53 protein-coding genes, 3 tRNA genes and 2 pseudogenes (1 of these 58 cut by a window edge) are annotated in these 55,303 nt (G+C 66.7%); 24 read left to right on the top strand and 34 right to left on the bottom strand.

Translation table 11 applies throughout. From position 1 onward, the window contains the following. On the top strand, window positions 1-249 hold the end of the coding sequence (locus tag EDF58_RS22905; RefSeq protein WP_132269771.1) for a lipopolysaccharide biosynthesis protein. The gene continues 1,191 nt to the left of window position 1, outside the view; 249 of the gene's 1,440 nt are visible here — the last part of the coding sequence; its start codon lies off the left edge, out of view; it ends in the stop codon at window positions 247-249. 208 nt (window positions 250-457) lie between these two features. On the opposite strand, the gene EDF58_RS22900 is transcribed toward EDF58_RS22905, so the two are convergent. From EDF58_RS22900 to pepN, 7 genes are all read right to left on the bottom strand, one after another. Continuing rightward, window positions 458-531, bottom strand: a tRNA-Gly gene (locus tag EDF58_RS22900). 124 nt (window positions 532-655) lie between these two features. Then, complete coding sequence (locus EDF58_RS22895) at window positions 656-1,192, bottom strand: adenine phosphoribosyltransferase (RefSeq protein WP_132269769.1); 537 nt, start codon at window positions 1,190-1,192, stop codon at window positions 656-658. 92 nt (window positions 1,193-1,284) lie between these two features. Next, entirely contained in the window at window positions 1,285-2,097 is an 813-nt protein-coding gene (locus EDF58_RS22890; protein WP_132269767.1) for a cytochrome c1, read from the bottom strand. 28 nt (window positions 2,098-2,125) lie between these two features. Then, window positions 2,126-3,439, bottom strand: coding sequence for a cytochrome b N-terminal domain-containing protein (locus EDF58_RS22885; RefSeq protein WP_132269765.1), 1,314 nt, complete (start codon window positions 3,437-3,439; stop codon window positions 2,126-2,128). Window positions 3,440-3,462: 23 nt separating this feature from the next. Further along, complete coding sequence (gene petA, locus EDF58_RS22880) at window positions 3,463-3,996, bottom strand: ubiquinol-cytochrome c reductase iron-sulfur subunit (protein WP_132269763.1); 534 nt, start codon at window positions 3,994-3,996, stop codon at window positions 3,463-3,465. A 285-nt stretch (window positions 3,997-4,281) separates the two neighbouring features. Beyond that, window positions 4,282-5,052 (bottom strand): peptidoglycan editing factor PgeF, encoded by a 771-nt coding sequence (pgeF, locus tag EDF58_RS22875; protein WP_132269808.1) that lies wholly within the window; start codon window positions 5,050-5,052, stop codon window positions 4,282-4,284. A 16-nt stretch (window positions 5,053-5,068) separates the two neighbouring features. Further along, window positions 5,069-7,723: an aminopeptidase N gene (gene pepN / locus EDF58_RS22870; protein ID WP_132269761.1), complete on the bottom strand. Its 2,655-nt coding sequence runs from the start codon at window positions 7,721-7,723 to the stop codon at window positions 5,069-5,071. 82 nt (window positions 7,724-7,805) lie between these two features. Between pepN and EDF58_RS22865 the strand changes: the two genes are divergently transcribed. Continuing rightward, window positions 7,806-8,666: an SDR family NAD(P)-dependent oxidoreductase gene (locus EDF58_RS22865; protein ID WP_132269759.1), complete on the top strand. Its 861-nt coding sequence runs from the start codon at window positions 7,806-7,808 to the stop codon at window positions 8,664-8,666. Here the strand turns inward: EDF58_RS22865 and EDF58_RS22860 are convergent. After that, a complete protein-coding gene (locus tag EDF58_RS22860) occupies window positions 8,576-9,463 on the bottom strand; it encodes a DMT family transporter (RefSeq protein ID WP_132269806.1) in 888 nt (295 codons plus the stop codon). The genes EDF58_RS22865 and EDF58_RS22860 overlap by 91 nt on opposite strands. Before the next feature lie 29 nt (window positions 9,464-9,492). After that, a complete protein-coding gene (locus EDF58_RS22855) occupies window positions 9,493-10,488 on the bottom strand; it encodes a beta-eliminating lyase-related protein (protein ID WP_132269757.1) in 996 nt (331 codons plus the stop codon). Window positions 10,489-10,550: 62 nt separating this feature from the next. Between EDF58_RS22855 and EDF58_RS22850 the strand changes: the two genes are divergently transcribed. Then, on the top strand, window positions 10,551-10,841 hold the full coding sequence (locus EDF58_RS22850) for a GNAT family N-acetyltransferase (RefSeq protein WP_132269755.1): 291 nt from the start codon (window positions 10,551-10,553) through the stop codon (window positions 10,839-10,841). A gap of 61 nt (window positions 10,842-10,902) precedes the next feature. On the opposite strand, the gene EDF58_RS22845 is transcribed toward EDF58_RS22850, so the two are convergent. Both EDF58_RS22845 and EDF58_RS22840 read right to left on the bottom strand, forming a co-directional pair. Then, window positions 10,903-12,126, bottom strand: coding sequence for a M20 family metallopeptidase (locus EDF58_RS22845; RefSeq protein ID WP_132269753.1), 1,224 nt, complete (start codon window positions 12,124-12,126; stop codon window positions 10,903-10,905). 37 nt (window positions 12,127-12,163) lie between these two features. Beyond that, on the bottom strand, window positions 12,164-13,543 hold the full coding sequence (locus EDF58_RS22840; protein ID WP_132269751.1) for a lipopolysaccharide biosynthesis protein: 1,380 nt from the start codon (window positions 13,541-13,543) through the stop codon (window positions 12,164-12,166). A 180-nt stretch (window positions 13,544-13,723) separates the two neighbouring features. Between EDF58_RS22840 and EDF58_RS22835 the strand changes: the two genes are divergently transcribed. Further along, on the top strand, window positions 13,724-14,479 hold the full coding sequence (locus EDF58_RS22835; RefSeq protein ID WP_132269749.1) for a phosphocholine cytidylyltransferase family protein: 756 nt from the start codon (window positions 13,724-13,726) through the stop codon (window positions 14,477-14,479). Window positions 14,480-14,532: 53 nt separating this feature from the next. Here EDF58_RS22835 and EDF58_RS22830 read toward each other — a convergent pair whose 3' ends face one another. Then, window positions 14,533-14,988: an HIT family protein gene (locus EDF58_RS22830; protein WP_243654454.1), complete on the bottom strand. Its 456-nt coding sequence runs from the start codon at window positions 14,986-14,988 to the stop codon at window positions 14,533-14,535. Between the two features lie 13 nt (window positions 14,989-15,001). Beyond that, complete coding sequence (locus EDF58_RS22825; RefSeq protein WP_132269747.1) at window positions 15,002-16,138, bottom strand: CDP-alcohol phosphatidyltransferase family protein; 1,137 nt, start codon at window positions 16,136-16,138, stop codon at window positions 15,002-15,004. Window positions 16,139-16,309: 171 nt separating this feature from the next. Here EDF58_RS22825 and EDF58_RS22820 point away from each other — a divergent pair, with 171 nt between their 5' ends. The 3 genes from EDF58_RS22820 (at window position 16,310) to EDF58_RS22810 (ending at window position 19,144) form a co-directional block, all read left to right on the top strand. Continuing rightward, window positions 16,310-17,353 (top strand): diacylglycerol kinase family protein, encoded by a 1,044-nt coding sequence (locus EDF58_RS22820; RefSeq protein WP_132269745.1) that lies wholly within the window; start codon window positions 16,310-16,312, stop codon window positions 17,351-17,353. 94 nt (window positions 17,354-17,447) lie between these two features. Beyond that, window positions 17,448-18,362, top strand: coding sequence for a hypothetical protein (locus tag EDF58_RS22815; protein ID WP_132269743.1), 915 nt, complete (start codon window positions 17,448-17,450; stop codon window positions 18,360-18,362). Next, a complete protein-coding gene (locus EDF58_RS22810) occupies window positions 18,359-19,144 on the top strand; it encodes a nucleotidyltransferase family protein (protein WP_132269741.1) in 786 nt (261 codons plus the stop codon). The genes EDF58_RS22815 and EDF58_RS22810 overlap by 4 nt, the downstream gene beginning before the upstream one ends. Window positions 19,145-19,199: 55 nt before the next feature. On the opposite strand, the gene EDF58_RS22805 is transcribed toward EDF58_RS22810, so the two are convergent. Further along, a complete protein-coding gene (locus EDF58_RS22805) occupies window positions 19,200-19,697 on the bottom strand; it encodes a DUF2141 domain-containing protein (protein ID WP_132269739.1) in 498 nt (165 codons plus the stop codon). Window positions 19,698-19,962: 265 nt separating this feature from the next. Between EDF58_RS22805 and rpe the strand changes: the two genes are divergently transcribed. From rpe to dxs, 7 genes are all read left to right on the top strand, one after another. Continuing rightward, window positions 19,963-20,625, top strand: a complete 663-nt coding sequence (rpe, locus tag EDF58_RS22800; protein ID WP_132269737.1) for a ribulose-phosphate 3-epimerase — start codon at window positions 19,963-19,965, stop codon at window positions 20,623-20,625. 196 nt (window positions 20,626-20,821) lie between these two features. Beyond that, on the top strand, window positions 20,822-22,660 hold the full coding sequence (locus tag EDF58_RS22795; protein WP_347812907.1) for a heparinase II/III family protein: 1,839 nt from the start codon (window positions 20,822-20,824) through the stop codon (window positions 22,658-22,660). Between the two features lie 125 nt (window positions 22,661-22,785). Further along, on the top strand, window positions 22,786-24,378 hold the full coding sequence (gene purH, locus EDF58_RS22790; RefSeq protein WP_132269733.1) for a bifunctional phosphoribosylaminoimidazolecarboxamide formyltransferase/IMP cyclohydrolase: 1,593 nt from the start codon (window positions 22,786-22,788) through the stop codon (window positions 24,376-24,378). Between the two features lie 41 nt (window positions 24,379-24,419). After that, window positions 24,420-24,629: a hypothetical protein gene (locus tag EDF58_RS22785; RefSeq protein WP_132269731.1), complete on the top strand. Its 210-nt coding sequence runs from the start codon at window positions 24,420-24,422 to the stop codon at window positions 24,627-24,629. A 153-nt stretch (window positions 24,630-24,782) separates the two neighbouring features. Beyond that, entirely contained in the window at window positions 24,783-24,932 is a 150-nt protein-coding gene (locus tag EDF58_RS25995; RefSeq protein WP_165921541.1) for a hypothetical protein, read from the top strand. A 113-nt stretch (window positions 24,933-25,045) separates the two neighbouring features. Then, window positions 25,046-25,507, top strand: a complete 462-nt coding sequence (locus tag EDF58_RS22780; protein WP_132269729.1) for a transcriptional repressor — start codon at window positions 25,046-25,048, stop codon at window positions 25,505-25,507. Window positions 25,508-25,723: 216 nt separating this feature from the next. Then, complete coding sequence (gene dxs / locus EDF58_RS22775; RefSeq protein ID WP_132269727.1) at window positions 25,724-27,646, top strand: 1-deoxy-D-xylulose-5-phosphate synthase; 1,923 nt, start codon at window positions 25,724-25,726, stop codon at window positions 27,644-27,646. Between the two features lie 198 nt (window positions 27,647-27,844). Here dxs and EDF58_RS22770 read toward each other — a convergent pair. The 3 genes and pseudogenes from EDF58_RS22770 to EDF58_RS22760 form a co-directional block, all read right to left on the bottom strand. After that, window positions 27,845-29,154 (bottom strand): annotated as a pseudogene (locus EDF58_RS22770) (amidohydrolase family protein). Then, window positions 29,151-30,536: an amidohydrolase gene (locus EDF58_RS22765; protein ID WP_132269725.1), complete on the bottom strand. Its 1,386-nt coding sequence runs from the start codon at window positions 30,534-30,536 to the stop codon at window positions 29,151-29,153. Before EDF58_RS22765 ends, EDF58_RS22770 begins: the two are co-directional and overlap by 4 nt. Window positions 30,537-30,602: 66 nt before the next feature. After that, window positions 30,603-32,258 (bottom strand): peptide MFS transporter, encoded by a 1,656-nt coding sequence (locus tag EDF58_RS22760; RefSeq protein ID WP_132269723.1) that lies wholly within the window; start codon window positions 32,256-32,258, stop codon window positions 30,603-30,605. A 277-nt stretch (window positions 32,259-32,535) separates the two neighbouring features. Here EDF58_RS22760 and EDF58_RS22755 point away from each other — a divergent pair, with 277 nt between their 5' ends. Both EDF58_RS22755 and EDF58_RS22750 read left to right on the top strand, forming a co-directional pair. Then, window positions 32,536-32,817: an integration host factor subunit beta gene (locus EDF58_RS22755; protein ID WP_132269721.1), complete on the top strand. Its 282-nt coding sequence runs from the start codon at window positions 32,536-32,538 to the stop codon at window positions 32,815-32,817. Between the two features lie 83 nt (window positions 32,818-32,900). Beyond that, a tRNA-Leu gene (locus tag EDF58_RS22750) sits at window positions 32,901-32,985 on the top strand. A 22-nt stretch (window positions 32,986-33,007) separates the two neighbouring features. Here the strand turns inward: EDF58_RS22750 and EDF58_RS22745 are convergent. Both EDF58_RS22745 and EDF58_RS22740 read right to left on the bottom strand, forming a co-directional pair. Next, the gene (locus EDF58_RS22745; RefSeq protein ID WP_132269719.1) at window positions 33,008-34,240 is read right to left on the bottom strand and encodes an ABC transporter permease; all 1,233 of its coding nucleotides are present in this window, start codon (window positions 34,238-34,240) and stop codon (window positions 33,008-33,010) included. Beyond that, window positions 34,237-35,178 carry an ATP-binding cassette domain-containing protein gene (locus EDF58_RS22740; RefSeq protein WP_243654456.1) on the bottom strand — a complete coding sequence of 314 codons (942 nt, stop codon included), beginning with the start codon at window positions 35,176-35,178 and terminating at the stop codon, window positions 34,237-34,239. Before EDF58_RS22740 ends, EDF58_RS22745 begins: the two co-directional genes overlap by 4 nt. 126 nt (window positions 35,179-35,304) lie before the next feature. On the opposite strand from EDF58_RS22740, the gene queG reads away from it, so the two are divergent. Then, window positions 35,305-36,420, top strand: coding sequence for a tRNA epoxyqueuosine(34) reductase QueG (gene queG / locus EDF58_RS22735; protein WP_132269716.1), 1,116 nt, complete (start codon window positions 35,305-35,307; stop codon window positions 36,418-36,420). Here the strand turns inward: queG and EDF58_RS22730 are convergent. The 4 genes from EDF58_RS22730 to EDF58_RS22715 form a co-directional block, all read right to left on the bottom strand. Beyond that, complete coding sequence (locus EDF58_RS22730) at window positions 36,404-37,630, bottom strand: FAD-dependent oxidoreductase (RefSeq protein ID WP_132269714.1); 1,227 nt, start codon at window positions 37,628-37,630, stop codon at window positions 36,404-36,406. The genes queG and EDF58_RS22730 overlap by 17 nt on opposite strands. 97 nt (window positions 37,631-37,727) lie before the next feature. Next, window positions 37,728-38,720 carry an LLM class flavin-dependent oxidoreductase gene (locus EDF58_RS22725; RefSeq protein WP_132269712.1) on the bottom strand — a complete coding sequence of 331 codons (993 nt, stop codon included), beginning with the start codon at window positions 38,718-38,720 and terminating at the stop codon, window positions 37,728-37,730. Beyond that, a complete protein-coding gene (locus EDF58_RS22720) occupies window positions 38,717-39,589 on the bottom strand; it encodes a tetratricopeptide repeat protein (protein WP_132269710.1) in 873 nt (290 codons plus the stop codon). The genes EDF58_RS22725 and EDF58_RS22720 overlap by 4 nt, the downstream gene beginning before the upstream one ends. A gap of 32 nt (window positions 39,590-39,621) precedes the next feature. After that, the gene (locus EDF58_RS22715; RefSeq protein ID WP_132269708.1) at window positions 39,622-40,374 is read right to left on the bottom strand and encodes an alpha/beta hydrolase; all 753 of its coding nucleotides are present in this window, start codon (window positions 40,372-40,374) and stop codon (window positions 39,622-39,624) included. 206 nt (window positions 40,375-40,580) lie between these two features. On the opposite strand from EDF58_RS22715, the gene EDF58_RS22710 reads away from it, so the two are divergent. Beyond that, window positions 40,581-41,912 (top strand): glycosyltransferase family 39 protein, encoded by a 1,332-nt coding sequence (locus EDF58_RS22710; RefSeq protein ID WP_132269706.1) that lies wholly within the window; start codon window positions 40,581-40,583, stop codon window positions 41,910-41,912. 31 nt (window positions 41,913-41,943) lie between these two features. On the opposite strand, the gene EDF58_RS25990 is transcribed toward EDF58_RS22710, so the two are convergent. Genes EDF58_RS25990 through EDF58_RS22700 form a run of 3 tightly spaced genes read right to left on the bottom strand, consistent with a single transcriptional unit; the run spans window position 41,944 to window position 42,731 of the window. Then, window positions 41,944-42,111: a hypothetical protein gene (locus tag EDF58_RS25990; protein WP_165921540.1), complete on the bottom strand. Its 168-nt coding sequence runs from the start codon at window positions 42,109-42,111 to the stop codon at window positions 41,944-41,946. 3 nt (window positions 42,112-42,114) lie between these two features. After that, window positions 42,115-42,306, bottom strand: a complete 192-nt coding sequence (locus tag EDF58_RS22705; RefSeq protein WP_132269704.1) for a helix-turn-helix transcriptional regulator — start codon at window positions 42,304-42,306, stop codon at window positions 42,115-42,117. Next, complete coding sequence (locus EDF58_RS22700) at window positions 42,303-42,731, bottom strand: hypothetical protein (protein ID WP_132269702.1); 429 nt, start codon at window positions 42,729-42,731, stop codon at window positions 42,303-42,305. Before EDF58_RS22700 ends, EDF58_RS22705 begins: the two co-directional genes overlap by 4 nt. Window positions 42,732-43,132: 401 nt before the next feature. Between EDF58_RS22700 and thrS the strand changes: the two genes are divergently transcribed. Continuing rightward, entirely contained in the window at window positions 43,133-45,145 is a 2,013-nt protein-coding gene (thrS, locus tag EDF58_RS22695; protein ID WP_132269701.1) for a threonine--tRNA ligase, read from the top strand. Then, on the top strand, window positions 45,142-45,816 hold the full coding sequence (locus EDF58_RS22690; protein WP_132269699.1) for a spermidine synthase: 675 nt from the start codon (window positions 45,142-45,144) through the stop codon (window positions 45,814-45,816). Before thrS ends, EDF58_RS22690 begins: the two co-directional genes overlap by 4 nt. Window positions 45,817-45,993: 177 nt before the next feature. Here EDF58_RS22690 and EDF58_RS22685 read toward each other — a convergent pair whose 3' ends face one another. The 6 genes from EDF58_RS22685 to EDF58_RS22665 all read right to left on the bottom strand — a co-directional run bounded on the left by EDF58_RS22685 (window position 45,994) and on the right by EDF58_RS22665 (window position 49,152). Then, window positions 45,994-46,224 (bottom strand): hypothetical protein, encoded by a 231-nt coding sequence (locus EDF58_RS22685; RefSeq protein WP_132269697.1) that lies wholly within the window; start codon window positions 46,222-46,224, stop codon window positions 45,994-45,996. A 59-nt stretch (window positions 46,225-46,283) separates the two neighbouring features. After that, on the bottom strand, window positions 46,284-46,625 hold the full coding sequence (locus tag EDF58_RS22680) for a hypothetical protein (protein WP_132269696.1): 342 nt from the start codon (window positions 46,623-46,625) through the stop codon (window positions 46,284-46,286). A gap of 51 nt (window positions 46,626-46,676) precedes the next feature. Beyond that, window positions 46,677-47,564 (bottom strand): bestrophin family ion channel, encoded by an 888-nt coding sequence (locus tag EDF58_RS22675; RefSeq protein ID WP_132269694.1) that lies wholly within the window; start codon window positions 47,562-47,564, stop codon window positions 46,677-46,679. Then, a complete protein-coding gene (locus EDF58_RS26520; RefSeq protein WP_243654452.1) occupies window positions 47,561-47,995 on the bottom strand; it encodes a hypothetical protein in 435 nt (144 codons plus the stop codon). The genes EDF58_RS22675 and EDF58_RS26520 overlap by 4 nt, the downstream gene beginning before the upstream one ends. Continuing rightward, window positions 47,979-48,104, bottom strand: coding sequence for a hypothetical protein (locus EDF58_RS26680; RefSeq protein WP_279388340.1), 126 nt, complete (start codon window positions 48,102-48,104; stop codon window positions 47,979-47,981). The genes EDF58_RS26520 and EDF58_RS26680 overlap by 17 nt, the downstream gene beginning before the upstream one ends. A 67-nt stretch (window positions 48,105-48,171) precedes the next feature. Then, entirely contained in the window at window positions 48,172-49,152 is a 981-nt protein-coding gene (locus tag EDF58_RS22665) for an agmatine deiminase family protein (protein ID WP_132269692.1), read from the bottom strand. A 181-nt stretch (window positions 49,153-49,333) separates the two neighbouring features. On the opposite strand from EDF58_RS22665, the gene EDF58_RS22660 reads away from it, so the two are divergent. The 4 genes from EDF58_RS22660 (at window position 49,334) to EDF58_RS22645 (ending at window position 54,234) form a co-directional block, all read left to right on the top strand. Beyond that, window positions 49,334-52,087: a bifunctional [glutamine synthetase] adenylyltransferase/[glutamine synthetase]-adenylyl-L-tyrosine phosphorylase gene (locus EDF58_RS22660; protein WP_132269801.1), complete on the top strand. Its 2,754-nt coding sequence runs from the start codon at window positions 49,334-49,336 to the stop codon at window positions 52,085-52,087. After that, window positions 52,084-52,560 (top strand): peroxiredoxin, encoded by a 477-nt coding sequence (locus tag EDF58_RS22655; protein WP_132269691.1) that lies wholly within the window; start codon window positions 52,084-52,086, stop codon window positions 52,558-52,560. Before EDF58_RS22660 ends, EDF58_RS22655 begins: the two co-directional genes overlap by 4 nt. Next, window positions 52,560-53,369, top strand: coding sequence for a ferritin-like domain-containing protein (locus EDF58_RS22650; RefSeq protein WP_132269689.1), 810 nt, complete (start codon window positions 52,560-52,562; stop codon window positions 53,367-53,369). The genes EDF58_RS22655 and EDF58_RS22650 overlap by 1 nt, the downstream gene beginning before the upstream one ends. Window positions 53,370-53,520: 151 nt before the next feature. Next, the gene (locus tag EDF58_RS22645) at window positions 53,521-54,234 is read left to right on the top strand and encodes a M23 family metallopeptidase (protein WP_243654451.1); all 714 of its coding nucleotides are present in this window, start codon (window positions 53,521-53,523) and stop codon (window positions 54,232-54,234) included. Window positions 54,235-54,652: 418 nt separating this feature from the next. On the opposite strand, the pseudogene EDF58_RS26515 reads toward EDF58_RS22645, so the two are convergent. Further along, window positions 54,653-54,996, bottom strand: a pseudogene (locus tag EDF58_RS26515) (transposase); the annotation flags it as partial. A 220-nt stretch (window positions 54,997-55,216) separates the two neighbouring features. Beyond that, window positions 55,217-55,293 (bottom strand) — tRNA-Met (locus EDF58_RS22635). Window positions 55,294-55,303 lie beyond the last annotated feature (10 nt).

The following is a 55,303-nucleotide window of genomic DNA, read 5'->3' as shown; positions in this document are numbered from 1 at the left end:
ACCCGGAAGGGGCCGGTCAGCTTCGGCACCCTGCTGCGAGCCCTATCCCCTTACGCCTTTTCCATAGCGATAACCTCGCTGATGGTGTGGATCTGGACCCAATACCTCACCGTGGGCTGGGTAAACGTCTTCATGCTCCTGGCGGCAGGATACCTTCTCTTCTGGTCCCTCGTCGCCGCCACCCCCCGCGGCCGCGCAACCCTTCTCACCCTCTTAAGCGAAGCTCGGAGACTGATAAAGCGCTCCTGACGGGCGGAATTTGCGGGGCGAACGCGGCAGGTGTGAGGCCCACGCGGGACCGACAGAAGCGATTCGCTTTGGGCCGTTCAAAACGCTGAAGCCGGTACGGCAAGCGCTTTGGCAGATTGGCGAACGCCCAGACAGCGGCCAAACGCCAATCACAGGAAATTGCGTGAACTGTCGTCACGGTAATCTGAGGATGTTCTAAAAGACGCAATGGAGCGGGTAGCGGGAATCGAACCCGCATAGCCAGCTTGGAAGGCTGGAGCTTTACCACTAAGCTATACCCGCCCATCTCAGGGCCAGTCCGGATCGAGGGACTGTGTCCAGCGTCGTGGCAGCCGCTTGCCACGACAGGACCGGCCTCGTCAACGTCTTCCTTGCAACTTGTTGCGAAGGAAAACGGGCTTCGGCCTTAGTGGCCGGGATAATCCAGGAGCGCGTGAGGCGTGATGCCGGCGGTGCGCAGGCGTTCCGCGCCGCCAAGGTCGGGCAGATCGATGGCGAAGAGGGCGTGGTCGACCGTCGCTCCCGCGCGGCGGAGCAGTTCGACGGCGGCCAGCGCGGTGCCGCCCGTGGCCAGCAAGTCGTCGATCAGGATCACGCGGTGGCCCTCTCCCACGGCCTCGGGATCGACTTCCAGCGTGTCGGTGCCGTATTCCAACGCATAGTCGATGGCGATGACGGGGACCGGCAGTTTGCCCGGCTTGCGGATCGAGACGAAGCCCAGGCCCAACCGCGCCGCAATGGCGGCGCCGAAGATGAACCCGCGGGCCTCGACACCGGCGATGACCTCGGCGCCGGAAGCCTTCACGGTCTCCGCCATCAGTTCCACGGCCGCGGCGAAGCCTGGGCCATCGCCGACCAGGGTCGTCACATCGCGGAACAGGATGCCGGGCTTCGGGAAGTCCGGCACGGTGCGCACCAGCGCCTTGATCTCGTCGAGGGTCATGGCCCCACTCCTTAGGTGGCTTGGCGGACAAACGAAAGAGGCCCCCGCCATCGCTGGCGGGGGCCTCTTTCCTCAGGGTTCTGGCGGAAGCCTCAGTGCTTCTTGCCGGCCCAGATGTTGCGGTAGGACATATAGCCCAGGATCGTCGCGAAGAGCAGGAAGCCGAGCACCGGCCAGCCGGTCTGCTTGCGCTTTTCGAGCTTGGGTTCGGCCGTCCAGATCAGGAACGCCGAGACGTCCTTGGCCATCTGGTCCTTGGTGGCCTTGGTGCCGTCGCTGTAGGTCACCTGGCCATCGGCGGTGAGCGGCGGCGGCATCGCGAGGTTGAGGTTCGCGAAGTAGGGGTTGTAGTGAAGGCCATCGGGCGTCTTCGAATCCGGGAACTTCTTCAGAAGCTCGGCCGGCTGGTCCTGATAGCCGGTCAGCAACGAATAGACGTAGGCCGGGCCTTCGTGGCGAGCCTTGGTGATCAGCGACAGGTCGGGCGGGGTGCCCTGGCCGCCGTACATCACCGGCGGGAAGTAGTCGGTCGTCATGCCTTCGCGGGTGTTCACTTCGCCGGTCGCGTTATTGTAGACCGGAACCTGGAAGCCCTTGGCGATGGCCTTCACTTCGGCGTCGTTATAGCCGAGCGCAGCCAGGTCGCGGAAGGCGACGTGGCGGATCGCGTGGCAGACCGAGCAGACTTCCTTGTAGACCTGGAAGCCCCGCTGGAGCTGCTGGCGGTCGAACTTGCCGAAAGCACCGTCGCTGGCGAAGCTCACTTCCTTGGGGAGGAGGTGAAATTCGTGCTCCGCGGTGGCGGCCGGCGGTTCGGTGATCTGCTGGTAGGCCCCTTTGCCGAAGGACCACGCCAGGGCTACTGTGAAGAACAGCCCGACGAGGATCGAGAGAATGCGTGCCATGTCTATCGTCTTTCGCTCTAGCTGTTGATCACGCTTCGCCGTGAACGGCTTCGGTGGCGCCATGGGCAGGGCGCAATTGCGCGCCTTCGTCATGGCCCAGCACCGATTCCGTAATGGAGAAGGGCAGCGGGTCGGGCTTCTCGATGGCCGAGACGATCGGGATGACGATCAGGAAGTGCGCGAAGTAGTAGAGCGCCGCGATCTGGCTGAACATCACGTAGGGTTCGGCCGCAGGCGCACCGCCGCAGTAGAACAGCACCGCCATGGCCGGGATCAGGCCGAAGAAGAAGAACTTGCGATAGAGCGGCCGGTACGAGCCCGAGCGGACCGGCGAACGGTCGAGCCAGGGCAGGAAGAACCACACGAGGATCGCGCCGAACATCGCCAGCACGCCCATGAGCTTGGCCGGGATGAAGAAGAAGTCCTGGGTGAAGGCACGCAGGATCGCGTAGAACGGCCAGAAGTACCATTCGGGAACGATGTGCGCGGGCGTGCTCATCGGGTTGGCCGGAATGTAGTTGTCCGGGTGGCCCAGCGCGTTCGGGAAGAAGAACAGCGCGGTGCAGAACAGGATCGCGAAGACGCCGATCGCCCAGCCGTCCTTGGCTACGTAGTAAGGGTAGAAGGGAACCGTGTCGCTCTCGGTCTTCACTTCGACGCCGGTCGGGTTCGAGGAGCCCGGGATATGCAGCGCCCAGATGTGCAGGATCACCACGCCCACGATGACGAAGGGCAGCAGGTAGTGCAGCGAGAAGAAGCGGTTGAGCGCGGCATTGTCCGGGGCGAAGCCGCCGAGCAGCCACTGCTGGAGCGGTTCGCCCACGAAGGGAATCGCGCCGAACAGGCCGGTGATGACCTTGGCGCCCCAGAAGCTCATCTGGCCCCAGGGAAGCACGTAGCCCATGAAGGCCGTGGCCATCATCAGCAGGAAGATCACGACGCCGAGCAGCCACACCATCTCGCGCGGGGCCTTGTACGAACCGTAGAAGAAGCCGCGGAAGATGTGGACGTAGATGACGACGAAGAAAGCCGAGGCGCCGTTGGCATGCGCATAACGCATCATCCAGCCCCAGTTCACGTCACGCACGGTCTGTTCGACAGTGTCGAAGGCGACCTGCGTATTGGCCGCGTAGTGCATGGCCATGACGATGCCGGTGACGATCTGCAGGACGAGGCAGAGCGCGGCGAGGAAACCGAAGTTCCAGAAATAGTTCAGGTTGCGCGGCACCGGATAGCCGCCGCCGACCGAGTTGTAGACGAGGCGCGGCAGGGGCAGCCTGTCGTCCATCCACTGCATGAAGGGATGGCTCGGTTTGTATTCCTTGGCCCAGGGAAAGCTCATGTTCTTGATCCTCTCTCTTGGCCTCAACCGATCTTTACGACCGTGTCGGTGGTGAACGCGTAGTCCGGAACTTCGAGGTTCTTGGGCGCGGGGCCCTTACGGATACGGGCGGCAGTGTCGTAGGAAGAACCGTGGCAGGGGCAGAAGTAGCCGCCGAATTCACCGCGCGGTTCCCCTTCGCCGGCGCCGAGCGGGACGCAGCCGAGGTGGGTGCACACGCCCATGGTGATGAGCCAGTTTTCCTTGCCTTCCTTGGTGCGTTCCTCAAGCGTCTGCGGGTCGCGCAGCGAGGAAACGTCCACCTTGTTGGCTTCCGTGATTTCATGCGGCGTCAGGTTCCGCACGAAGACCGGCTGCTTGCGGAAGATTGCCTTGATGGCCTGACCGGGCTGGATCGACGAGATGTCGATCTCGGTCGAAGACGCCGCGAGAACGTCCGCGGATGCGGACATCTGGCTGACCAGCGGGACGACGATGCCCACGCCGGCGACACCCGCCGCGCTTACCGCGGCGATATTGATGAAATCGCGCCGCCGCACGCCATCTGCTTCTGCCATGATTGCCCTTGCCTTGTTATTGACAACCTACTCCCGGGATTCCGGTAGCAAGCCCAGATTCCTGACCAATTCTATTTTTTGTCTGGTATCCCCGTAAACGGCCCCCCGTTGACGGTTAGATGCCTCGGGAGCGACCCGAAACGAATACCGACTTTGCGGCCCTGATATACAGGGAAGCCAGCCCTGCCAACCGCCTTTTTGGTTGGGCAGGGATGGATCGTCATCAACAAATTCAAGGTATAACTGTTCGGCGGCGCCCTCTGTCGGGCCGTGAACGGGGCAAGCTCAGGCCAGTCCGATCACCGAAATCTGGCGTCCGTAGCTGGCCTCGGCCCGGTGGGTGGCCCGGCGGTAGGAATAGAAACGCTCCGGCGCTGAATAAGTATCGAGGCCCAGGCGCTCCACCGCGCCGATTCCGGCCGCTTCCAGCCGCGCGGCGACATAGTGCTCCAGGTCGAACTGCCAGTGCCCTTCCCGCCCGGACGAGAAGAAGCGCGCATTGCCGTCTTCCCCGGCCAGAAAGCGGCTACGGAAGCCTTCGTCCACTTCGTAGGAAGCCTGCGAGATGCAGGGGCCGACTGCCGCGACGATGCGCGAACGCGCCGCGCCCAGCGATATCATCCGAGCGATGGTGCTGTCGGTGACGCCGCCGATGGCGCCCTTCCAGCCGGCATGGGCTGCGCCGACGACGCCGGCCTCCCGGTCTGCAAGCAGCACCGGCGCGCAATCCGCCGTGACCACGCCGATCAGCACGCCGGGGCGATCGGTGACGAGGCCATCGGCATGGGGCCGCTCGGCGTCGGACCAGAGCGCCTCTCCCAGGATCAGGCAATCGGGCGAATGCACCTGGTAGACCGAGGCCAGCGGTGCGCCGGGCAGCACGGCATCGGCGGCGCGGCGGCGGTTTTCCGCCACCGCCGCCGGTTCGTCCCCCGAACCGAGGCCGACATTGAGACCCTCGACCTCCCCGCTGCTCACCCCGCCGCGGCGGCCGAGGAAACCGTGCGGCAGCCCTTCCAGCACGCCCGCCCGGTTGACTTCGACAGCCTCGGCCACGGAATCCCCCGCCGATTCAGCCAAGGCTCTTGCTCACCTGTTCGCGCACATCGCGCGAGAGGTTGGGTTCGGCGGCGATCTTCTCGAGTTCCGCGCGCATCATCGCCGCGCGGCCGGGTTCGATCCGGCGCCAGCGCCCGAGCTGCGGCACGAAGCGCGCGGTGGTCTGCGGATTGATCGGGTCGAGCTGGCGGATCAGGTTTCCGATCATCCGGTAGCCCGCGCCGCTGGCGTCGTGGAAGGCTTTCGGGTTCACCGCCGCCGTCATGTAGAGCGCGCGGGCGCGATTGGGGTTGTTCAGCGTGAACTCGGGGTGCCGCGCCAGCGCCTCGATATGTTCCAGGACCTGCGGATGGAACGAGCCTGCCTGCAGCGCGAACCACTTGTCGATGACGAGGGCATTGCCCTGATAGCGGCGCAGGAAATCGGCCAGGGCCTCCTCGCGTTCGGGTCCGTCGAGGTTGCAGAGCACGGTCAGGGCCGACTGGCGGTCGGTCATGTTGTCGGCCGCGCGGTACTGCGCGATGGCGCGGCGCGCGCCCTCGGCGGCATCGCCTGCGGCGATCAGCACCAGCGCCTGGGCCTTGGTCTTGCGCGCGCCGCGGGCGGCGGCATCGCGGCTGTAGGGCAGCGCGGAGACGCGGTCGTGCAGCGTTCCCAGAAGTTCCGCCAGTTCGCCGCCCAGCCAGGCCTTGAGCGCCTCGCGCTCCTCATGGATCGCGGCAGGATCGGCCACGAGCACTTGCTCGGCCAGGTAAGCGACGCCCGGCAGGACCATGAGTTCGCCGCGCATCAGGTCATCCAGCGCCGCGTCGGCCAGCACCGCGGCGAAAGCCTCGCCGATCGCCCGGCGGCCTTCGGCGCGGGCGGCATCCGCAAGCCCGCCGCCCACGGCGGCTACCAGATGCTGCACGACCAGGCTCTGCATCGCCTCGTAACGGGCGAATGGATCGTCGTCGTGCGCGGCCAGGAAGACGAGATCCTCGTTCGAGCGCTCCATGTCGATGGCGACGGGCGCCGAGAAGCCGCGGTTGATCGAAACGACCGGCGGGCGCGCGAAGCCTTCGAAGGCAAAGCTGTCGCTGCCCTTGTCGAGCACGACGAGCTGCTCGCCCGAATGACGGCCGCTGTCGCGATCGAACAGGGCGACGCGCAAGGGGATCGGCACGGGCTGCTTCTCGGGCTGGCCGGGCGTGGCGGGCACGATCTGGGTCAGCGTGAGCGTGGCGGTCTCGCCCTCGTGCGCCAGTTCGACGGCCACTTGCGGAGTGCCGGCCTGAGAGTACCAGAGGCGGAACTGCGCGAGATCGAGCCCGGTGCCGTCCTCGATGGCCTTGACGAAGTCCTCGCAGGTCGCGGCCTCGCCGTCGTGGCGGTCGAAGTAGAGGTCGGTGCCCTGGCGGAACCTCTCGGGTCCGGCCATGGTCCGCATCATGCGGATCACCTCGGCGCCCTTGTTGTAGACGGTGGCCGTATAGAAGTTGCTGATTTCCTGATAGGAATCAGGCCGGATCGGATGGGCGAGTGGCCCGGAATCCTCAGGGAACTGGGCCGAGCGCAGGACGCGCACATCCTCGATGCGCTTCACGGCCTCGCTGCCCATGTCGGCGCTGAACAGCTGGTCGCGCAGGACGGTGAAGCCTTCCTTGAGCGAGAGCTGGAACCAGTCGCGGCAGGTCACGCGGTTGCCCGACCAGTTATGGAAATACTCGTGGCCGATCACGCTCTCGATGCCGTCGTAATCGGCGTCGGTGGCGGTTTCCGGCTCGGCAAGGACGTAGCGGGTGTTGAAGACGTTGAGGCCCTTGTTCTCCATCGCGCCCATGTTGAAGTCCGACACGGCGACGACATTGAACAAGTCGAGATCGTACTCGCGCCCGAAGGCCTGCTCGTCCCACTGCATCGAGTGGATCAGCGAATCCATCGCGTGCCCGGTGCGCTGCTCGTCACCCGGGCGCACCCAGATGTTGAGGTCTACCTTGCGGCCCGAGCGGGTGGTGAAATCGGCATGGTTGGCAACGAGATCGCCTGCGACGAGCGCGAAGAGGTAGCTCGGTTTCGGCCAGGGATCGTGCCACTCCGCCCAGTGCGTGCCGTTCTCGCCCTCGCCCGTGGCGGTGCAGTTGCCGTTGGAGAGCAGGATCGGGAAGCGCGCCTTGTCGCCGCTCATGCGCACCGAATAGGTCGAGAGCACGTCCGGCCGGTCGGGGAAGAAGGTGATGCGGCGGAAACCTTCGGCTTCGCACTGGGTGCAGAGCATGCCGTTCGAGGCATAGAGGCCCATGAGCTGGCTGTTGGCCGCGGGATTGACCGCGGTCTCGATCTCCAGCTCGTGCGCCTCGCCGCTGAGTTCGACCAGCAGGTCGGCACCGTCCATGCGCCAGTCGTTCACGGATTCGCCATCCACGCGGATCGCCAGCGGGGTGAGCTGGTCGCCGTTCAGGCGCAGGGTCGCAGTGCCATTGCCTTGCGGATTGCGGCGGACCGAAAGCGTGGAGAGCACATGCGTCTCGTCGATGCCGAGGCGGAAATCGAGCGCGATCTGCGGCACCAGCCAGGCCGGGGCCAGATAGTCCTCCCGGTGGATGACCGGCGGCGCCTGGGGCGCGGGGGCAGCATCGGCGATCTGCGGATTGGCGTCGGGCGTGGCGGGGGTGCTGGCAATGTCCATGCCGCTAAACTAGAGCCTTGTGCATCGAATGCCAGTCATGGCGCGACGAATTCACACGCGAATCAAGAGGAGTGCCCCGCCGATGCCCGCCGCGATACCGAAGCGACTGTTCATCTTCGGGCTGGGCTATACCGCGCGGGTGATCGCGGATCGGGCCTCGGCCCGCGGCTGGGAAGTGATCTCCACCGGCAGCGAAGGTACCCTCTCCTTCGAAGACGAAGGCAATGTGCGCCTGGCCCTGGCCGATGCCGATCATGTGCTGTCCTCCGTTCCGCCCGGCAAGGAAGGCCGGGGCGAGCCGCTCGATCCCGTGCTGGAGCGCTACGGCGATGCCTTGAAGGGGCTGGCGCTCTCCTATCTTTCCTCGACCGGGGTCTACGGCGACACCGGCGGCGCCTGGGCGGACGAGAGCGCGCCGGTCGGCACGGGGCGGCGCACCACCAGGGCCGAGGCGGACGGCGAATGGCTGAAACTGGGCGCGCGGGTCTACCGATTGCCTGGCATATATGGTCCGGGCCGCTCGGCACTGGACCGGGTTCTCGAAGGCCGCGCGCACCGGATCGCCCTGCCCGCGCAAGTGTTCAGCCGCGTCCATGTGGCAGACATCGCTTCCGGCGTGATCGCCGGCCTGGAAGGACCGGCCGGGGCCTACAATCTGGCCGACGACCTGCCGTGCAGCCAGAATAGCCTGGTGGAGGAAGCCTGCCGCCTGCTCCGCCAGCCGCTGCCGCCGATGCAATCGGTGGAGGAAGCCCGGCTGTCGGCCATGGCGCGGGGCTTCTATGCCGAGAACCGCCGCATAGCCAACGGCAAGGCGAAACGCGTGCTTGGCTGGCGCCTGCGCTTCCCCACTTACCGCGAAGGGCTGCGTGCCCTCAGTGCCACGACCAGCCCGACCGTCGCCAGCGCCGCCCCGGCAATCGCCAGCAGCGACCAGCGATAACCCTCGAACGCGGTCGAGATCAGCATGGCGATGATGATCACCATCACCCCGTTGTAGGCCGCCTTGCCCGCTCCCAGCTGGCGGATCAGCGTGTAATAGAGCGGGAACGTCACCACCGAACCGAGAATGGCCAGATAGGCCGTGCCCATCCAGTATTTCGGATCGGCCGGGATCACCGGCGGGCCGGCCAGAACCCAGGCAATCGCGACATCGGCCAGCGTTCCGTAGAGCATGGCCCAGGACAGCAGGCTCACCATCGGCAGCGCCTTGCCGGTGTCGTTGGCCTGGATCACGTTCGAAACCGAAGCGCACATCATCGCGATCAGCGCGAAGACGGTGCCGAGCAGGACCTTGCCGCCCAGCGGGGCCTCGTGCGCTTCGTGGAGCAGCAGCAGCGCCAGGCCGGCGATGGCGATCGCGCTGCCGATGGCAAAGCGCCAGGTGATCGGCTGGCCCAGCAGGAGGCGCGCCAGGATCGCATTGGGCACCAGCAGCAGCCCGATCATGACCGCGACGATACCCGAAGTGAGGTGCATCTCGGCGCGGTAGACGAAGTTGTAGTTACCGCAGAACTGCGCGACGCCCACGGCCAGAGCCAGCAACTGGCCCGCGGTGCCGAGCCTCAGGCTCTTCTTCATCACCACCGCCACCAGGAACATCGCCGGCGTCGCCAACACGAAGCGCCAGGCAACCGACCAGCTGGCGGGCACTTCCCCGATCTGCCCGGTGATGACGAACCAGGTGGATCCCCAGATCAGCGCGACCAGCAGGAACGGCAGCGCCACGGCAGGCTTCATGAAGCCCGGTACAGGCTCGGCCGCGCCGCTCACAGCCCGGCAATCGCTTGGGCGAGGGCCGCGACATGGTCTTCGCGCGAATCCCAGGCAGTGACGAGGCGGGCGGCGTGATCGCCCCAGTCGTAGAACGCGAAGCCCTGTTCGCGCAGCGCCAGCCGCTCCGCCGCGGTGGACGTCAGGAATATCTCGTTGGCTTCCACCGGATGCAGCAGGCGGGCCCCGGCGGCGACGGCGATCTCGGCGGCAGCCGCATTGGCCGCGAGGGCATTGTCCAGCCAGAGGTCGCTTTCCAGCATGGCCAGGATCTGCGCCGCCAGATAGCGGCCCTTCGATTGCAGGTGCCCTGCCCGCTTGCGGCGGAAGCGCACTTTCTCCGCCATGGAGCGATCGAAGAACACGATAGCCTCCGCGCTCATGGCGCCGTTCTTCACCATGCCGAAGCTGAGCGCATCCACGCCGCCCGCCGTCGTCTCCGCGCTGCCGCCGAGAAACGCCGCGGCATTGGCGAAGCGGGCGCCGTCCATGTGCAGGCCCAGCCCTCGATCGCGTGCGAAATCGGCAAGGGCCGCCAGTTCGTCCGGCCGGTAGACGCGGCCATATTCGCTGGCCTGGGTGATCGAGATCGCATGGGGCTGCACCTGGTGCACGCCGTCGCGAATCGGGTCGATCACTTCGGCGATGGCATCGGGCGCGATCTTGGCGCCCTCTCCGCCGGCCAGCAGCAGCTTGGCGCCGTGGAGATAGAAGCCGGGCGCGCCGCCCTCGTCCATCTCGATATGGGCCTCGCGGTGGCAGATCACCGCGCCGTGCGGCTCAACCATGGCGGAGAGCGCCAGGCAGTTCGCCGCCGTTCCCGTCGCCACCCAGAGCGCCGCGCAGTCACGCCCGAACAGCGCGGAAAAGCGCGCGTCCAGCTCCTGGCTCAGCCCATCGCCGTCGTAAGGCGAATCGGGAGCGTCTGCCGCCATCATGGCTTTCCAGACCTTCGGGTGGACCCTTGCGGCGTTGTCGGAGAGGAATTTCATGACCATATGCCCTGTAAGCGGACGCACGCGCCGTCAAGCGGACCTTTTCAGGAGACATGTCCATGGTAGGCGTCACCATCACCAAGCACGAGACCGCAACCGGCGGCGAATACCAGGCGCACCTTGCGGACAGCGACGCCACCGGCCAGCTGACCTGGCAGACTCGCGACGGCGTCCACTATGCCGACCACACCTTCGTTCCTTCGGAAATCGGCAATCGCGGCGTGGCGGCACGGCTGGTCGAGGCGATGGTCGCCGACGCGCGGGAGAACCACTTCAAGATCGCCCCTTTGTGCAGCTACGTGGTCGCGGCCTTCCGGCGGCATCCCGAATGGGAAGACGTGAAGGCCTGATTCTCCGAGCGCATGCCTCGGCGAAGGCGTCGTCTGCCTCGGCCGAGGAGCCTCGTCTGCCTTAGCTGAAGCCGCGCGCGAGCCAGTCCTGCGCGAGGCCGGCCAGGAAGGCCGAACCGCGCGGGAGGGCGCTTTCGTCCACCATCATGCGGGTGGAATGGATGCCGCAGCAGTGCTTCCAGTCCGCGCCTTCCGGGGCAACGCCCAGGAAGAACATCGCGCCCGGCACCTTTTCAAGCACATAGGCGAAGTCCTCCGCGCCCATGATCGGATCGGGCAGGCGCCGGAACGCCTCGCTGCCGAACAGGTCCCGGGCCACGGCCTCTCCCAGGGCCACCGCGCGCGGATCGCAGATCGTCACCGGGAAGCCGTCAAGGATCGTCGTGCCGCCGGTCAGCCCATGCGCCCCGGCGATTCCCGCGACCAGCCGCGGCAGTTCGTCCTTCAGCCGCGCGCGATTCTCACGCGAGAGCGTGCGCATCGTGCCGGTCAGCCGCGCGATGTCGGGAATGACGTTGTGGGCGCTGCCCGCCTCGATGCGGGCGATCGTCACCACCACCGGATCGAACACGCTGAAACGCCGCGCCACCATGGTCTGGATCGCCGAGACCACTTCGCAGGCGACGGGCACGGGGTCCGCCGTGTCGTGCGGCATCGAGGCATGGCCGCCGCGCCCGGTAACGGTGATGCGCAATTCGTCGGCCGCCGCCATCAGCGGTCCGGCGCGCCCGCCGATGACGCCATGCGGGGCATTGGGCATGATGTGGAGCGCGAAGGCGGCATCGGGCAGAGCCCGGTCCTGCCCCTCGCCGCCCAGCAGCCCATCTTCCAGCATGAAGCGGGCGCCGTGATGGCCTTCCTCCCCCGGCTGGAACATGAAGCGCACTTCGCCGGGCAGGCTTTCCGCGCGGGCGGCCAGGATTTCCGCCGCCCCCGCCAGCATGGCGACATGAGTGTCGTGCCCGCAGGCATGCATGACGCCGGGCACGGTCGAGGCGAAGTCCAGCCCGGTTTCCTCGGGCATGGGCAAGGCATCGGTATCGCCGCGCAGGAGCACACAGCCGCCGCTTCCCGCGCCGCCCTTCAGCGTGGCGACGAGGCCCGTGGTCGAGGGTCCCTCGCGCCATTCGAGCGGGAGATGGGCCAGCGCCGCGCGGATCTTGTCGCGCGTCCTGGGGTTGTGCAGCCCGATCTCGGGTTCGGCGTGAATGGCGCGGCGCAGCGCGACGATGCGATCGGCGAGGCCCGCAGCCTCCTTGGCCAGAGTGTTCGCGGTAGAGAGCATCGGGGCATGATACCCCTCCAGCCGCGCCTGTCGAGCGTCAGGTCACGGCCGAATCGGCCACGGGCAGATCGCCCTCGGGATCGGGCATGATGCTGATCTCGTTCCGGTCGATCTGCTGGAGCGTGCGCCAGGCCATAAGGCCCATGACGATGTAGGACACGGCGCCGCCCACCGCGACCGCCCAGGCCGCACCGCTGGGCCCCACGGGAAGCAGGAACACCAGCCCCACGGCCAGGCCGATCAGCGCGATCAGGCGGGCCACCAGCGAATGCCGCGCCCGGCCGGTGGCATGGAGCACCGGTTCGAAGGCGACACTGGCAAGGTCGAAACTGGCCGCCAGCGTCAGGGGCACGAGGATCGCGGCGCCCTGTTCGAAATCGTCGCCGCCGATCACTTCCAGCATCTGCTTGCCCAGCAGCACCGCCACCGTGACCACCACGATCCCGGCCAGGCCGGCGATCTTGCTGGTCTGGAGCGCCAGCTTGCGGAACTCCGCCGCGGCCGAGGAGACGCGCGCGCGCGCCACTTCGGCATAGACCGAGCGCGTCAGCAGCGAGGACAGCTTGCTCAGCGCCTGCGACAGCTGCGAGGCGAGGCGATAGAGACCCGCCGCCTTGGTGCCGACCCAGGCGCCGACGATCAGCAGCGGGCCGTTCTTCATCGCCGCATCCAGCGTGGACGCAACGTAAGTCTGCATGAAGAAGCGCGTGACGCCGGGATTCTCGTCGATCGCCTTGCGCCAGTTGCGCAAGTTCGAAAGGTTCACGGCCTCCGGGCAGAGCCGGCGCGCCATGATCCAGTAAAGCAGCGCTTCGAGAATATCGATCGCGGCCCAGGCGAACAGGAACCGGCCGACGCTGGGGCCGGTCATCCAGATGACGAGCGACGCCGCCAGCCGGCCGCTGGGCACGATCGCCTCTACATAGACGGCCATGTCGAAGCGGTTGAGCGCGCGGACGATGCCGGTAGGCGCGGAGACCAGCGCCCAGAGCGAACCCACGCAGAACCAGAAGGCCACGTCGATGAAATGCGGGTTCAGCTCCAGCATATGGGCGAAGCCGTAGATCAGGACCGCCGCCAGCCCGCAGCCGATGATCGCGCCCACGGCATCCAGCAGGCCGCAGAGCATGCCCAGGCGGCCCAGCTTGCCCCAGTCCTTTTCATGGACGTGCTCGCTGCCGTAGCGCACCACGACGCGCCAGGTCTGGAAGCTGGCCAGCGCGATCAGCGCCTGCGCCGTTCCGAAGATCAGCGAAAAGTGGCCGAAATCCTTGAGGCCCAGCGAACGGGTCTGGATGGCGAGGTAGGCAATGCCGCAAACGGCGCCGAAACCTTTGCCGCCCAGCAGCCAGGCAGTGTTCTGGAGTATCCGCCCTAGCGGAGATTTGCTCTCACGGCGGTGAAATTTGGCGGACATCGCGGCTGCATGTGAACGAGGGGGAAGGGACTTGCAAGCTGTGCCGATCAGGGATGTCCCCATGCTGAATGAATTAATACCCGCGACCCCGGCTCAAGCCTTTCCCGCCGCATCTTTTCCTTTTGGCCGGCAATCCCTAGATGCGGGGCATCTCCCCCCTTTGACGAAGCGCGAAAATCCATGATCGAACACGCCATCCTCCTCAGCGCCGGCCAGGGCTCGCGCCTGCTCCCCCTCACCGCCGAGCGGCCCAAGTGCATGATCGACTTTACCGGCAAGTCGCTGATCGAATGGCAGATCGAAATGCTCGCGCGCGGCGGGGTGAAGCGGATCGACGTCGTCACCGGCTTCATGACCGACATGCTGGAAGAGCATCTGAACCGCATCGACGATCCGCGCGTGGAAGTGACGGTTCGTTTCAACCCCTTCTTCAAGGTGGCCGACAACCTCGGCTCCTGCTGGATCGCGCGCGAGGCCATGCGCGGCGACTTCCTGATCCTGAACGGCGATACCCTCGTTTCGGAGGAAATCGTGAACAAGGTCCAGCAGGGCGCAACCGATCCGAACGGCAAGCCCTGGCCGATCACCGTCACCGTCGACGTGAAAGCCGAGGGCTACGACAGCGACGACATGAAAGTGGAGCGCGAGGGGGACGGCCGGCTCGTGCATATCGGCAAGACGCTGACGGCCCGGCAGTCCAACTCCGAATCGATCGGCTTCCTCGCCTTCCGCGGCGAAGGGGCGGACCTGTTCCGCGAGACCGTGCGCCAGGCCATGCGCACGCCCGAAGGCGTCCAGCACTGGTATCTCAAGGTGATCGATTCGATCGCGCCCACCGGCAAGGTCGGCACCGTCTCCATCGAGGGCCTCGACTGGGCCGAAGTCGATTTCCTCAACGACATCGAAATCGCCACGAAGCTCACCGATACCTGGTGAGCCGAGGGTTTTGATCGTCCCGGATCATGTCCGGGACGATGCTTTGCGGTCGATCAGCCGAAGTGCCCCTTCAGCCAGTCCACGAGCGCTGAAAGGTCATCCCCCTCCAGCGCCACGGCATGGCCGAGATCGGGCACTTTCGGCCAGCCGCAGTCCACGAACTCGCGGCCCTGCCACTCGCGCGCGCCTTCGTAGCGGGGGATGACGTGGAAGTGGACATGGGGATCCACCATCATCAGCATGAGATAGTTGAGCCGGGCATAGCCGACCCCCTCCCGCAGGGCCGCTTCGATCGCGGCCGTGGCGACCTTGAGTTCGGCATGCGCCTCTCCCGGAAGATCCCCAAAGGCGGTGGCATCGGATTTCGCCGCCAGCACCAACGATCCCAGCGTCGGCTGCGCCGGACGGGCCAGCACCACCCAATGCGCGAATTCCGCGACGAGGGTATGCGGGTAGCCGAACTTTTCCATCGTCGCATTGGCTGCGACATTGCCCTGCATCGCGTTCATGGCGGTTCCTTCTTCAGGCGTCCGAGAGCCAGGAGGTGATCGTACCGCCTCGCGCCCGCACGATCCATGCCTGGACCAGCCGCACGGCATGGATGAGGCAGGAAATCGCCGTCCACCAGGCCACCGCGATCAGGCCGATGTCGGGACGCGCGAACAGCATCGCCACGAACAGGATGACCATGTTCGGGTTGCGGCGCGCGGTAATCAGGCGGAACTGGCTATCGAACTTGCGCCATACGTGGATGTGCATGAGGCCGTTCTGACGCATGAACACGCCCTCGATCAGGCGCTGCACCACGTAGCCGCCCTGGATCGCGCCCTGCACCCACCAGAACGTCGCGTCATCGTAAGCCAGGCCCCAGGTCGCCAGGCCCGTCGCCCAGAACCACCACCAGAACGGCGGATGGACGAGGTCCATGCCGTGGTCGGCCACATTGCCCCATTCCGAGGACGTGATTGTGCAGCGCGCCAGCTTGCCGTCCACGGTATCGAGCACCATGAACACCAGTCCCAGCGCCATGCCCAGCCAGTAGTGCCCGTAAGCGAAGAGCACCGTGGCCAGCACGCAGAAGGCCGCGCCCACCGCCGTCACCATGTTCGGGGTGATGTGCAATTTCGCGCAGATTCGCGTCAGCACCAGCGCCCATTCGGGCCAGAGGTACTTGGTCAGCACATCGGTCACGCCCTTGTAGGCGCCGAAGTAGCTGGCACGCTCGATGGTGCGGACGGTCTCGGGCGTGAGCGCCATGAGGAACGGCGTCTCGCGCTTGCGGAGCGTCTTGTTCTCGATGGTGGGCCCGCTTTCGTAAGTCACGATATCGAGGCCCGCCGTATCGGCGAGCGGCGTTCCGGCGGCCATCGCGGCGGTGATTCGCGCGGCCTGGCCGGCGTCGGCCGCATGCGCCAGGGCGGGGATGCCGCCCAGCGTCAGGACCATGCCGGGCCGCGCTGTGACGTATTTGAACCAGGCCGGATCCCATGCAAAGGCGGCATTGGACAGGATGGAAGGGCCGGACGAGGCGTCCTTGCCGAAGGAGGCGCCGTTCGCCCGGGCGATGCGTGCAACGCGCTGGGCCATCGTCAAACCCCAGAGCTGGACGGGGTTCGCGCCGATGGTTGCGGCGTGGGGGGGAGTGTCCTGAGTGACCATGTTTTCGGCCGTAATCCGTGGAACCGAGTGACGCAACGGCGGGGCTTGCGGAAAACGCGGCAGATTTTGCCGGTCTTGCAAGTGGCGTAAAAACGCCATACAACTGTAACCTTAATGTGTCAGTGAATGTTTCCTGATGATTTTCGTCTGCGGCATCCCTACATAGGGTCCGTGTACGGAACCATTTACGAATTCGAAACGCTGCCGACCTTCGGTGAGCACGGCAAGCGCAAGGCCACTGGTCCTGCGCGTGTGGCGCGTCGTGGGCGCGCCGTTCCTCTCGTTGGCATCATTCGCAATCCTCGTAGCCACCGGAACAAGGGCCGGGCGGCAGAGATGGAGGATTGCTCCAACATCCTGACCGAGACCCCGCGCACCCGCTCGGAACTCTACAGCGTGCTTGACGGCTTTGCCCGTCGCGGTGTGGACTATCTCGTGGTCGACGGCGGCGATGGCACCGTTCGCGATGTGCTGACGTGCGGCGCGGACATCTTCGGTGACGAATGGCCCACGTTCATAATCCTGCCCAAGGGCAAGACGAACGCGCTGGGCGTAGACCTGGGCCTGCCGACCCACTGGTCGCTGGCAGAGGCGCTGGCGGCCGCGCACAAGGGCAATACCCTCACGCGCCGTCCCTTGCGGATTTCCGCCAATGACGGCAGCAGCGGCTGCATGCAGGGCTTTATCCTGGGCACCGGCGTATTCACGCTGGCGACCGAGGCCGGCCAGGAAGCGCACCGCCGCGGCGCCTTCAACAGCTTTGCCGTGGGCCTCAGCATCCTCTGGAGCATCATCCAGTCGCTGTTCGGCCGCGACGGCAATCCGTGGCGCGCCTGCACCCCGACGCGCCTGGTCGATCGCCACACCGGCCGCGACCTGCCCTATGACGGGCCGGGCCGTGCGGACGAACGCTTCATGGTCGTCGCCACCACTTTCGAGAAGTTCCCGCTCGGCGCGCGTCCCTTCGGCCGCGATGTCGCCCCGGGGATGAAGCTGGGCGTCATCGACTGGCCGGTGCGCTGGGTCATGGCCCTGCTGCCGGCGATCCTCTTTGGCCTTTCCGGCAAGTTCCTGGAACGCCGCGGCACCCACCGCGTCTGCGCCAGCGCGGTAGACCTGGAAATCGGTGGCTCGTTCATTCTCGATGGCGAGGTTTTCCCTGCGGGCGACTACCTGCTCGAGGAAGGGCCGCAGCTGACTTTCGTGGTCCCCTGATCCGCCGGATCCGGCCCCTCTCCTCTCACTTTTTGGCCAGGTTTGTGGCACCGGCATGCTTGCTTTTACCACGCCGGTGCCCGAGCATGCTTTCATGACCCAAGACCTGGAAGGGCGCATTGGCCAGGCGCTGCAGCGCGCCGTGGTGCCCGAAGTCCGTGCTTTCGCGGAACGCCTTGCGCTGGCTGCCGGCAATGCCGTGGCCGTGCTGTTCTACGGCTCGAACTTGCGCACCGGATCGCTGGAAGGCGTGCTGGACTTCTACGTCCTCACCGAAGGCCCCCAGGCGGAGAAGATCTGGCCGCGCGTCAGCTATCACGAATGGACCTTCGAAGGCGTGCCCTTGCGCGCGAAAGTGGCGACCATGGCGCTGGATACGTTCCGCGCCGCCGCGGCCGGCGAGCGGCTGGACACCACCATCTGGGCCCGCTTCGTCCAGCCGAGCGGCATCGCCTGGCAGCGTGACGAGGCCGCGCTCGGCCGCGTAACCGCCGCCGTATCGGGCGCGGCCCGCACCGCCGCCAGGCTGGCCGTGGCGCTCGGGCCGGCGACGGGCACTGCGGAGGACTACTGGCGCGCCCTGTTCCGCGCGACTTACGCCGCCGAGTTCCGGGTGGAGAAGGCAGGGCGCGAGGATACGATCCTTTCCGTCAACCGCGAACATTTCGACGGCTTGCTGCCGCTGGCCCTTGCCGCCGACGACATCGCCTTCGAGCGTCTGCCGAACGGCGCCTTCCGCCCCGAACTTTCCGAGCGCGACCGCACCCGGATGCTGGACTGGTGGAAGCGCCGCCAGCGGCTGGGCAAGCCCTACAACGTCCTGCGCCTGCTGAAAGCCTCGACCACGTTCGAAGGCGCCGCGCGCTATGCCGCCTGGAAGATCGAGCGCCACACCGGCGTGCCGGTCACCATCACGCCCTGGCGCGAGCGGCATCCGGTGCTTTCCGCGCCCGGCGTGCTCTGGCACGTCTGGCGCACCCGCAAGGCCATGGAGCGCAAACCGGCATGACCCCCTCTCCCTTGCCCGCCGCGCTGATTCTCGCAGGTTCCCGCCCCGGCGCACCCGATCCGGTCGCAGCGGCCGAAGGCCTGAGCCACAAGGCCTTGGTGGAGCTGGAAGGCCGGCCGATGCTGGCCCATGTCGTCCAAGCCCTGCGCGATGCCGGGATCGCGCGCCTGGCGGTGGTCGCCAACGATCCCGCCGTGATCGCGCTCGCGGAACTGCTGGGCTGCGAGACGATCCCCGCCGCCGCCGGTCCCAGCGCCAGCGTGGCCGCGGGCTTCGCCCGGCTCGGCGCGCCGATGCTCGTCACGACCTCCGACCATGCGCTGCTGCGCGGCGACTGGGTGCGGGATTTCCTGCTCGACACCCCCGAGGAAGCCGACGTTTCCGTGCTGCTGGCGCGGCGGCAGGCGATCGAAGCGGCTATGCCGGGATCGCGCCGCACTTATCTGCGCTTTGCCGACGGCCACTGGTCGGGCTGCAACCTGTTCCTGCTGAAGACGGCCCGCGCCGAAGCCGCGATCGAGACGTGGAAGCTGGTGGAGGCGGACCGCAAGCGCCCATGGCGCATCGCCGCCAGGCTCGGGCTCGGCATGTTGGCAAGCTATGTGCTCGGCCGCCTGACCCTAGCGGCCGCGCTTGCACGACTGGGAACCCGGATCGGCCTCAAGGCCCGCCTCGTCGCCGCGCGCGACGGATTGGCGGCGGTCGACGTCGACAAACCCTCCGACCTCCTGGACGCACGCGCCATCCTGGCCGAGCGCCGCGAAGCCGCCGCCGGATCCTGAGACTGCGGCAACGCACGCGCCGAAATGCCCCCGAGGGGGCATTCCATCCAATCTGTTACATGTAGCGCATCTGGATGCGGATCGACTTCACGTCATTGCCCACCGGCACGCCGACCTTGGTGTAGCTGGGCTTGCCGAGGTTGAAGATATTGATCGAGGGGTTGTTCGACATCGCGCCGCCGTCAGTGCTGATGTCCGTCGAGCCGTTGCCGTTGACGTCATGCCTCACGGCGATGCCGTAAGTGCCCGGCGCCGGGACGGGGACGCAGAACGTCATGGTCCCGGCCCTGGCGGCCACTTCGATCCGCTTCAGCCACTTGCCCTTCGCCAGCCACTCGCCGGAGGTGGCGCGGTAGGACTGGACGCGCAGGCGTCCCTGGGACGACTTGATGCCGTCCACCGTAACCATGATCGCGGGGCCGCCACCGGAACGGCACTGGCTCATGTCGTTGCGGATTTCGTCGCGATACTGGGCCGCGGCCGGCGCCGACAGGGCCAGCGCGGCCAGGCCGGCGGCAGCTGCGATGGGGGCCTTGGGGAACTTCAATCTCATCTCCGGTTCCGTCACTCGTTCACGAGGGTTGCAGGGAAGCAAACCCGTGAAATGTCTGGCGCCGCACTGCCATCGAGGCCGTGAATGCACTCTGAACTGGCGATCCACAAGCACCGCGCCGGAGCGGCTGCAAGGGGCGGAGCCCGGTCCGCTCGGTCGATTTAGGGAACTTCCTCCATATGGCGTGTGGAAAACGGGCCGGGCGCGCTTGTACCCCCCAGATATGGTGGCCTATCCTTCGCATCGAGGAGTACCGTTCTTAACCATGACCACGCCGCTGATCTCGCCCTCCATCCTTTCCGCCGACTTTGCCCGCCTGGGCGAAGAGGTTCGCGCGATCGACGAAGCCGGCGCCGACTGGATCCACGTCGACGTCATGGACGGCCACTTCGTACCCAACATCACCATCGGCCCGGCCGTGGTGAAGGCGCTGCGCCCGCATTCCGCCAAGGTCTTCGACGTGCACCTGATGATTTCGCCGGTGGACAGCTATCTCGAAGCCTTCGCCGAGGCCGGTGCGGACTACATCACCGTTCATCCCGAAGCCGGCCCTCACGTCCACCGCACGGTGCAGACGATCCGCGGCCTGGGCAAGAAGGCGGGTATCTCGCTGAACCCGGCCACCCCGGCCAAGATGCTGGACTACCTGATCGACGATATCGACCTCGTCCTGATCATGAGCGTCAACCCCGGCTTCGGCGGCCAGAGCTTCATCTCCAGCCAGCTTCGCAAGATCGAGGCCGTGCGCAAGATGATCGAGAAGTCGGGCCGCGACATCCGCCTCGAAGTGGACGGCGGTGTCGATGCCAAGACTGCACCTCTCTGCGTTTCGGCGGGTGCCGACGTGCTCGTCGCCGGTTCGGCCACGTTCCGCGGCGGCCCTTCGCAATATGCCGCCAACATCCGCACCCTGAAGGGGCTCGATTGAGGCGGTGAAGCTAGACACCCCTCCGCGTCCCCGAAACGGGAACCCGGACGGGCTCCGGGCCATTTCCCCGGGAAGTGAGGCAGCCGATGAGTCGGGCGACATGCTTGCAGGCGGGCTCACAGGCAAGTCGGGGGGCGGGCCTCAGGGCGGTAACGAGGAGGGTGTCTTGAATCAAAGCGTTACCGGATCGCCGGCCGTGACACGTTCCGAAACCGACATCACCGATATCACCGCCTTCACTGGCGACGACTTTCACGATTCCGACCTCCTGCCGCCCCGCGCGGAAGTCCAGGTGGAAGTCGCGCAGATCGAGGGCGGCCGGGCGCTGGCCCTGGCCGATTTCTCGCCGCCTTCGGTCGGGCCGGGCGAGCGGCTGATCCGCTTCGCCTATCGCCTGGGCATTCCCGGCACCATGCTCTCGGCGCCGATGGGCAAGAAGGCCCGCACCCGGCTGCTCGCCACGGTCAGCAACACGCTTCCGGGCAATGCCGCCGCCGGAACCGCCCTGCGCGCGGGACATTTCCTGATCCACGGCGCCCGCACGCCCGTGGCCCAAGTCGATTTTGCCGGCCCGTCGCGCGTGACGCCGCCGCTGGAGCGCGTGGTCCACAGCTTCTCCTGGCTCACCGACCTGGAGGCCTGCGCCCCGCGCGAGCAAGGTACCGCGGTTGCCGAGCGCATTCTCACCGCGTGGCTCCAGGCCAATCCCAAGCCGCCGGCCAAGCCGGGCAAGGGTCCGGCCTGGGACGTAGGCAACACCGGCGCGCGGCTGATGAACTGGCTGGCCCATGCCCCGCTGATCCTCTCGGGCGAGAAGACCCTGCGCAACCGTACTTTAGCGCACATTTCCGAGACCGCGCGCTGGCTGGACCGTCATGTCGGCCGGGCGGAAGACGGGATCGCCGAAGTCGCCGGGTGGAGCGCCATCGTCGCTGCCGGCCTGCTGCTGCCCGAAGGTCGCCCGCGCCGCCTCTACGGCGAGGCGGGGCTGATCAAGGCCCTGGGCGAACTGATCGGCGACGACGGCGGCGTGCTCTCGCGCAGCCCGCTAGCGCAGATGGAAGCGATCGCCCTCCTGGTGCGGCTGCGCAACTGCTATCACGCCACCCGCCGCGACGCGCCCAAGGCGGTCGAGCGGGTGATCGAACTGCTCATTCCGCCGCTCCTGGCGCTGACTCACGGCGACGGTTCGCTGGGTTCGTGGCAGGGCGGCTGGGCGATCGACGGAGAGGACGTCAACGCTCTCGTCAAGGCGACCGGCGTGCGTACCCGCCCGCTGCGCGACGTGCGCCAATGGGGCTATCAGCGCGTGCTGGCGCACAAGTCGATCCTCCAGTTCGACACTGCGCCGCCGCCGCTGCCCGCCCATGCCCGCTACGGCTGCGCTTCCACGCTGGCCTTCGAGATGTCCCACGCGGGCCACCGCCTGATCGTCAACTGCGGCGGCGCGGCCAGCGGCGGCGGGCTGGTGCCGGTGCGCTTGGAACAAGGCCTGCGCGCGACCGCCGCCCATTCGACGCTGACGCTGGACGATGCCAATTCCACCGCCGTCCTCATCAACGGAGCCATCGGCGGCGGCGTCAGCGAGGTCGATATCGATCGCAAGACGCTGACGCAGGAAAACGGCGGCAACGCCACCCGCATCGAGGCGAGCCACAACGGCTACGAGGCGCGCTACGCCCTCACGCACCGCCGCATCCTGATCCTGCGCGACGACGGCAGCGAACTGCGCGGCGAGGACGTGCTGATCCCCGCGGGCCGCAAGGCCCAGCGCGGCAAAGTGGGCTTCGCCATTCGCTTCCACCTCGGCCCGGAAGTCGAAGTCGCCCTCACCGAGGACGGCCAGGGCGCCGGCATGGCCCTGCCCGACGGCAGTCTCTGGCAGTTCCGCAGCAGTGCCGGCGAAGTGATCCTGGAAGATTCGCTCTGGGTCGACGGCCAGGGCCGTCCCCAGGCGACGCAGCAGCTGGTGATCCAGGGTCTCGTCTCGCGCGGAGGCGGGAATTTCGGTTGGTTAATCAAGAAAATGGGGTGAAATGCCGCGACCGGCCCCACGGCTTGTGGCACCCTGAGCTAGCGGCCCCTCTTGCGACCCGGGCGCTGCCGACCTAGAGGGTGCGGAAAATCCCTCTCCGCTAGTTCCAGAACGAGGCCATCCGCATGACCGATACCGTCCAGATCCGCCGCGCATTGCTGTCGGTTTCCGACAAGACCGGCCTCGCCGATCTCGGCAAGGCGCTGTCCGCCCGCGGCGTGGAACTGGTTTCGACCGGCGGCACCGCCAAGGCGCTGCGCGATGCCGGCCTCGCGGTGAAGGACATTTCGGAAATCACCGATTTCCCCGAGATGATGGACGGCCGGGTCAAGACGCTGCACCCCAAGGTCCACGGCGGCCTGCTGGCGGTGCGCGACAATCCGGAACATGCCAAGGCCATGGCCGATCACGAAATCGGCGCGATCGACCTGGTGGTCGTCAACCTCTATCCCTTCGAAGCCACCGTCGCCAAGGGCGCCGACCGTGACGAGGTGATCGAGAACATCGACATCGGCGGCCCATCGATGGTGCGTTCGGCCGCGAAGAACCACGCCTTCGTCGCCATCGTCACCGATCCGAAGGACTATGCGGGCCTGATCTCTGAACTGGAGACCACCGACGGCGGCACCACCCTGGCCTTCCGCAAGCTGCTGGCCGCGCGCGCCTTCGCGCAGACCGCCGCTTACGATTCGATGATCTCGCAGTGGTTCGCCTTCACCGACCAGGGTCTTGAGTTCCCCGAGATGCTGAGCGTCAACGGCCGCCTGGCCACCACGCTGCGCTATGGCGAGAACCCGCACCAGAAAGCCGCGCTCTACACGCCGGTCGGCCCGTTCACCAAGGGCCTGGCCCAGGGCGAGCAGGTTCAGGGCAAGGAACTGTCCTACAACAACTACAACGACGCCGATGCCGCCTTCGAACTCGCAGCCGAGTTCAAGAGCCAGGACCCGGCCGTGATCATCGTCAAGCACGCCAACCCTTGCGGTGTGGCGCAGGGTTCCAGCCTGCTCGAAGCCTGGCAGGGCGCGCTCGCCTGTGACGACGTTTCGGCCTTCGGTGGCATCGTTGCGGTGAACACCACGCTCGACGGTCCGACGGCCGAAGCGATCTGCCAGATCTTCACCGAAGTGGTCGTCGCCCCCGACGCCGACGAGGAAGCACGGGCCTTCTTCGCCAAGAAGAAGAACCTGCGCCTGCTGCTGACCGGCGGCCTGCCCGATCCGCGCCGCCCCGGCCTGAGCGTCAAGCCGATCACCGGCGGCCTGCTGGTGCAGGGCCGCGATGCCGGCGCCATCGGCGTGAGCGATCTGAAGGTCGTGACCAAGCGCGCGCCGACCGAGCAGGAACTGAAGGACTGCCTGTTCGCCTGGACCGTGGCCCGCCACGTCAAGTCGAACGCGATCGTCTATGCCAAGGACGGCGTCACTGCCGGCATCGGCGCGGGCCAGATGAACCGCCGCGATTCCTCGCGCATCGCCGCGATGAAGGCGGCCGAGGCCGCCGAGAAGTTCGGCTGGGCTCAGGCCCGCACGGTCGGCTCTGCCGTCGCTTCGGACGCGTTCTTCCCCTTCGCCGACGGCCTGCTGGCCGCTGCCGAAGCGGGCGCTACGGCTGTGATCCAGCCGGGCGGCTCGATCCGTGACGAGGAAGTCATCGCCGCTGCCGATGAGGCGGGCCTGGCCATGGTCTTCACCGGCATGCGCCACTTCAAGCACTGAGGTTCGATATTTCAGGGCCAGATTCGATCCAGGAGGCGAATATGTGGGTGATGTGGCTTGGACCGCTGGTCACCCTCGCCTTCCTGATCGGGCTGGCCACGGCGGCCGTGCTCGTGCGCCTCGGCCGCATCCGCAAGCCCCACCAGGTCATCGGCGCGCTGGCACTGCCGTTCGGTTGTGCCGCGCTGCCCGTGGCCGGGCTGGTTGTGGTCTCCGTCGCTTCGGCAGTGATCGCGCGCACGATCCCTTGACGAGATTGTGACGGTTCCCCCCGTCCACCCCGTGCGATCAACGGTTCATCGCAGAATGGGGCGCGGCTCGTCGCCATTCACTGGACGTCAAGGCGATTCGCTCCAAGTGAGCGGCACGCAATCGTACATCATCAATATGAGCTGATTTTCGTCATGGGACTCTTCAAGGCCGACTTCTACCGCTTCTTCGCCCTCGGCTTCGCCGGTGGGACGCTGCTGGTGCTGGGCGTGATGGGCATCGGAACTCACTCGATCGGCAACGGCCTCGTGCCCCCCGCCGAAGCGGCTGCGCAAGTAAACTGATCCAGGCAGGCTGATCCGGGGTCTATCGGACCCCGCGGCCTGATCCGGCGCCGTCCTGGGCGCCCCTCCAGCTTTCAATTGCACGCAGCCCTGCCAATGCCCATATGGGCGGCATGGCTAATGCGCATCATCATCACGAACATTCCGGCGAAGGCCTTGTAGAGGCTGCCCGCGCCGCCCTTCTCGATGCCGGCGAACAGTGGACCGAGATGCGCGCCGACGTCTTCGGCGCTCTGGCGGAACGCGAACGTCCGGCTTCAGCCTATGACCTGGCCGAAAGCGTCTCGGCCCTGCGCGGCAAGCGCGTGGCGCCGAACAGCGTCTATCGCATTCTCGACCTCTTCGTGCGTACCAATCTCGCCCGCCGGGTCGAGAGCGCCAACGCCTACCTCGCCAACAGCCATCCCGGCTGCCAGCACGACTGCATCTTCCTGATCTGCGATGTCTGCGGCCAAGCCGTCCATATCGACGACGACAAGCTGACCGGCGCCCTCATCGCCGCCGCCAGGCAGGCCGGTTTCGCCGGGGTGCGCCCGGTGGTCGAACTGCGCGGAACCTGCGCGACCTGCAGCTAGGTCGGCAGGGCCTGCGAACAGGCCGCTGACGCTGGCCGGCTTCCGCAGGATTCCCATGTCTGGCGGGGGTCGAGCGGCGCCGGAAGTTGCCGGCGATGGCTCGGAGAGTCGCAGCAAAGCAACAGGTGCCACGTTTTTCCTGTCCTTTCGGACGGCTCCGGCATATTGCCCACTGCTTAATTCGACACCAGAACATGTAGCGTGTAGAAGCAGAACATGACAGCCAACCCGGCAACGCCACTCCTCGACACCGTCGATACGCCTGACGATCTCCGCAAGCTCAAGCCTTCGGACCTGCGTCAACTGGCCGACGAACTTCGCACCGAGATGATCTCTGCCGTCGGGCAGACGGGCGGCCATCTGGGCTCGGGCCTGGGCGTGGTCGAACTGACGGTGGCGATCCACTACGTGTTCGATACGCCGGTGGACCGGCTGATCTGGGACGTGGGCCACCAGGCCTATCCCCACAAGATCCTCACCGGCCGCCGCGACCGCATCCGCACCCTGCGCCAGGGCGGCGGACTTTCCGGCTTCACCAAGCGTTCGGAAAGCGAATACGACCCCTTCGGCACGGCCCATAGCTCCACCTCGATCTCGGCCGCGCTCGGCTTTGCCGTCGCCAACAAGATCAAGGGCACGCCCGGCCGCGGCATTGCCGTGATCGGCGACGGCGCGATGAGCGCCGGCATGGCCTACGAGGCGATGAACAACGCCGCGGACGCCGGAAACCGCCTGATCGTCGTCCTCAACGACAACGACATGTCGATCGCGCCGCCGGTTGGCGGGCTGTCGTCCTATCTCGCGCGGCTCGTTTCCTCGGGCCGGTTCCTCGGCCTGCGCGACCTGGCCCGGAAGTTCGCGCGCCGTCTGCCGCGCCCGCTCCACGCCGCCGCCCGCAAGACCGACGAATTCGCCCGCGGCATGGCCATGGGCGGCACCCTGTTCGAGGAACTGGGCTTCTATTACGTTGGCCCGATCGACGGCCACGACCTCGATGCGCTGGTTCCGGTCCTGGAAAACGTGCGCGATGCCGCCGAAGGCCCGATCCTGGTCCATGTCGTGACGCAAAAGGGCAAGGGCTACGCGCCCGCCGAGGAAGCGGCCGACAAGTATCACGGCGTGCAGAAGTTCAACGTCGTCACCGGAGAGCAGGCCAAGGCCCCCGCCGGCCCGCCGAGCTACACCGGCGTCTTCGCCAAGGCGCTGGTCACCGAGGCGGAACAGGACGACCGCATCTGCGCCATCACCGCCGCCATGCCCTCGGGCACGGGGCTCGACAAGTTCGCCCAGCAATTCCCGAACCGCAGCTTCGACGTCGGCATTGCCGAACAGCACGCGGTGACTTTCGCGGCCGGCCTGGCGGCGCAGGGCATGCGCCCGTTCTGCGCGATCTATTCCACCTTCCTCCAGCGCGCGTTCGACCAGGTGGTCCATGACGTGGCGATCCAGAACCTGCCCGTGCGCTTCGCCATCGATCGCGCCGGACTGGTCGGTGCGGACGGTGCGACTCACGCCGGTTCGTTCGACGTGACCTATCTGGCCACCCTGCCGAACATGGTGGTCATGGCCGCGGCCGACGAGGTGGAGCTTGTCCACATGGTCCACACCGCCGCGCAGTATGACAAGGGCCCGATCGCCTTCCGCTATCCGCGCGGCAATGGCGTGGGTCTGGCCCTGCCGGAAACGCCGCAGCTTCTCGAAATCGGCAAGGGCCGCGTGGTCCGCGAAGGCAGCAAGGTCGCCTTGCTCTCGCTGGGCACGCGCCTGGGCGAAGCGCTCAAGGCCGCGGACCTGCTGGACGCCAAGGGTCTTTCCACCACCGTGGCAGACTTGCGGTTCGCCAAGCCGCTGGACACCGAGCTGATTCGCAAGCTGATGCTCAGCCACGATGTGGTCGTCACCGTAGAGGAAGGCGCCATCGGCGGTCTCGGCGCGCATGTGCTCACCATGGCCAGCGACGAGGGCCTTACCGACGCGGGCCTCAAGATCCGCACCATGCGCCTGCCGGACGTGTTCCAGGACCACGACAAGCCCGAGACGCAGTACGACGAAGCCGGCCTCAATGCGCCGCAGATCGTCGACACCGTGCTCAAGGCGCTGCGCCACAACAGCGCCGGCGTGAACGAAGCCCGCGCGTAAAACGCGTAAGATCGAGGCGTGCCTGGGGTGCCGGGCACGTCCCTGCTGACGTCGCGCTCTTTTCCGTCATCAACGGGCTAGCGAAATCCGGGTGAAGCCATCGCGGGCGGCCCTGCGCGCCTCTGGATCGCTTCGGGCCATCACCTGCTTCCGGGTATTTTCGAGGGCCCGGGGATCATCCCCAGGCCCTCGTTTTCCTTACCAGTCGTAAGCCTTGGGCAGATAAGTCCGGTCCAGGCTCTTGTAGCGCTGCTTCAGGCGGCTCTGGTGGTTGTCGAGCGGCTGCTTGATCCCGTCGATATAGACTTCGACCGGGGCCGAGGAGAGTTCGAGCGGATCGCCGTCCCAGATCACGACGTCGCCCACGGCGCCCGGCGCCAGTACGCCTTCCTTGCCGCCCATGCCGCTGATCTCGGCCGGAACCGAAGTGATCGCGGCCAGGGCCTCGCCCCATGTCAGTCCCGCCGCGCCCGGCAGCTTGTTCAGGGCCACGAGGTTGCCGGCCTGCTGCGGCGCATAGCGGGGCTGGTTGCTGCCCGCGAACATGCCGATGCCGACTTTGACGCCGGCCTTCTTCATGCGCCCGACGTTCGACTGGGTCGCCGCAAGGCTTTCGAAGCTGGCGGGAAGGTCCCGCAGCGGCATCGCGATCACCGGCACTTTGGCCGCCGCGATCTGGCTCGCCACGAGCCAGCCTTCGGTCGCCCCCACCAGAACGAGATTCAGCTTGGGAAACTCGCTCTTGAGCGCAGCACGCTGCGGATGTCGGCGGCCCGTTCGACCCCGACGTAGAGCGGTTGGCGGCCGTCGATCACCGGGGCCAGCGCCGCCGCATCCGCGCGGGTCAGCAGGGCATCGCTGCTGCGCGCGGCCGTGGGTGCGGCCGCCAGTTCGCGCGCCTCCCGCAAGGCGCTGCGCAGGGCGACATGGGCCGCGACGCGGCTGCCGCCGGCGAGCTTGGCCCCCGCCTCGCCCAATTGCACGAACTGGAAGGCGCGCGGCAGGTTCACCGCATCGGAGCCGGCGCGAAGATCGATCAGCGCCCCCTGCCCGGCGAAGATCGAATCGCCGTTGACCGGCGCGACGCTGGCGCGGGTGACGCCGCCTTCGCGGCTCACGGCGATGTGCTCGCTGGCGGGATTGATCGCGGGGGTCACGTCGAGCGCGGCATTGAAGGGCGACTTGTCGGCCTCGGTATCGTTGCTGTTGGGCACGCCTTCCACGTCCCAGAGCCCAAGATCGGTGACGGCCGAGAACAGGCCCGGCGTCACCCACTTGCCGGTACCGTCGACGCTCTGCATCCCGGCGGGAACGGCAACGCCGGCGCCCGCGGCGACGACCTTGCCGGCCCGCACGACGACGGTGCCTTGCTCGATCGGGGCGCTGCCATCACCCGTGCCGACGGTGGCATTGGTGATCGCGAAATCCTGCGCCGCGGCCAGGCCGGGAAGCAGGGCAGGAAGGGCGGCTGCCGTCAGGGCAGCAAGAATGGTGGCGCGGCGGCTCATTTCACGTCTCCTTCGCCGGGCTGCCCCAGTTCGAAATCGCTGACCGGGCGCCGCCGGGCATCGAGGGCGTCGAACATCAGGGCGCCGTCGATCCACACTTTCTCGGGCCGCGAATAGACCGAGAGCGGATTGCCGTTCCACAGCACCACGTCGGCCATCTTGCCCGCTTCCAGGCTGCCGGTCCTCTCGCCGATGCCCATGGTCTTGGCGGCATTGTAAGTGAACCAGCCGATGACCTTGGCATCGGGAATGTCGATGCCGATGCGGCGGCCGTCGGCCTGGGCCTTGGCGGCTTCCTGGTTGAGGCGCTGGATGCCGTTCTCGTCGTCCGAGTGGATCACCACGCAGGTCCCCGCATTGGCGAGCAGCGCGGCGTTTTCGGGAATGCCGTCGTAGGCTTCCATCTTGAAGCCGTACCAGTCGGCCCAGACGGCCACGCAGATGTCGTTCTCCCGCAGGAGATCGGCGATCTTGTAGGCTTCCACCGCGTGGTGGAAGGCGGTGACCTTGTAGCCCATCTCCTTGGACATATCGATCACCTGCGCCATCCCGTCCGCGCGGTAGCAGTGGTTCTGGACCAGGATCTCGCCCTTGAGCACGCCTTCCAGCGTGTCGTTGCCAAGGTCGCGTTCGGAATGGTCGCCGTCCATGTACTGGCGCGCGTCGATCCAGGCCTGGCGGTCGACAGAGAAGTTGCCCATCCGGGTCGAGGGCTTCTGGCCCTTCTCGCCATAGACGCGCTTGGGATTCTCACCGCAGGCCATCTTCAGCGAATAGGGCGCGCCGGGGAACTTCATGCCCTGCACGGTGATGCTGGGCACGTTCTTCAGCGTCACCGCGCGGCCGCCGATCAGGTTGCCCGAACCGGGCAGGATCTGAAGGCTGGTGACGCCCCCATTGGCAAGCGCGCGGGTGAAGCCGGGATCCTGCGGCCAGACCGAGTGCTCGGCCCAGACATCGGGCGTGGTGGGGCTGGTCATCTCGTTCCCGTCCGCCAGCGCTTCGACGCCGGGCGAAGGATAGACGCCGAGGTGCGAGTGGATGTCGATCACGCCGGGAGTCACGAACTTGCCGGTACCGTCGATGCGGGCATAGCCTTCCGGGATCGGCATGTCGGCCCCGCCGACGGCCTGGAGCTTCCCGTCCCTGAACAGCACGATGCCGTTGTCGATCCGGCCGCCGCGCCCGTCATAGACAGTGGCGCCCACCAGCGCGGTGGGCGTGCCCGGATAGGACTTGTAGGTGGAGGGATAAGGATCGGCGACGATCGGCGCCGCCTTCTTGTCCTGCTTCTTCGCATCGGCGCCCGTAGCGCCCAGCGCCAGTGCCGCGCCCAGAACGAGCGTGGACGACCAGCGCCGCAATGCCGGCGATACCCTCATGTCGATTTCCCCTGTTCAAATAAGATCCGGCCCGGGAAACGCTGGGTTTCCCGGGCCGGTCGATGGTCAGTGCGGCTTGGTTACCGGGTGAAACCCGGCTTCCTGAGCCTCCAGCCCCATTTCGCTCTGGCCCGCGAGATCGCGGTCGATCGCGCGATCCTCCAGCGTGTCGATGTGCATCCAGCGCCGCACCAGCGGCGAGAGCGCCAGGACCACCACGGCAACGCCGATCGTGGTCCAGCCGATCGTGGAATAGATCCCCAGCGTGACTTCCTTGTTCATCACGCCGCTTTCGCCGCCGGTGGCCTCGCCGATCTTGCCGGCCACGAAGTTGCCCACGGCGGTCATGTAGAACCACGCGCCCATGATGAAGCTGCCGAGGTGCAGCGGCGAGAGGCGGGTCATCGCGGACAGGCCCACGGGCGAAAGGCACAGCTCGCCGGTGGTGTGCAGCGCATAGATCAGGAACACGAAGAGCACCGAGGTCATTGCCGCCGGATCGCCGCTGTTCGCGCCCCAGACGAAGACCAGGAAGCCGAGGCCGACCTGGATCAGCGCCAGGCCGAACTTGGCCGGAGCCGAAGGCTCCAAGCCCTTACGGCCGAGAAACTGCCAGAGCGCCGCGAAGATCGGGCCGAACAGCACGATGTAGATCGGGTTGATCGACTGGAACAGGCTGGTCGGCACGCCGCCGCGGTCCACGAACTTGTCGGTATAGAGGCTCAGCGAACCGCCGGCCTGCTCGAACAGGCCCCAGAAGATCGGGTTGAGCGCGATCAGGAACAGGATCGCGAAGATGCGCTCGCGCGGTTCCTTGGGCAGCTTGAACGCCTCGTACAGGGTGTAGCCCAGCATGGCGATGCCGGAGACCACCAGCAGCGACTGGATCACGCTGACGTATTGGATCAGGGTCCAGATCACCGCGACCGAACCGAGGCCGATGGCGTAAAGCGTCAGTTCGCCCTTCTTCGCCAGCGGCCTGGGCGGCTCGCCCCGGCCCTTCAAGGCAGGACGACCGGCCACGAAGATCAGCAGGCCGAGCAGCATGCCGATGCCGGCGAGGCCGAAGCCCCAGGACCAGCCGATCGTCTCGCCCAGGTAGCCGACCAGGATCGTACCCAGCGCGGCGCCCGTGTTCACGCCCATGTAGAAGATCGTATAGGCCGAATCGCGGCGGGAATCGGTCATCTTGTAAAGCTGGCCGACGATCACCGAGATGTTCGCCTTGAGGAAGCCGGAGCCGACGATGATCAGCGCCAGCGCCAGCCAGAACACGTTGATGGCCGGGTCCGCCTGCTTCACCGCCGGATCGGCGACGCCGTGCATGCCCTCATAGGCCATGAACAGGTGACCCACGGCCAGGACGATGCCGCCGAACAGCACGGCCTTGCGCTGGCCGAGGTAGCGGTCCGCCAGATAGCCGCCGAGCACCGGGGTGATATAGACCAGGCTGGTATAGGCGCCGTAGATCAGGTTGGCACTGCCGTCATTGAACAGCCAGAACTTGGTCAGGTACAGGATCAGCAGGGCGCGCATGCCGTAGTAGGAGAAACGCTCCCACATTTCGGCATAGAACAGCACGAACAGACCGCGGGGATGGCCGACGAATTCGTCGCTCTTGCGCGTGGCGATGACGCCGCCGATGGCCAGCACGGCAAACAGGAGAATGGCGCCGATCGCGGCAATCCAGTCTCCCTCGTTCCAGGTTGCTATTTCTTTCATGCGCCCTTCTTTTGTCCTGTCGCCCGAAAAGCTTGTCTCGCAAGCTTGAAAGCGGGAACGTTAGCGGCCAAATCGGGCATGTAAATGGGGTGAGGACACGCAAAAGGGCGGCCTGGCAGGCGGGAACCGACGGGTTTTCCCTACCTCCGGTGAGCCATTGCGCGAAAACCACCGGAATGGCATTTTCTTGAGATGACGGAACCAAGTCACGCGAAATATTATGATTCGCAGTGACCTCGGGAATTTTCCGAAGGGCATTTTGAAAGGGAAGCACGCGATGATCAGATCCGAACTGCTGCTTGCTATGGCCAAGGAGAACCCCGAGCTGCGCGCAGAGGATGTCGAGCGCGCCGTGGACACGTTCTTCGACGAGATCGCCCAGCGCCTGGCTGACGGCGGCCGCGTGGAACTGCGCGGTTTCGGTGCTTTCTCCACCCGCCACCGCGAAGGCCGCACCGGCCGCAACCCGCGCACCGGCGAAAGCGTGGACGTGCCGGAAAAGCGCGTGCCCTATTTCAAGCCCGGCAAGGAAATGCGGGCCCGTCTCAACGTCGAGTAAAGTGGTGAACCGGACGGCATAACGCGTTCATCGCGGTTGCCCCGCCGCGCGCGATCTGCCAGATCGCGCGCACCGATCATCGTGCGGACGTGGCGGAATGGTAGACGCAGGGGACTTAAAATCCCTTGATCCTTGATCGTGCGGGTTCGAGTCCCGCCGTCCGTACCAGAATTGCTTTCGAAACCGGCCGTCAGCGGCCGAAGCCGCGCAGCCGGATCCGGCGAGGCTTCGCCCGGCCGCCCGGCCCGGACTTCATCACCCGCGACCGGAACAGCCGCGCGCCGCCGCGCACCAGCAGTGCCACCCAGAGCACCTGCCAGCCGATGGCCATGATATGCGGCAGCAGCGCGGGATCCCGCGCCGCGCGCGCGAGCATCGCGAAAGGCGAGCTGAAGGGCACGAGCACCGCGGCGATCTCCACCGCGCTGCCCGGCTGGGTCATCGCGAAACTGGCGAAGAAGAATACCATGAGCTGCGCCATGGTCACCGGCATGGACAGGGTCTGCACTTCACGCACGGTCGTCGCCATGGAGCCGATAGCCAGGAAGACCGAGCCGAGCAGCAGATAGGCCATAGCGAAGTAGATCACGCCCAGGCCGATCAGCAGCGGCCAGCCGACGGCCGGATCGGGCAGTCTTTCCGGCGATATCCCTCCCCCGAGCCAGAGCAGGCCGCCCGCCGCCGCCCAGGTTGCGATGCCTACCAGCGAGACGCCGAGCATGGCAAAGAGCTTGCCCAGGAACACCGCGTCCATCGGCACGGCGGCCGCCAGCACTTCTATGATCTTGTTGCCCTTTTCCTCCACGAGGTTGGACAGGACCATGCCTGCCAGCATCATCGTCAACAGGAACAGCAGGGTCTGCGCCCCTTGCGCCGTGGCGAAGCGCCCCTTGCGTTCGGCCGCACTGCTGCGCACGACCGGCTGCAGCGCCACGGCCGGATAGCTCAGCGCCGCTCCCGAATGAACCTGGGCGGAGAGCATCGCCACCGGCCCGCCCCAGGCCTGGATCAGGCCCTCCGGACCGGTCAGGACCGGCGCGGCCGGCGTCCCCGTCAGAATCGCGGCAGCGCTGGCCTTGTGCGAGGACAATGCCTGGCGGGCGTCGTAGCGTTCGCCTGGGGCCAGCCTGCGGAGCACCACCAGCCTGGGCAGGTCTTCACCAAGCGCGGGCGCAAGCTGGGCGCGGGCGCGTTCGAGCGCCGCTGCGTCCGCCGCCTGCATGACCACGCCCAGCACCGGGCGTTCCTGGCTGGCATCCACGCGCGATCCAAGGCTGCCCGCCAGCACTGCGATGATGGCGGGGAACAGCGGCCCCAACAGGAAGAAGAAGAAGCTGCGGCTGAACAGGATCGCCGTGAAGTCGCGCCGGGCAACGACCCAGGCGGCAGCGAGAACGGAAAGACGGCCGGAACCCTGCCTCATCGCCCGTCCTCCAGTCCGGGGCTGGCCGCAAGGTCGCGCGCGGCGGCCTCTCCGGCAATGGCGACGAAAGCATCGTGCAGACCCGCCCGCTCGATCGACAGCGAGAGAATGCCAGCATCGCCTTCGATCAGGGCGCGCAGCAAGGGCTCCACACCGCCGTCCGGCAGCGAGAAGTGCCACACCGCCCCCTCGCGCCGGGCATCGGCCGGCAGGGCCGCTCTCCACAAGCCGTCCTGCGCGCGCGTTTCGAGGCGGACCTGCTGGGGGATGCGATCGCGGGCCACGTCCACCGGGCCGGCAAAGGGCACCTTGCCGCCGGCGATGATCGCCACGTCGTCGCAGAGCCGCTCGGCATGGGCGATGACGTGGGTGGAGAAGATCACCGTCGTCCCGCCTTCGGCCAGCTGGCGGATCATGCGCTCCAGCTTGCCCTGGTTCAGCGCGTCGAGACCCGAAAACGGCTCGTCCAGAATCACCAGGCGCGGCTGGTGAACCAGCGTGCCCAGGATCTGCACTTGCTGCGCCATGCCCTTGGAGAGCTGCCGAATCTGCCGGTCCGCGGCATGGCCGAGGCCGTGGCGTTCGAGCAGCTCGTGCGCGCGCCGCCGCCCTTCCCGCAGCGGCAGCCCGCGCAAGGCGCCAAGGAAAGCGATGGCCTCGGTGGCTTTCATCGCGGGATAGAGGCCGCGTTCCTCGGGCAGGTAGCCAATGGCGTGGGCAACGTCGTGCGGGCGCTCGGAGCCCAGAATCCTGCGGATGCCGGCATCGGGATCGATGATGCCCAGCAGCATGCGCAGGGTCGTGGTCTTGCCGGCGCCATTGGGCCCCAGAATGCCGTAGACGGCCCCCATCGGCACCCGGAGATCGACACCGTCGACGGCAGCGAACCCATCGAAACGCTTCACCAGCCCCCGTGCCTCGATGGCGAGGGAGGGCATGGGGGAAGACGCCGGGGAAAGTGCTTCCGAGTTGCTGGCCAAGGACCAATCTCCTACTGCGACGTTCATTCAAGGCACCCGCTGGCCGTTTCCAAGGCCTGCCTATGAACCGAAGAGTCCGCAAGCTTGGTTAACGATGCGCTGAATGTCCTGACCCGCGATCTCGAGGCGCAAGCCCGCGAGCTGGGATTCTGCGCCTTCGGCATAGCCTCGGCCGAAGAGGATGCGGACCGGGCGGCGCGGCTGGAGTCCTGGCTGGCGGAGGGCATGGAAGGTTCGATGGGATGGATGGCGGAGCGCGCCCATCACCGCCGCTCGCCGCAAGGGCTCTGGCCCGAGGCGCGGCGGGTGATCGCGCTGGGCATGAGCTACGCCCCCGCAAGCGATCCTCTGCAGCTGGCCGAAGTGCCGGAAATCGGCCGCATCTCGGTCTATGCGCAAGGCGCGGACTATCACGACTGGGTCAAGAAGGCGCTCAAGAACCTGGCGCGCTGGCTGGTTTCGGAAGCCGACCGGCGCGGGCTGGGTCCGGCGGGCGTGAAAGTCTTCACCGATACCGCGCCGGTCATGGAAAAGCCGCTGGCCGCCGCCGCCGGGCTGGGCTGGCAGGGCAAGCACACCAATCTCGTCAGCCGCGAGCATGGATCCTGGCTCTTCCTGGGCGAGATCTACACCACGCTGGACCTGCCGCTGTCCGCCGAGGGTCGCGATCGCTGCGGTTCGTGCCGGGCTTGCCAGGACGTCTGCCCGACCCAGGCCTTTCCGGCGCCCTACCGCCTCGATGCCCGGCGCTGCGTCAGCTACCTCACCATCGAGCACAAAGGCCCGATACCGGAAGAATTCCGTGTGGGGCTGGGCAATCGCATCTATGGCTGCGACGATTGCCTGGCGGTCTGCCCGTGGAACAAGTTCGCAGAGACCGCCAGCCGCCTGAAAGCCTTCCTGCCGCGCGCGGAACTGACCGCGCCCGAGCTGGCCGACCTGCTGACGCTGGACGATGCAGGGTTCCGCCAGCTGTTCTCCGGCTCCCCGATCAAGCGCATCGGCCGCGACCGCTTCGTGCGCAATTGTCTCTATGCGGCCGGAAACAGCGGGAGCGCCGCGCTGATGGCGCAAGTGCGCCCCTTGCTGGACGACCCGGACCCCGCCATCGCCGAAGCCGCGCAATGGGCCGCCGTGCGCCTCGGCACCTCCCCGCCGCCCGGCGAGGAGGATGGTCCGGCGGTTACAGCAGTTCCTTGAGCGGCTTTTCCTTGTCGGCCAGCGCCGCGAGATCGGGTTTGGCGCCCGCTTCCACCAGCTTGCGGCCCTGCACGTAGTCCTTCACCGCGTTCACGCAGTCGAGCGCCAGGACTTTGCCTTCCTTGAGGTAGATCACCGAGAAGCTGCGGTCCTCGGGATTGCCGCGGATCACGGTCTGGTCGAAGCCCAGGTTGATGCCCGCCGTCTGCAGCCGCAGGTCGTACTGGTTGGACCAGAACCACGGGAACGCCTTGTAGGGCTTGGCATCGCCGCAGATCGCCTTGGCCACGCAAGTCGCCATGTCGTTGGCGTTCTGCACCGATTCCACGCGCATCACCGTGCCGCCTGCAAAGTCGCAGGCGAAAGCCGCGCAGTCGCCGATGGCATAGATGTCCGGCAGCGAAGTGCGGCAATATTCGTCCACGTCCACGCCGTTGGCTCCGGCCGCGCCGGCCAGGATCAGCGGCCCGACCGCCGGGACGATGCCGATGCCCACGATCACCGCCTCGGCGCCCAGGACCTCGCCGCCGGCAAGCTGCACGCCGGTGACCTTGTGGCCATCGCCCACCAGGCAATCGACCGCGACGCCCGTGCGCAGATCGACGCCGTGCGTCCGGTGCTCGCCTTGGTAGAATTCCGAGAGCGGCTCCCCGGCCACGCGCGCCAGCACGCGCGGCAGTGCTTCCAGCAGCGTGACCTTGAGGCCCATCTTCGAGAGCACCGCCGCCGCTTCGAGGCCGATGTAGCCGCCGCCGATCACGACCACGTTCTTCGTGCCCGCATCGATTTCGGCCATCAGCGTGTCGCAATCCTCGCGGGTGCGCACGGCATGGACCCCGGCCAGATCCGCGCCCGAGCACGACAGCCGGCGCGGATCGCCGCCCGTCGCCCAGACCAGCTTGCCGTAGCCGTAAGTCTCACCGTCCGAGAGCGCGAGTTCCTGCGCCGCCGGATCGACTTTGGTCACTTCGGTGCCGAGCTTGAAGGTGATCTCCTTCTCGGCCCAGAACGTCGGCGGGCGGATGTAGAGACGGTCGAAGGTCTTCTCGCGCGCGAAGTATTCCTTGGAGAGCGGTGGCCGCTCGTAAGGATGCTCCGGCTCGCGGCCGATGACGGTGATGGTCCCCTCGAAACCGTTCTGGCGAAGGGCGATCGCGCATTGCGCACCGCCGTGCCCGGCTCCCACGATAACGACGTCTGCCTTGCTCATGGCCGGTTGGGTTCCAGCAATTTTGCCTCCGGGTCAATGCCCCGGCACGAAATTGAATTGCCGTGGAAGACGATATCGCGATTTCGAAGGACAGCCCTCAGGCCCGAGCTTCCTCGAAGGCACCCATCGTCAGTTCCAGCGAACGGATCTGGGCATCGGGATCGAAGATCGCGCCGGAAACGATGAGCTCGTCCGCCTGGGTGCGCTCCACGAAGGCCCTGATCTCGTCCCGCACCCGCGCCGGGGTGCCCACCGCGCTGACCGAGCGCACCTGCTCCAGCATGGCCTTGGCCGCACCCGGCAACCCTTCGCGATAATCGCGGATCGGCGGCGGCAGGCGGCCGGGAGACCCGGTGCGCAGGGCGACGAAGCTCTGGTCCGTGGAGGAGGCAAGATAGCGCGCCTCCTCGTCGGTATCGGCGGCGACGACATTGATGCCGGCCATGAAGTGCGGCTTGTCCAGCACTTTGCCGGGCTCGAAGCGCTCGCGGTAGATCCGGGCGGCCTCGTCCAGCATGGCCGGCGCGAAGTGCGAGGCGAAAGCATAGGGCAGGCCGAGCATGGCCGCGAGTTGGGCACCGAACAGGCTGGAGCCGAGGATCCACATCTGTACGTCCGCGCCGTCGGCCTGGGGCGAGGAAACGCCGCCCACCGCCTGTCCGGCGAAGCGGGCCTGGAGTTCCACGACATCCTGCGGGAACCGCTCGGACGCGCCGTGGATGTCCTTGCGCAGGGCATTGGCGAGCCGCCCGTCCGCACCCGCCGCGCGGCCGAGGCCAAGGTCGACGCGGCCGGGGAACAGCGCAGCCAGCGTGCCGAACTGCTCCGCGATGATGTAGGGCGTGTGATTGGGCAGCATGATGCCGCCCGCGCCAATGCGGATCGTGGAGGTGGCCGCGCCGATATGCGCGAGCACGACCGACGTGGCTCCGCCCGCGATCCCGTCCATGCCGTGGTGTTCCGCCACCCAGTAGCGCGAATAGCCGGCCTTTTCGGCGGCCTGCGCGGTGCGGGCGGAAATGGCGAGCGCTTCGGCGACAGTGCCGCCTTCGCGCACGGAGACGAGATCGAGGACGGAGAGTGGCGTCATGGCTTCGATGTTCCTTCCGGCCCAAGCTGGGCGAGATATTCCTTGGCGGTGGCGGCGGACGGGCTTTCAGGGTTCATCGTGACCACGGAGTTCCAGCTGCGCCGCGCGGCATCGTCGCGCCCGCCGAGCACGGCGATCACGCCTGCTTCCAGCCCGATCTCCGCATCCTGCGGGGCGAGCTGCGCAGCCTTCTCGATCTGGGTCTGTGCCTCGATCAACTGCTTCTGGCGGCGCGCAAGCGTGGCGGAGAGCAGCCAGGCCTGCGCATTGTCGGGATCGGCGGTGCGGGCATCGGCAAGCGCCCGCCCGGCTTCCTCGTTCTGGCCCAGCGAGACGAGCGCGCGGGCGCGGTCGAGCGCGATGGACGCGCCGAGCGAGCCGTCGCTGGCGGTCTTGGCCTCCACGGCGGCGGGCGCCAGCAGGGTCAGCGCCTCGCCTGCCTTGCCGTCGGCCAGGGCGGCATTGCCCGCCATGGCGCCCAGCCGGGCGCGGCTGAGATGGTCGCCGGGATCGGCGGCATCGCGGGCCTGGACGAAGACCGTGCGCGCCTCGGCCCAGCGGTCGAGATCGGCCAGTGCCACGCCCAGGCACAGCCCCGCACGCACGCGCTCGCGGCCCTGGGCGCTGGAAAGCGCCTTGCGCGCGACTTCGGCCGAGCGCTCGGGATCGGCCTCCACCGCCAGCAGGCAGCCGTTCTCGGCCCGGAGCGGCAAAGGCCCTGCGAACTGCGCCGATTCGGTGCGGCGCTTGCGTTCCTCGTCCTCCTTCTTCTCGACGATCTCACGCGGGAGCGCCGAGGCGTAAGGGCTGGAAATGCCCCCCGCGTCGAGGGTGGATTGCATCAGCATGAGGGGAAGAAGGATGGGCATGGAAAGACGGTCCTAGCAGGATCAGGGCAGGATCAAGCCGCCGGATCGCGGGCGAGGACCAGTTCGGCAACCGTGCGGAGAAGCAGGTGGATGTCGGACTCGCGCGAGAGGCGGTGGTCACCGTCCTTGATCAGCGCGACCTGCACGTCGGCTGAACGCAGGCGCTCGGCCAGTTTCACCGAAACGTCCCAGGGCACCTCGGCGTCGCGCTGGCCGTGCAGCAGGCGAACCGGACCGTCGAAGGCGATTTCCTTGCCGAGCATGAGGTTGGCCTGGCCGTCCGCCCAGAAACCGGGGTGAGTGGGGGTAGGTTCAGGACCGTAGGGATTGTCTTCCCAGAGCGTTTCGCCATCCGCCAGAATGTTCTTGTCCATCTGGGCGATGCCCCAGTCGGTGAAGTCCGGCGCGGCCGCCACGCCGATCAGGCCGCGCACCTTGCCGGCCAGCGCCTCTGCCACCATCAGCATGAGCCAGCCGCCCATGGACGAGCCCACCAGCACCACCTGTTCCAGCGCGGCCGCGGCGATCACGGCCAGGATCTCGTCCCGCCAGCGGGAGAGCGTGCCTTCGGCGAAATCGCCCGGACTGTCGCCGCAGCCGGAATAGTCGAGCAGCAGGCAGGGGCGGCCGCTGGCCTGGGCCATCTCGAACAGGGCCGTGGCCTTGCTGCCCGCCATGTCCGACATGTAGCCGGGCAGGAACACGATCGTGGGGCCGGTGCCGGGGGTGAAACGGTGGGCGATACGGCGCCCGTCGGGCAGCTCCAGATAACGTGTCTCGGTCATGGCCGCCCATCTGGGGTCGCGCGGCAGCGAGGACAAGGCCCGGATATCGGCAGAGTTCCGGTTGCGGCCCACACCGATCGCGGCTTAAGAGGCCATCTGGAATTTGCCGAGGGCGAATTTGGCGGACTGGCACCGATCGGAAGATGCCCTGAAGGCATCTGCACCAGGTCGCGGCCCGAGCGCCGGAAACAGGAAGTCGTCCAAGAATGTCCGCGCAGATTCTCGACTTTCCGACCCGCCCCAGCCGGCTCGCCCTGCGCCTCGAATGGTTCGCCACCGAGCGGTCGGTGCTGCTGGCGATCTGGGCGCTCTATTTCGCGCTGCGCGTGGCGGTGCTGCTGATCGACGTGACGCCCACATCCGACGCCGCGTCCTACTTTGCGCGCGCTGCGGGTCTCGCCGCCGGGCAAGGCTACATGGACAAGGGCCTGCCGACCGCGTTCTGGCCCCCGGGCCTGCCGCTGGCGCTTTCCGTGATGTTCCACCAGTTCGGCATTTCGCAAGTCTCGCTGGGGCTGTTCAACCTGGGCGCCTCGATGCTGACCGGGTTGCTGACGCTGGCGCTGGGCCGCCACATCTTCGGCAGCGAGGCGGCGGCGCGCGGCGGCCTGCTGCTGCTGGCGGTCTATCCCAATGCCATCGCCTACGTCCCGCTCGCGCTGACCGAAGTGTTCTACACCATGCTGCTGCTCGCGGGCTGCTGGGCCGTGATGGCGCGCACCAACCGCTGGCAGCTGATCGGCGCGGGACTGATCTTCGGTTTCGCGACTCTGGTGAAAGCGCAGACGCTGGTGGTGGTGCCTCTGATCTTCGCCATCGACTGGCTGCGCGCGCGCGGCATGTGGCGCCGGCTTCCCGGCCTGCTGGTGGAGGGCCTGATCGTCATCGCCGTCGCAGCACTGGTGGTGGCGCCGTGGACGGCGCGCAACCACGCCCGGCTCGGCCACTGGGTCGCCGTCTCCACCAATGGCGGCTACACCCTGCTGACCGGCAACCATGACAGCGCCACCGGCGATTTCACCCCGAACGCCCCGGTCGTGCAGCGGTTCATGGCGCGGACCGACCTCGACGAGGTGGCCAGCGACAAGGAGGCCGCGCGCATGGGTCTCGCGTGGATCCGCGAGAATCCCGGCAAGTTCGCCGCTCTGGCGCCCAGGAAGCTCGTGCGCCTCTGGCTGCCGGACGGAGAGGCGGAATGGGCCTATCAGGGCGGCGCACCGAACTATCCCCGCTTCGAGGCGCTCTACCGCGCGGTCCGCTATGCCAACCAGGGCTACTACGCGCTGCTGATGATCGGGTTCGCCGCGGCTTTCGCGGTGATGACCTTGCGCCGCCTGCGCGAAAGGACGCGCTGGGCGGGATGGTGGCTGCTGCCTTACGGCGTGGCGCTCTATCCGACGCTGATCTGCCTGCTGTTTTCCGGGCAGTCACGCTTCCATTATCCGGTCATGCCCTTCATCTGCATGACCGTGGGCTGGCTTGTGGCAACCGGGGTGGAGCGCCTGGCCTGGGCGCGGCGCAAGCCGACGATCCACTGAGGGATCGGCAGCCGGCCAGATCAGGAGCAGGTCAGAGCAGCGCCGGCCCGATCACGCGCACGATCACGGTCCCGGGCGTGGCCTCGGCGCTTTCGACCTTGCGATGGCTGGAGGTGCGCGCATCGAGCAGGATCAGGCCGATGGCGAGCGCAAGCGCCGCCGCCATCCACAAGCCTATCCCGCCAATTCGACCCGACATCGCTCACCCCTTCAGGAATATTTCCTCGATCCTCATAGCAAAGACCTCGGCAATGCGAAATGCCAGTGGCAGCGAGGGGTCGTACTTGCCGGTTTCGATGGCGTTCACGCTCTGACGGCTGACCTCCAGGCGATCGGCGAGGTCTTGCTGGCTCCAGCTACGCTCGGCGCGCAGGACCTTGAGGCGGTTCTTCAAGAGTGATCCGCCCCGGCCTTCATGCTTCCGAACGTCAGGCGATTGAACAGAGCCCCAACCGCCAGCCCCAGACACCATAACGGCATTACGAAGAACACGGGAAACCGGGGAACTTCCGGCGAATAGAGTTCGAGAATGCCCCACATGCTCGTCGCCGCCAGGGTCATGCCGGTGGCGACCAGAAACTTGCGGACTTCCAGCATGCGCAGATATTCGTCTTCCAGTTCGACGAGCAGGCGGCCCATCGCCCAGAGCCACCCGATCACGGCAAGGCCTGGCAGGATGGAGAGCGAGATAGTCCGCACGTCGGCCGGTGCATGATCGGGAATCAGCGCCGTCGCCAGCGCGATCCCGGCCACATAGGCCAGAGTGATCGGCAAGAAGCGCATCATGTAGCGGCGACGCGCCTGCTGTGTGCCTGCCATCTGGAGTTCCTTTCTCAGTCTCTAGGTCAAGGGTACATGACCATATGTAAAGGACCATTGTCATGACGACTGCATTTAGTCAAGGAGCCTTTACATCGTCTCCGTCGCTCTGGCGGGGTGACTTTTCGCGCGGGAATTGCTACATGCTCGGGCGATGACGCAGCTGCGCACCTTGACCACGACTACTACCACCCGGTGCTTCCGGGGACGGTTGGTCGCGGTCTGAAGGCGCAGCCACCGTCGCCCGGCGTTCGGGCGAGCGGCGTCACTCTCCCGAAAATAGCGCCGATCCTGCTGACGCCGCACCTTCACCCGGCGGCGCGCCTGTGCCATGGCGCCCCAAAGGTTTTCCGCCCGCATGCTCTGGTATGGCATGGGGCAAACGAGAGATGAGTTCGTCCATGTCCGAGATGTTCAAGATCAGCCTGCCCGACGGTTCGGTTCGCGAAATGCCCGAAGGCTCCACCCCGGCCGACGTCGCCGCCGCCATCGGCCCCGGCCTTGCCAAGGCCGCGCTGGCCGCGAAGATCGACGGCGAACTGGTGGACCTGAGCCTGCCCTTCAAGGGCGACGCCAATCTCGCGCTCGTCACCAGCCGTGACGAGGAAGAGGCGCTGGACCTGGCCCGGCACGACTTCGCGCACGTCCTGGCCGAAGCGGTGCAGGCGCTGTTCCCCGGCACGCAGATCACTTTCGGCCCTTCGACGGACGACGGCTTCTACTACGACTTCGCGCCCAATCCGGAGCGCGGGCCGTTCACCGACGACGACCTGCCCGCCATCGAGGCGGAAATGCGCAAGATCATCGCCGCCAACAAGCCGCTGCGCCGCGAGGTGTGGGACCGCGAGACGCTGATCAGCCGCTGGAAGCAGCAGGGTGAGAACTTCAAGGCCGAATGGGCCGCTGAACTTCCGGGCGATGAGCCGCTGACCGTCTACTGGTCGGGCGAGGACTGGCTGGACATGTGCCGCGGCCCGCACCTGCCCTCCACCGGCAAGCTGGACCCGGCCGCCTTCAAGCTGACGCGCGTTTCCGGCGCCTACTGGCGCGGCGACCAGAAGAACGCGATGCTCAGCCGCATCTACGGCACCGGCTGGCTGAACAAGAAGCAGCTCGCCGCGCACCTCACGCGCCTTGAGGAAGCCGCCAAGCGCGACCACCGCAAGCTGGGTAACGAGATGGACCTGTTCCACCTCCAGGCCGAAGCGCACGGCTCGGTGTTCTGGCACCCCAAGGGCTACGTGATCTATCGCGCCCTTGAGGACTACATGCGCCGCGCGATCGGCCAGGCGGACTGCAAGGAAGTGAAGACGCCGCAGGTCATGGACGCGCGGCAGTGGGAAGCCTCGGGCCACTGGGGCAAGTACCGCGAGAACATGTTCGTCATCCCCGACGAGGTGCCCAACACCGAGGACGACGGCCCGATCATCTCGGACGACGCCCAGTGGATGGCGCTCAAGCCGATGAACTGCCCCGCGCACATCCTGATCTTCAAGCAGGGCATCAAGTCCTACCGCGATCTGCCGCTGCGCCTGGTCGAGAACGGCTGCTGCCACCGCAACGAGCCGCACGGCGCGCTGCACGGGCTGATGCGCGTGCGCCAGTTCACGCAGGACGACGGCCACATCTTCTGCCGCGAAGACCAGATCGTCGGCGAAGTGCAGGCCTTCTGCGAGATGGCGGACCGGGTCTACAAGGACTTCGGTTTCACGTACGCGATCAAGCTGGCACTGCGCCCCGATAACCGCATCGGCACCGACGAGCAGTGGGACAAGGCCGAGGCCGAACTGCGCGACGCCGTGGTGCGCGCGGGTCTCGCCACCGAGGAATATGGCTGGGAAGAACTGCCCGGCGAAGGCGCCTTCTATGCGCCCAAGCTGGAATGGCACCTGACCGACGCGATCGGCCGCACCTGGCAGGTCGGCACGATCCAGTCCGACCGCATGCTGCCCGAGCGTCTCGACGCCAGCTACATCGGCGAGGATGGCGCGCGCCACCGCCCGGTCATGCTGCACCGCGCGATCTTCGGTTCCTATGAGCGCTTCATCGGCATCCTGATCGAACACTTCGCCGGCAAGCTGCCGGTCTGGCTCGCCCCGGTCCAGGCCGTGGTCGCCACGATCGTCTCCGATGCCGACGACTATGCGCAGGAAGTGACGAAGAAGCTCAAGGCCGCCGGGGTGCGCGTCGAGACCGACGTGCGCAACGAGAAGATCAACTACAAGGTGCGCGAACACTCGCTGAAGAAGGTTCCGCACCTGCTGGTCGTCGGCAAGCGCGAAGCGGAGGAACAGACCGTCGCCCTGCGTACCCTCGGCGCCGAGCACCAGAAGGTCATGACCCTCGACGAGGCGATTGCCCTGCTCAAGGTCGAAGCCACCGCTCCCGACCTTCGTGCGGACATGCCGGCATGATCAAGCGCGAACTGATCGACACCGCGTGGATCCCCGATGGGGAGAAGCTTGAGCTGTACAAGCACGATCAGGACTACATGATCGTGCTGGGCCACAACGAGCTGATGTCCACGCGCAAGTGGGGCAGCGAGGAAGCTCTCGCCACCATGGCCTGGGATCGCATCAAGGGCGTGACCAAGCGCCCGCACATGCTGATCGGCGGCTACGGCATGGGCTTCACCCTGCGCGCGGCGCTGCGTACCCTGCCTGAGGATTCGAAGCTCACCGTCGTCGAACTCGTGCCCGAGATCATCGAATGGGCACGCGGACCGATGGCCGAACTGGCGCAGGGCTGCCTGGACAATCCGCGCGTGAACCTGGTGATGGGCGATGTCGCCCACATCATCGACGGATCGCGCGCGGCTTACGACGCCATCCTGCTGGATGTCGACAACGGCCCCGACGGCCTCGTGCGCGCGGACAACAACCAGATCTATTCGAAGGTCGGCCTGCGCGCGGCGCGCAATGCGCTGACGCCGGACGGCGTGCTGGCGATCTGGTCGGCCGGTGCGGACCCGGCCTTCACCCGCCGCCTGGAACGCGCCGGATTCAAGGTGGACGAAGTGAAGGTCTCCTCGCGCAGCAACGGCAAGGGTCCGAAGCACGTCATCTGGTTCGCCACGCCGGAGTGACCGGGCAGCAGCGCGATCGGCGCTGCCGGCCTCTCGCTCACGCGGCCTCGCACTCTCCGTCGCCCCCCATGAAGGCGGGGCGACGGTTCCTCGTTTCCCGTAAAAGGCTTTGAAAGAGCGCGATTCCCGCCCCCGCGGGCATGGCGGTGACGCCTACGCGCATCGCTCCCGCGACAATCAGGACGGTAGCGAGCGATCCCGCCGCGCCGCCACCCGCCGCGCCTTCGCGCGTCCCGCGGCGGCGACCAGAACGCTGGTGCTCAGCAGAATCCCGGAGACCAGCACACCCACAGCGACCAGGCCCGCAGGACTGAAATCGGTGCGCGCATCCAGCTTGACCCAGTTACCCAGCTCCACGCTGGCCTTGGCGGTTTGGCGATCCTTGGAGAGACGCTTGAGCGAGCGCATGAGCCGGTGATTCCCTTTGCTGAAACACCGCCAGCCTTAGCACGAAGGCGAAACGGCGATCAGCTCCCGCGAGTCAGCCGCTCCAGCCAGGCCTGCGCCTGCTTCGGCTCGCCAACGGCATCGGATTGCACCGGCCCGCGCGCGGCAAGGAATTCGCGGTGGAGCGCGAACGGCTCCATGTCCAGCTGGTCGCGCAGATCGTCGATCTCGTCGGCGATCTCGCCGAGCGCATCGAGCATCGGCGCCGCCTTGGCCTTGTGCTGCTTGTCCTTCGTATGGCCGAACAGGCCCCACTGCCCCGCCGCCGTCGCCTGCAAGGCTTCGATCAGCGCAGCGCGGTAATCGGTTTCAAGGTCGGCACGGCGGTTGTCCATGCGTTCGAGGCGGTCTGCTCTGGCCATGTGACCGCCCTAGGCCCGCCCGGCGTTCATCACAAGACGTTCACAAGCGGCTCACCACAGGACGCCGTGCTTGTCGGCCACGATCGGCGGCGGTGCTTCCTCGCCGATGGACTGGAGGAGGTCGATCTCGATCGTGCGGCACATCGCATTGAGCGGCAGGTCGTGCACGGTGTTGGCGAAAGGATCGACCAGGTCGTCGCCAATGGCGAGCACCGCCAGGAACATGATGCCCGCGATCGTCGAGCCCAGCGGCGTCGCCACGCCCAGCGTCTCCACCAGGCCGATCGGCAGCAGGATGCAGAACATGTGCGTGAAGACGATCGGGAAGAAACGGTACTGATAGGGTAGCGGCGTGTTCTTGAGTCGCTCCATCCCGCCTTGGGAATTGGCGATATCGACCAGAACGGCCTCCATCTGCGCCTGCTGGATCGTGTCGATCCAGCCCTTGCGCCGCGCTTCGTCGATGCGGTGGCCGGTCTCGTCGAGAATGCCGTTCGCCACGTTGGCGCGCTCCAGCGAGGCATCGGCGTCCCCGCGCGACAGCATGCGCAGGACTTCGGCATCGGGCTTGATGCGGCGCAGCTGGCAGCGCAGCGCGTTGACGTAGGCGATCTGGCGCAGGACGATGCGGCGCTTCAGTTCGGCCGCCTCGGGATCGGGCATGAAATTGCGGGCCGCACGCGCGATGTTGCGGCTGGCATTGATCATCAGCCCCCAGAGGCCGCGCCCTTCCCACCAGCGCTGGTAGGCGGAATTGCTTCGGAAGCCGAGGAACAGCGCCAGCGCCGAGCCGAACAGCGTCACCGGCAGTTCGGGCGCATGGAAGGGCAGCACGAAATAGGTCACCGTGACGATGATGTCCCACACGAACAGCAAGGTCAGCGGTTTCCAGATTTCGCGGAAGATCTGGACAGGTTGCAGCGAGGCAGTGACGATCATTGCTTGGCGGAATCCCCTCCATGCGCCGATGTGGCGGCATGCGAAAGCGCGACAGAAGTGCCCGAAACCGGCCTCAAGGTGAACCAGTCCGCCCTGTCGATGGCGACGAGAAAGCCCAGCACGCCCAGACCGAAGAGCAATAGCAGAAAATTACCGACAAGCGATTGGCGAAGGCGAGTCCGCTCGGCGTCAGACATGTGGCGCATGGTGAGTCTCCTTTTCCAGATACGCGAACGGGTAAACTGGGGAAGGATAATTTCGATTGCATCGAACTTGCGTGACATTTCTTTGCTGCAACGCAGCAGACACGATGTGCGGTGCAGCAGAAACGGCAGGCCGCCGGCCGCTATCGAAAATATTTTGAAATGAAATGGAAATTGTCCGGCATCCGTCGCGATCCGGTTGGACTGGCGGTCAGAAAGGCAGGACATCCTTGGCCAGAATCAGCGCCAGTGCGCAGCCGCACACAAGCGCGGCGCGCAGAAATTCACCCTGCCTGAGGTTCTGAGCGCCATGCGCAAGTGCGACGATACGAGCCATGCATGCGGTAATGCACGGCAACCCCTTGCCAATCCGTTAAAGCCAGTGGTTCCGGGATCGCCCGCGATCAGCGCGACGGCATCTGCTGGCTGGAGCAGTGGAACGAACCACCGCCGGCCAGAACCGCGTCGGCCATGATGCCCAGGGTATCGCGGTCGGGGAACAAGTCCGCGATCGCCGCCACGCCCGCTTCGTCATGCTCCGTGCCGTAGATCGGCACGACCACCAGTTTGGAGGTGATCGCGAAGTTCATGTAGCTGGCAGGCTCAATCCGGCCGTCCGTTTCCACCCGGCCGGGCGAGGGGACTTCGCGCACGGTAACCCCCATGGCCTCGGCACGGGCCTTGGCGTCGGCATAGATGGCGGCATTGGGGTCGTTCGGGCCCGTCGCCCGCGGCAGGGCCAGGACGTTCGCCGCCACGAAGCGGGCGAGGTTGTCGACATGGCCATCGGTATGGTCGTTGATAAGGCCGTCACCCAGCCACAGCACCCGATCATAACCGAGGTCGCGCCGGAGCCGCATTTCCAGATCGCCGCGCGTCAGGTGCGGGTTGCGATTGGGATTGAGCAGGCATTGCTCGGTGGTGGCGACCAGGCCGGTGCCGTCCCCGTCGAGCGCGCCGCCTTCCAGGATCCAGTCCGCCGTCTCGACATCCAGCCCGGCATCGCGCGCCAGTTCGGCGCCGATCTCCTGGTCGCCGTCCATCAGGTACTTGCCGCCCCAGCCATTGAAGCCGAACCGCATCGCCTTCAGCGCACGGTTGCCGTCGGCCACGACCAGCGGTCCGGTATCGCGCAGCCAGACGTCGCCATAATGGCGCACTTCCAGATTCACTTTCGAAGAGACCAGCGAGGCCGCCCGCGCCCGGTTGGCCTCATCGCGCACGACCAGGCGCACTTCCTGCCCCGATTCGGCAACGGCGGATGCGAAAGCGGCCATCTGCTCCTGCGCGGCTTCGAGGAAACCCGGCCATTCGACGGGATCGTGCGGAAATCCGATCCAGATCCAGTCCTGGGCATGCCATTCGGGGGGAAGGGCGAACGTCACGGGGCAACCTCCTTCAGCCGCGGAGCAAGGCCTGCCGCCGCGAATGGCCGAGCCGATAGAAGAGCGCCGCCTTCGGGGCAATGCCGCAATGTCACCGGGTACGCCGGCCTGCCGCCCCGAATTGGCATTCCCGTGCCCGCAGGCGCTTGCCCTGCGCGGCAGCGGCGGGCAGGAAGCCGGGATGGATGCCGAACCCAATGCCGCACCTCAGGCCGACTGGACCGGCGCGATCGCCCGTGCCCGCGCCCATGCTCCCTACCTCTCCAGCGCGCTGGACCGCCTGCCCGCGTTGACCGAACGGCTCGCCGCCGGACAAGGCGATGCCGCCCTGGACTGGGCGCGTGCCGCCGGCGAAGGCGCGCCCAGCGTCGGCGCGGCGTTGCGGCGCGAGAAGCAGGCCCTGGCCCTTGCGCTCGCCATCGGCGACCTGGCCGGAGCCTTCCCGCTGCTCAAAGTGACGGGCGAACTGTCCGCCCTGGCCGACCGCGCGCTGGACGCCGCCATCGCGGAAGGCATCCGCCGCCGCGTGCCCGATGCCGAGCCGGCCGGCTTCCTGGCCCTCGCCCTTGGCAAGCACGGCGCGGGCGAGCTGAACTACAGCTCGGACATCGATCCGATCCTGCTGTTCGACCCCCAGCTGCTCCCCCGCCGCGAACGCGACGAACCGGGCGAAGCGGCCCAGCGCGTGGCGCGCGCCGTGGTGGAAACGCTGGCCGGCGTGACCGACGAGGGCTACGTCTTCCGCACCGATCTGCGCCTGCGCCCGGCCTCCGAGGTCAGTCCGCTGGCGATCTCGATCAACGGCGCGCTGACTCATTACGAATCATCCGCCCTGGCCTGGGAACGTGCCGCCTTCATCCGCGCCCGCGCCTGCTCGGGCGACATTGCCGCGGGGGAGGCTTTCCTCGCCGCGATCCGCTCGTTCGTCTGGCGCAAGAGCCTCGATTTCGGCGCCATTGCCGAGATCGGTCGTCTCACCGCGCAGATTCGCGCCAATAGCCGCGGCAGCGTGACGGTCGGTCCCGGCTTCGACCTCAAGAAGGGCCGCGGCGGCATTCGCGAGGTGGAGTTCTACGCCCAGACTCACCAGCTCATCCACGGCGGCCGCAACCCCGCGCTGCGCCTGCGCGGGACGCGCGCCACCCTCGATGCCCTGGCCGAAGCGGGTCTGGTCCCGCCCGAGGATGCCCGCCTGCTGGGCGAAAGCTACGACCGCCTGCGCACCGTCGAGCACCGCCTGCAGATGATGCAGGATCAGCAGACCCATTCGCTGCCCGTGAAGGAAGACCTGCTTGACGAAGTGGCCCGGCTCGACGGCCTGCCGGACGGCGCGGCACTGATCGCCGAACTAACCCGGATCACCGATGCCGTGGGCGAGCGCTACGATGCACTGGTCATGGCCAACCTGCCGCCGGGCAGTGGAACCGGCGGGGGCTCCGCGGTAGCCGTGCCGGCGCCAGCTCAGGAGGATCTGCGCGACGAACTCATGCGCATGGGTTTCGCCGATCCCGACGCCATGGTCTCGCGGATCGAGGGCTGGCTCTCCGGCCGGATGCGCGCCTTGCGGTCCGATGCCGCCAGAGTGGCTTTCGAGGCGATCCGCCCCGGACTGCTCGCCGCCCTGGCCGCCGCGCCGGAACCGGAGCGCGCCATGGCGCGGTGGGAGCAACTGCTCAACAACCTGCCCACGGCGATCAACCTGTTCCGCCTGCTGGAGGCGCGCCCCGCCCTGATCGAACGGCTGGCGCGGATCCTCAGCCTGGCCCCGCCGCTGGCCGATGCACTCGCCCGCCGCGCCGACCTGCTGGACCCGCTGATCGACGCCAGCGCCTTCGACCTGCCCGGCACCCTGCCCGAGCTGGTCGACGAATTCGGGCGATTCGAAGCCGGTGACGATTACGAGCGCAAGCTCAACACCGTGCGCCGCAAAGTCGGCGATCGCCGCTTCGCTCTCGGCGTGCAGCTGATCGAAGGCGTCAACGATCCGCTGGAGATCGGCCATGCCCTCGGCCGCATCGCCGAAGCCGCGCTGGTGGTTCTCACCGATGCCGCCGTGGCGGAATTCCGGGAGGTTCACGGCGAAGTGCCGGACAGCGAGCTGGCAGTGCTGGGCCTCGGGCGGATGGGCGGCGGCGTGCTCACCCATGCCTCCGACCTCGATCTCATCTACCTGTTCACCGGCGACTTTGCGGGCGAATCAAACGGCCGCCGGCCGCTTGGCGCCACGCTCTACTACAACCGCCTGTCCCAGCGCGTGACCGCCGCGCTCTCCGTGCAGACGGCCGAGGGCGCGCTCTACGAAGTGGACACGCGCCTTCGCCCCTCCGGAGAGCAAGGCCCCCCCGCCGCCAGTCTCGAAAGCTTCGCCCGCTACCAGCAGGAGCAGGCCTGGACCTGGGAGCACATGGCGCTCTGCCGCGCGCGGGCGCTCTACGGCAGCGAAGAGGCGCGCGGCCGCCTCGCCGCGATCGTCCGCGACGTCCTCACCGCGCCGCGCGATCCGGTGAAACTGCGAACCGACGTCCTGGAAATGCGCGCGCGCATGGCCGAACACAAACCGCCCAAGGGTCCGCTCGACGTCAAGCTGATGCGTGGCGGGCTGGTCGACCTCGAATTCCTGGTTCACTTCACCCAGCTTCGCAGCGGCGCCGGCCTGGATGCGGATCTGGGCGAGGCGCTGCGCCTGCTCACTGCGCAGTCCCTGCTCCCGGCCAGCCTGCAGCAGGCACACGACGTGCTGACCCGCCTGCTCGTGGCCGCCCGCCTGCTGGCGCCCGATTCGCTCAAGCCGGTCAGCGCCGCCTGCATGGCGCTTGTTCGCGCATGCGGCTATGGCGACTGGCAGGACCTCGAAACCAGCCTGGCCCAGGCCCGCGCGCAAGTGGCGGCAGCATGGGCGGAGGCCTTCGACGAAGCACTGGAGATTTCCCGATGACCACCCGCCTTCCCGAAACCGGCGACACTTTCCCCGACGTCGCGCTCGAAACGCCCGAAGGCGGCAGCATCAAGGCCTCGGACTTCGCAGGGCGCAAACTGGTGGTGTTCTTCTATCCCAAGGACAGCACCCCGGGCTGCACCACCGAAAACATCGAGTTCTCGGCCCTGAAGGATCAGTTCGAAGCGGCGGGCACCGCGCTGCTCGGCGTCAGCAAGGACTCGGCGAAAAGGCACCAGAACTTCATCGCCAAGCACGATCTCAAGGCCCCGCTCGCCACGGACGCAGAGGAAAACGGCCTCTCCGACGCGCTCGGCATCTGGACCGAAAAGCAGAACTACGGGCGCACCTATATGGGCATGGTGCGCACCACCTACCTGATCGGACCGGACGGCAAGATCGCCCGCGTGTGGAACAAGGTGAAGGTCAAGGACCACGCCCAGCAGGTGCTGGAGGCCGCGAAGGCTCTCTAATGTCCCGTTCGCCGGTAAAGACCCGATCCGTCGCTTCCGCGATCCGCGAGGCGCTGCTCGAATGCGATCCACGCGCGAAGGCCATGATGACGCGCAAGGTCGCACGCGATTGGCGGCTCGGCCGGCTTTCCTTCGTGTTCGACGTGGCCATGCCCACGGTCCCGGGACGGCCGGAAGCGCCGGAACTTCTGCCCCCGAGCCGCATGCCCAAGCGCGGCAAGGGCGGCTCGGAACGCGGGCGAATCGCACTCTGGCACGCCCTCGCCCATATCGAATTCGTGGCGATCGACCTTGCACTCGACATGGCGGGTCGATTCGGCGGCGAGATGGACGAACGCTTCGTCGGCGATTTCCTCTCGGTCGCCGCCGACGAGGCCATGCATTATGCGCTGATCGACCGTCATCTGCGCGGCCTCGGCAGCCATTACGGCGCCCTGCCCGCGCATGACGGCCTATGGGAAGCGGCCGGAAAGACGTCGCATGACGTGGCGGCCAGGCTCGCCGTCGTGCCGATGGTGCTCGAAGCACGCGGCCTGGATGTTACCCCGGCCACCCTCGATCGGGTGAAAGCCAATGGCGACGAGCGCGGCGCGCGCATCCTCCAACGAATCCTTGACGATGAAATCCGGCACGTTCGGTTCGGCGCAATTCATTTCGCCGAGGTCGCCGAACGGTTGAACGAGAGCCGGAACGACCTCTGGAAAACCCTGGTTTCCCGCCACTTTGGAGGGGCTGTTAAGCCGCCGTTCAACGACTCGGCGCGCCTCGCAGCCGGTTTACCGCGCGATCTCTACGCCAGTCTTGCTTGATCGCAATCGTTCGGCATAACTCCAGATCACGAGACGGCGGGGGGTTCCGACCATCTCCAGTTAAGGGTTTGCGCGACGCGCCGCTGTGCGTGTTCGTCATAAATACAGGCGTCGCAGGCTAACGCTCGCGGCGGATAACAAGGTATTGCGAGTGGTCGTAACGAAATTCTTCGCCAAGTTCCGCGCAGTGACCGGTGCCGTCGCCGTCGCAGGATCTCTTGTCGCCGCTCACCCGGCGATGGCCAACAGCAGCGCTGCCGCTGCCGACATTTCCGCCCCGCTTCGCTCGGCCCAGGCCGCGAACCAGTCGGCCGGCGGAGAAGACGAACAGTTCCACAACCTTTTCAGCTCCTGGCAGAACTTCGAGGAAACCGGTCTGGCTTCGGCCAAGGCCAAGCCTTCGATCCCTGGTGCCGCCAAGCTTGGCGCGGTCTCGATCCCTTCGCGCACGCCGCTTGAAGGTCTCAAGCTGACCAGCAGCTTCGGCATGCGCAACCACCCGATCCTCGGCGGTCGCCGTGCCCACAAGGGCATCGATCTCGGCGCCCCGATCGGCACGCCCATTTATGCCACTGCCGACGGCGTCGTCGGCAAGGCCGCCTGGTTTGGCGGCTATGGCCTCTTCGTTGCGCTGGAACACGGCGGCGATCTCGAAACCCGTTACGGCCACATGTCGCGCCTCAACGTTGCCGAAGGCCAGATGGTCCACAAAGGCGACGTGATCGGTTTCGTCGGCACCACCGGCAATTCGACCGGCCCGCACCTCCATTACGAAGTCCGCGTCGACGGTGAAGCCGTCAACCCGATCCCCTACATGCAGGGCGATCGCATGGCGGCAGCCGACTCCGATTCGACGGGCGGCTGATAGAGTTCCAGATCGGCCAGGGACTGCGCAAAGACAGCCCAGCCAACACGGTTTGGAGAGGAGGGAAGAGGCGGCCGAAAGGCCGCCTTTTCTTATGCCCGCAGCACGAATGCGGCGTTGGATACCGTTCGGAGATAGGATGCCGAATGTGGACGTGGGCTATTTCGATAAGCTCATGGATGTACTGCGCATGATGATACCGGGCTCGCTGCCCGGATACCAAGCGGGCTTCGTGAACGCCGAGCAATCCTGCCCCGCGCGCATGACCAAGCCGTCCCGGTTTAGGATGCCATTGGCTGGTCCTCCTCACTCGATACAGCCGGCCAAGGTATGAGAATCGAGGCGGCCTGACGGATCACGCCGTACAAGAGCCTCCTCGGTGTTGATGACGTTACCCCTAGGTTTCACCCAATGCGGATTAGAGCCGGGTAGCTCCGTTACGCATGGGCGCGGGTCGAGCAATGGCCTGCGTAGCGGAGCCCGTAGGGCCTAGCGCAGCATGCCATTGCTTATTCAGTTCAGTGGCGAAGGCCCCAAGGTCTCGTATTCAAGCGATGATTCCGGCCTCTCCTGGTTGTAGTCCTCGGCCCAAGCGAAGATCACCACGCAGACATGGTCCAGGCTTGGAAGCAGGGTCTCATTGAGCAGCTCGTTGCGAATGCAACCGTTGAAGCTCTCGACATGGCCACGCTGCATAGGCTCGCCCGGGGCAATATAGCACCACTTCACCCCGACCTCCCGGCACCAGGCACGGACGGCGTTCAAATCGCCTAATTAAGCTTGGAGAAAAATCCCGGCGTCATGTCAGACCAGGTCCGGTTGCCGAGCGCGTCGCGGGTATAGCCAACTGCACTCGCGAGGTGCTCTCCCTGCGGCGTGCTCCCCCTCTCGGGTTCTGCCGGCGTGTGTGCGGCACCAAGGCGCGCCCATGCGAGCGCGCTTGCCTGGCCTGTGCCGTGCGTGTGTGTATCGGATATGTTCATGGTTGCGGGGGCAGGATTTGAACCTGCGACCTTCAGGTTATGAGCCTGACGAGCTACCGGGCTGCTCCACCCCGCGTCACCATTGA

The organism is Novosphingobium sp. PhB57 (genome assembly GCF_004342985.1).
Taxonomy (GTDB): Bacteria; Pseudomonadota; Alphaproteobacteria; order Sphingomonadales; family Sphingomonadaceae; genus Novosphingobium.
Note: the sequence above shows the minus strand (reverse complement) of the source record. Positions and strands in the feature narration are given on the sequence as shown.

Bases quoted from the DNA above. Each gene is read 5' to 3' on its own strand.
- EDF58_RS22825 (WP_132269747.1), bottom strand. From the start codon at position 16,138: ATGGTCACTCAGGACACTCCCCCCCACGCCGCAACCATCGGCGCGAAC.
- EDF58_RS22850 (WP_132269755.1), top strand. From the start codon at position 10,551: ATGGTAGGCGTCACCATCACCAAGCACGAGACCGCAACCGGCGGCGAA.
- EDF58_RS22785 (WP_132269731.1), top strand. From the start codon at position 24,420: ATGTGGGTGATGTGGCTTGGACCGCTGGTCACCCTCGCCTTCCTGATC.
- EDF58_RS25995 (WP_165921541.1), top strand. From the start codon at position 24,783: ATGGGACTCTTCAAGGCCGACTTCTACCGCTTCTTCGCCCTCGGCTTC.
- EDF58_RS22890 (WP_132269767.1), bottom strand. From the start codon at position 2,097: ATGGCACGCATTCTCTCGATCCTCGTCGGGCTGTTCTTCACAGTAGCC.
- rpe (WP_132269737.1), top strand. From the start codon at position 19,963: ATGACCACGCCGCTGATCTCGCCCTCCATCCTTTCCGCCGACTTTGCC.
- EDF58_RS25990 (WP_165921540.1), bottom strand. From the start codon at position 42,111: ATGTCGGGTCGAATTGGCGGGATAGGCTTGTGGATGGCGGCGGCGCTT.
- EDF58_RS22725 (WP_132269712.1), bottom strand. From the start codon at position 38,720: ATGACGCCACTCTCCGTCCTCGATCTCGTCTCCGTGCGCGAAGGCGGC.
- EDF58_RS22730 (WP_132269714.1), bottom strand. From the start codon at position 37,630: ATGAGCAAGGCAGACGTCGTTATCGTGGGAGCCGGGCACGGCGGTGCG.
- EDF58_RS22895 (WP_132269769.1), bottom strand. From the start codon at position 1,192: ATGACCCTCGACGAGATCAAGGCGCTGGTGCGCACCGTGCCGGACTTC.
- EDF58_RS22765 (WP_132269725.1), bottom strand. From the start codon at position 30,536: ATGAGGGTATCGCCGGCATTGCGGCGCTGGTCGTCCACGCTCGTTCTG.
- dxs (WP_132269727.1), top strand. From the start codon at position 25,724: ATGACAGCCAACCCGGCAACGCCACTCCTCGACACCGTCGATACGCCT.
- EDF58_RS22840 (WP_132269751.1), bottom strand. From the start codon at position 13,543: ATGTCCGCCAAATTTCACCGCCGTGAGAGCAAATCTCCGCTAGGGCGG.
- EDF58_RS22780 (WP_132269729.1), top strand. From the start codon at position 25,046: ATGGCTAATGCGCATCATCATCACGAACATTCCGGCGAAGGCCTTGTA.
- EDF58_RS22720 (WP_132269710.1), bottom strand. From the start codon at position 39,589: ATGCCCATCCTTCTTCCCCTCATGCTGATGCAATCCACCCTCGACGCG.
- EDF58_RS22685 (WP_132269697.1), bottom strand. From the start codon at position 46,224: ATGCGCTCGCTCAAGCGTCTCTCCAAGGATCGCCAAACCGCCAAGGCC.
- thrS (WP_132269701.1), top strand. From the start codon at position 43,133: ATGTCCGAGATGTTCAAGATCAGCCTGCCCGACGGTTCGGTTCGCGAA.
- purH (WP_132269733.1), top strand. From the start codon at position 22,786: ATGACCGATACCGTCCAGATCCGCCGCGCATTGCTGTCGGTTTCCGAC.
- EDF58_RS22700 (WP_132269702.1), bottom strand. From the start codon at position 42,731: ATGGCAGGCACACAGCAGGCGCGTCGCCGCTACATGATGCGCTTCTTG.
- EDF58_RS22860 (WP_132269806.1), bottom strand. From the start codon at position 9,463: ATGAAGCCTGCCGTGGCGCTGCCGTTCCTGCTGGTCGCGCTGATCTGG.
- EDF58_RS22815 (WP_132269743.1), top strand. From the start codon at position 17,448: ATGACCCAAGACCTGGAAGGGCGCATTGGCCAGGCGCTGCAGCGCGCC.
- EDF58_RS22885 (WP_132269765.1), bottom strand. From the start codon at position 3,439: ATGAGCTTTCCCTGGGCCAAGGAATACAAACCGAGCCATCCCTTCATG.
- EDF58_RS26520 (WP_243654452.1), bottom strand. From the start codon at position 47,995: ATGTCCTGCCTTTCTGACCGCCAGTCCAACCGGATCGCGACGGATGCC.
- EDF58_RS22865 (WP_132269759.1), top strand. From the start codon at position 7,806: ATGCCCGCCGCGATACCGAAGCGACTGTTCATCTTCGGGCTGGGCTAT.
- EDF58_RS22830 (WP_243654454.1), bottom strand. From the start codon at position 14,988: ATGAACGCGATGCAGGGCAATGTCGCAGCCAATGCGACGATGGAAAAG.
- EDF58_RS22835 (WP_132269749.1), top strand. From the start codon at position 13,724: ATGATCGAACACGCCATCCTCCTCAGCGCCGGCCAGGGCTCGCGCCTG.
- EDF58_RS22680 (WP_132269696.1), bottom strand. From the start codon at position 46,625: ATGGCCAGAGCAGACCGCCTCGAACGCATGGACAACCGCCGTGCCGAC.
- pepN (WP_132269761.1), bottom strand. From the start codon at position 7,723: ATGGACATTGCCAGCACCCCCGCCACGCCCGACGCCAATCCGCAGATC.
- EDF58_RS22740 (WP_243654456.1), bottom strand. From the start codon at position 35,178: ATGCCCTCCCTCGCCATCGAGGCACGGGGGCTGGTGAAGCGTTTCGAT.
- EDF58_RS22690 (WP_132269699.1), top strand. From the start codon at position 45,142: ATGATCAAGCGCGAACTGATCGACACCGCGTGGATCCCCGATGGGGAG.
- EDF58_RS22650 (WP_132269689.1), top strand. From the start codon at position 52,560: ATGTCCCGTTCGCCGGTAAAGACCCGATCCGTCGCTTCCGCGATCCGC.
- EDF58_RS26680 (WP_279388340.1), bottom strand. From the start codon at position 48,104: ATGGCTCGTATCGTCGCACTTGCGCATGGCGCTCAGAACCTCAGGCAG.
- EDF58_RS22755 (WP_132269721.1), top strand. From the start codon at position 32,536: ATGATCAGATCCGAACTGCTGCTTGCTATGGCCAAGGAGAACCCCGAG.
- EDF58_RS22660 (WP_132269801.1), top strand. From the start codon at position 49,334: ATGGATGCCGAACCCAATGCCGCACCTCAGGCCGACTGGACCGGCGCG.
- EDF58_RS22805 (WP_132269739.1), bottom strand. From the start codon at position 19,697: ATGAGATTGAAGTTCCCCAAGGCCCCCATCGCAGCTGCCGCCGGCCTG.
- EDF58_RS22810 (WP_132269741.1), top strand. From the start codon at position 18,359: ATGACCCCCTCTCCCTTGCCCGCCGCGCTGATTCTCGCAGGTTCCCGC.
- EDF58_RS22715 (WP_132269708.1), bottom strand. From the start codon at position 40,374: ATGACCGAGACACGTTATCTGGAGCTGCCCGACGGGCGCCGTATCGCC.
- EDF58_RS22655 (WP_132269691.1), top strand. From the start codon at position 52,084: ATGACCACCCGCCTTCCCGAAACCGGCGACACTTTCCCCGACGTCGCG.
- EDF58_RS22760 (WP_132269723.1), bottom strand. From the start codon at position 32,258: ATGAAAGAAATAGCAACCTGGAACGAGGGAGACTGGATTGCCGCGATC.
- petA (WP_132269763.1), bottom strand. From the start codon at position 3,996: ATGGCAGAAGCAGATGGCGTGCGGCGGCGCGATTTCATCAATATCGCC.
- EDF58_RS22845 (WP_132269753.1), bottom strand. From the start codon at position 12,126: ATGCTCTCTACCGCGAACACTCTGGCCAAGGAGGCTGCGGGCCTCGCC.
- EDF58_RS22855 (WP_132269757.1), bottom strand. From the start codon at position 10,488: ATGAAATTCCTCTCCGACAACGCCGCAAGGGTCCACCCGAAGGTCTGG.
- EDF58_RS22675 (WP_132269694.1), bottom strand. From the start codon at position 47,564: ATGATCGTCACTGCCTCGCTGCAACCTGTCCAGATCTTCCGCGAAATC.
- EDF58_RS22745 (WP_132269719.1), bottom strand. From the start codon at position 34,240: ATGAGGCAGGGTTCCGGCCGTCTTTCCGTTCTCGCTGCCGCCTGGGTC.
- EDF58_RS22710 (WP_132269706.1), top strand. From the start codon at position 40,581: ATGTCCGCGCAGATTCTCGACTTTCCGACCCGCCCCAGCCGGCTCGCC.